Raw genomic sequence first — 57,671 nt, forward strand, 5'->3', positions numbered from 1 at the left:
TCTTCCTTCAACTAAGCTACTTTTATCCCATTTAATTTGTAATAACGTCTCCGTCTTCATCATCGCCGGTATCGTTTTCACCAGGATCTTTTTCTAATGAGACTACTTTCTTTTCTTCATCCCATTTCACTTTGTAGCCAAGTGATTTAGCTACTTTGATAACCGATAAATAGGAGTGGTGATTTGGCTTATACAGCTTTAAATCACTCGAATCAATGACGCCTAATCCTAGCAGCAGGCGGTCGGACTGAACGTAAGGCTTTCCATCAATCAGTTTTACTTGCTTATCAGTAAATGGATACACGGCACGGTTGACTTCGACCGTAAACTCTCCTTTTTTCTCTTCTTTAATTGGTTTTGGCTGTTTGGATACATATTTAATTGCGTCTACTCCTAATACCGTGCCTTGGCGCGTATTATCAGCACCTCCGTACATTTTCCCCGTTTCATAGTCATAGATAACCGCTTGGACATTTCCAATATGCTCTGGCTTTTCTTCAAACGCATGTCCTTTAGCCATCATTTCAAGGAGTGTATCTTGGCTAAAGCCAGGTTCCCATCTTACGGTTGGATAGCCGCTTGAATAAATACGAGTCGTTAAAATCGCTTTTTGAATCGGCATCTTATGGTCAATAACATTCATAATCGTTTCTGCTACAGACGCAATAATGGTTGGGCCTCCCGGTGAACCAATTGCCATGAACGGCTTTCCGTCTTTTAACAGCATCGTTGGAGACATGCTGCTTCGAGGACGTTTTTTAGGCTCAACCTGGTTCACGCCTCCCGGAGTGGCATCAAAATCCGTCATTTCATTGTTGAGCATAAATCCGTAGTCAGGAACCATAATTCCTGAACCAAAAACTTGTTCAATGGTAGTCGTGTAAGAAACCATGTTTCCCCATTTGTCTACAACAGAGAAATGAGTCGTTTGGCCGATTGGATTTTCTTCCGTTATCGTTGCTTTATTTGGATTTTCTTTTCCTTCATATTTCCAAGGGTCTCCTTCTTTAACATTAGGCGTTGCTTTATTTGGATTAATTAATTTACGACGTTCTTTAATATAATCTTCATCTAACAGGCCTTTTTTCGGCACTTCGTAAAAGTCTTCATCTGCCATATACGCCGCGCGGTCCGCAAAAGCTAAGTGCATCGCTTCCGTTAAATGCTGCAAATACTGTGGCGTATTGGAACCCATTTTTTCTACATCATAACCTTCCATTAGCTTTAAAATTTGCTGCACGGTTAATCCGCCGGAGCTAGGAGGAGCCGCACTAACCACATCGTAGCCTCGGTAAGTTGTTTTGACCGGCTCGCGTTCTTTTACAACGTAATTTTTTAAATCATCCATGGTCATGCTTCCATCGCGTTTTTGAACTTCTTTAACAAGCGCTTTTCCAATTTCTCCTTTATAAAGAGCGTCTGACCCTTCTTTTTGAATAAGCTTTAATGTTTTCGCAAGATCAGGCTGAACAAGCTTATCTCCTTCTTTCAACGGCTTGCCATTCGGTACAAATACATTACCGGCCGTTTGGTATCTTTCAAGCTTGTCCGCATTTTCATCGATATACTGAGCCATCGACCAATTCACTTTAATTCCTTGTTCCGCTTGAGTAATAGCAGGTTTAATAACATCTGATAAGTCCATGGTTCCATAATCTTCAAGGGCTGTTTCTACTCCTTTTAACGTGCCAGGAACTCCAACTGCTTTTCCTGTTATGTGACGTTTACTGAAAGGAATGACTTTTCCTTTTGAATCTAAAAACAGCTTAGGCGTGACATCAGCCGGTGCCATTTCACGGCTGTCTAGCATCGTAATTTTATCTTTCTTTTTTTCATAAATCATCATAAAACCGCCGCCGCCGATACCAGACATCATCGGTTCCACAACGTTTAGAGATAGTTGAATGGCCGCTGCCGCATCTACAGCGTTTCCGCCTTCAGCTAACACTTTCCTCCCCGCTTCAGCAGCCAGCGGGTGAGATGCCGCTACAATTCCTTGTGTAGCACCCCGTTTCATTGAATGGTCGACACCCGGAACTTCAGCAGCAGCTGGTGTGACAACTAAACATAAACTAAATAACGTAATAGCCAACATCTTCATAACCTTCATCTGGGTCTCCTCCTTCAAATACATTATTTCACATCGCCTGAGACGATGGATTTCACGAAGAATAAATTGGTTTATTATGATATTTTTTACATATGCGTATAAATAAAAAGCAAAGTAAATCATACCTTTGCTTTTTTAGTTAATCGCATGTTTAACTTTTCTCTCTATTCATTTACAATTATCTATATTTTCTAACAATTTATCCATAGGCTGATAGTTTCTTACTATTTTTGGAACTATGTAGACTGAACGCTCTAATAATGTAGAAAATCTAGCAGTTAAGAAGTCGTTCGACTTACATGCACTTCTTAAATTTTTTATAAATATTCTTATTGTTATATAAAAAGCAATCCTTTATGAAAATCAGCATACGTTTTCTGAAAATCAAAAATAAAACAGGACTTTAGATTCATCGTCCTGTTTGGAGCATGTTTTCGACTTTTTTAATGTCCGCGTGCGTAGGATTGATTTCCCGAGCATAGGCGATTTGTTCTTTCGCTTTTTCCATTTCTTTTAATTGAATATAGGTTTTGGCGAGTTCGAGCGGCAGCATAATCCCTTCAAAACCAAGATCTTGCGCCTTCTGCAAATAAAACAGCGATTTTTCGTAATTCCCTCCAAACATAAGCGGAGTTTCCCGATATTTTATTCCTCGAACGAAGTGCGCCAAGCTTGAAGATGGATTTAATGTTAATGCCTGATGAAGAGCCCGGTCCATTTCTAAGTTCAATACCATTTTTTCAAAGATAATTGATTCTTCAATTTGCTTTGCTAAACAAACGGCTAAGTAACAGTACAAATCAGATGCTTGAGGTTTTTTCTTCATTTCTTGTTGAATTTCGCGCTTGATCTCTTTCCACTTTCCCTCTTCTAGCTGATTCATGACGTATTGTGCATGTATTCCCACCTGTTTGCCCTCCTTTTCCTCTTTATCATAAAGGATTTCTGCGCAAATGAAAAAAGTAAGTGTTCTTCATTCTTCACAAAAAACGTTACCATTAAAAAATAGGCAAATTTCTCAATCACTTAACCCAATTAGTACATAGGATATAGAGACTTTTATTAAAGGAGGTTACACATATGGGCGCAAAAGGCGGTTTTGGTTTTTCATTTATCGTTGTTTTATTTATCCTATTAGTAATCGTAGGGTGTTCTTGCTACTACTAATTTTTAGAGAGGATGAACATCATTCATCCTCTCCTATTTTAAAAAAAACCATGCTTTCGCATGGCTACATACCGATTAGATGAATGAGTAGAGGAACTCATTGTTCGGCAATATTGAAGAAATTTTTGGTTTTTACTTCCGCCTAGTATGCCCTTTTTGACGGGGGCTATGCGCAAATAAAGTTAACGTTTAAAAGCGAAAGCCAGACGCACCTACAATAACAAGTAAAACAAATAACACAACGATTAACGCAAAATTTTGTTTTCCCACGTACCATCCCTCACTTCCTGTTATCTGCTTTTAGTGTATGCAACAGCTTGGCAAAATGTTTAGGACAGGGGTGCGGATTTTTCCAATGAGAAAAACCTTCAAATTTCGCCAAAAAAAGTGAATCATATTTTTGTTTCTTTCGTTATATATAGTAAGAGATTTTTTTACTATAAAAAAGGAGGGGCTTTAATGCGCCGACATTCCAAATTGCCCATTGTTCTTGTTTTTGCCTTCTTTTTATTCATCGCAACTGTTTTGTGCGTAACCTCTTATATGTCTTGAACGTATAAATAATATAAAAAAATCGCCTCATCGAAGGCGATTTTTCTATCCTAGCATTATATCTTCGTTTGGATAGCGAACGGCTTCACGCTTTTGCTTAGATAATGAAAACGCAAGCGTTAATGGCCCCACTTTTCCTAAAAACATGATAAAGATAATAATCACGCGTCCAAAGTACGAAAGTTCAGGAGTCGCTCCCATCGATAAACCTACTGTTCCAAACGCAGAAACAACTTCAAACATAATTTTTACAAACGGCAGGTTTTCCGAAATATTTAACAGGAAGATGGCCCCAAACACAAACATAATTGAAATCATCGTAATGGCTAGTGCCTTAAAAACATGAAGAGGAAGAAGTCGTCTCTTTAGCAGCACAATATCTTCCCTGCTTCGTAAAAATGCCCATACAGAAAAGACAATCACCACAAACGTCGTGAGTTTGATACCCCCTCCTGTTGACGCACTCCCTGCACCAATGAACATCAATAAAACCATTAAAAACACCGTTGCGTCATGCAAATGAGCTAAATCAATTGTATTAAAGCCAGCGGTTCTTGTTGTTACCGCTTGAAAATAAGAAGCCCATACTTTGTCTCCTAATGATAAATTTCCGAGCGTATGCGAATTGCCGTACTCTAAGAAAAAAATAAAAAGCATGGCAATCACGTTAATGGCGAACGTGCTGATAATCATAATTTTTGAATGCAGCGTTAGTTTTTTATACGATTTTTTCACCCACATATCAGCAAGGACGGTAAACCCTAACCCACCAATAATAAAGAGAAAAGAAATCGTGATGTTAATAATAGGATCTCCTACATACTGAACTAAGTTATCAGACAGCAGTCCGAACCCTGCGTTATTAAAAGCCGAAATCGAATGAAACAAGCTAAAGAACAGCCCCTTAGACCATCCGAATTCCGGAACCCAGCGTATCGCTAAAAAGAGCAGTGCAACAAACTCAATTAAAAATGAAAAGATGAACAACCTTTTAACTAGCAGCACAACTCCACCGACGCTCGTCTGATTTAATGCCTGCTGAACGAGCATACGCTCTTTAAATCCAATTTTTTTACCTAGCATCATAAAAATCAGCACGGCAAATGACATAATGCCGAGACCGCCTATTTGAATTAACAGCATAATAATCGTTTGACCGATGACGGTAAAACGCGTACCTGTATCTACGACGGCTAAGCCGGTCACTGTCATAGCGGAAGTAGATGTAAAAAGGGCGTCTACCCACCGGATTGGCTCAGTAGTAGAAAAAGGCATCATCAATAGAAGAGCACCAATAATAATTCCTCCGCCAAAAATGGAGACAAGCAGCTGCGGAGGAGTGAGTTTAATGATTTGTTTTTTCATGAGTTAAACTCCTTCTTCTTCAAAACGGTTCAAATCGCGATTATGTCCGATAACAATCAGCATATCTCCTTGTTCAATTATTTCATGCGCGGTAGGCGAAATCACCATTTCCCCGTCTTTTCGCTGAAAGCCGATAATATTGCAGCCGTACTTGGCACGAATGTTCAAATCAAACAGCGTTTTATTATGAAGCTTTTTAGAAGCGACAATTTCGACAATACTATAATCCTTTGACAGTTCAATGTAATCAATGATCTTTTCTGACACCACGTGATGAGCAATCCGCTTCGCAATATCGCGCTCAGGATGAATGACTTTGTCCGCTCCTATTTTCTCCAGCACTTTTTGATGATACATATTCACCGCTTTTACCCATACTTGCTTAACGCCCATATCTTTTAAAAGCATCGTTGCAAGCACGCTTGCTTCAATATCGTCTCCAAACGAAATAAGAGCATGATCAACGTTACGAATGCCTAGCCCTTTTAAGCTAGCTTCATCAATTGCGTTCGCTTGCACGACATATGTAGCTGAGTTGCTATATTTCTTTACTACCTCCTGATTGCGGTCAATAGCGAGCACATCCACATCCAAATTAGCAAACTCTTCAACCAAACTGCCTCCAAAACGACCTAATCCCAATACAGCAAACTGTTTTTTCATAATGTATTTATTCCTTTCTTCAACTGCTGTGTGTTCTCTTAGCTTATACTTTTTCTAAAAAATTACATGTTTTTCTTAAAAAAAGCGCAAAAAAACACAGGAAGGCTCCTGTGTTTTTTCACACTCTTCCCCCTCAAAACGCTTGCGAAGTTAGCTGTCGGGTTCGGGTTTTAAGAGTAACCCTACCTTTTTAAGGATTCACCCCGGAGCACAATATGTGCGTAAATAATGGGTCCTCCGCTCCGTAATGGATTAAGCGATTTTTATTCAAATATCTATGATCTATTTTTTAGAATAATCGATTCGATTCATGATACGTTTCACTTCACGAAAGCTATCTTACTCCTGTGGATTTTGTCTGTCAAGATATTTTTAGGGAAGACATCACTTGCGCTGCAAACTGCAAAAATCATATAAATCTAAACCGACAATCAGTTTGTGAAATTGATCAAACAAATTAATAACGGCCAAAAGCTCTAATAGCTGCGTATCACTGTAAAATTTCTTTAATTGATCCATATCAGCATCCGTCAAATCCCTTGGACGCACTCGGTATACATCTATAAATCGAAACAGCAGTCGATCTTTTTCTTCCAGCTCTTTTTCTCTTAACACTTTTTGATTAAGCGTCTTATCGCCTACATATGACATGCTCATACACGTCTCACAGCCGTTAACACCTGCTAGATAAAGCCTGATTTTTTCCTTAGTCTCTCTTTTTACTATATCACTGTTCCAAAGCTTGTCGTATAGCTCATCATACAACCTTTTTACATCTGGAATTAAATTCAGTGCTTTTTCAAAATTTGTTCCCTCTTCGTTTGTTAACAAAACTCTTGCCATTTTTTACTCACTCCTTTTTAATTATTATAGTAAGAAAAATGGAGATTTCAGATAACAAATAAAACATATTATCTGCTGTTACTAATCAAATGAAACATTAATATGAAAGAAGGTTTTCAATTGAAAATTGATGAAATTGATTTATCGATTTTGCAGGCACTGCAGCAAAACAGCCGTCTTTCCTTAAGAGAGCTAGGAAAACAAATTAACCTGTCTCCTCCTTCAGTGGCAGAGCGAGTAAGACAGCTAGAGAGCTTTGGTATTATAAAAGGATATACAATCGATATTGATTATGAAAAGCTGCAGTTGCCCGTCTCGTGTTTTATTGAAGTAACCATGAAAAACGGAGAGCACGAGCGTTTTAAAAGATTTATTTCTCAGTATCCCTATGCTTTATTCTGTGAACGCATCGCCGGACAGGCTTGCTTCATTACAAAGCTTCAGCTTCCTCACCTGCACGTACTCGAGCAATTTATTAACGAAATTACACCTTATGCCAAAACGATTTCACACATCGCCCTTTCTCACGTGGAGATGTCTTCTGCATTATTGAGTCATTTAAAAGATGAAAAGTGATTAAAACATACGTTCACCGTACTAACGAAAAGATCCGAACGATTCATCGTTCGGATCTTCTTTCCACTAAACTACTTCTGTCCTAGCCTCTTTTGTTCGTCCAAAAGCATAAAAAATAACCCTCCAAAGCTGGAGGGTATAAATTTTCCGAATAATGAAAGTTTTACAACTTCATTCTATCAGGTACCGACATTTCTGTCTACTTAAAAATGTAAAAGAGCTCTCTATTAATAGAAAGCTCTTTTACCTGCTTGTTTTTTGAAAACAATCAATCTATATAAAAGGGAACTACCTAAGGTTGAAAGTCACGTGAAACCTTGGCAGTTGATCCTGGATATACCGGTTGATATGATTCAAAACAAGTTCTTTCATCATTTCTTCTTTGACTTCTGATTCCGTTTTTTTATCTTTTTGTTTTAAAATAAGAATATAATAGACTTTACCCATTTTAATGGGCTTACTACACTCTCCGATGTGCTGTTTTTTTAAAACATCTATAAAAGAGGGAGATAGATTCGAAAGCTTTAGATTATCATCATTCTCTATTTTGCTGATGGTCTGGACATCAGCATATTTTTTTTGAACGTCTTGAAGCGATGTTCCTTTTTGCAGCTCAGCCGCAACGGTCTCGGCATCATGTAAAGTTGTAAAAGTTAGCTGCGAAAAAGATACGCGCGTTACATCATTCTCAATACGTGTATAGTAAGCGTCTAGTTCATCAGACGTAATTTGTTTACGGAAATATTCTTCTAATTTAAACTGATTTATTAGCTGTTTAGTTACATCGCTAGAACGAATGTGCAAGACTTCATAGCCTTGTTTTCTTGTATCTTCGTCATATGAACGTTTGATTTGTTTCCACATATCCTCGACTTTTTTCTGTACCCTGTCACTTGTCTTTAGATGCGAAATTAAGATTTTTTGCATGACAAGCTGCCGCAACAACTCTTTGCGGTAGCTTGTATCATTTAGCGGAGCATCGGGATTTAAGAACCCTTCAACTGCTAAAAAACGATTGAATTCAGCTCCTGTCACCTTTCCTCCTTCATACGCTGCCACTTCTTTAGCAGAAGATAGCTGACTAATTTCTACAGAAGGAAACATCGTGTTTGAATGCTTCCCTCCGCAGCCTGTTAAAAATCCGAACGCTGTTAATACTGCTAGCAGCAGCTTTAACGGTGCTGAACTCATCCATTGTTATCCTGCTGCTCTGAAAGCTTCAGAGAAATAGTTTGTTTTTTTCCATTTCGGTACACGTCTAATTTTACCGTATCTCCTACTTTGCGTTTTGTGTATAGATATTGACGTAAATCACTGGATGTTTTGACTTCATTTCCATCGATGGCAACAATCACGTCTTTTGATTGTAAACCAGCATCAGAAGCAGAAGAGAATGGTTCAACCGTCGTTACGACAACTCCTTCAGACGTATCGCTTGTTAGGCCTAGCTGATCTTGTTTTGTTGCAGCTGAAAGCTGACCTACATCTTGAAGACCTACCCCCATATATGGACGCGTTATTTTTCCGTTTTTCATCAGCTGTTCAATTGTTGGCTGCACTTCATCACTTGGAAGAGCAAAGCCGATTCCTTCTACATTGTCTTCTGAAATTTTCATACTGTTGATACCAACTACTTCACCGGAAGAATTGATCAAGGCACCGCCGCTGTTTCCTGGATTAATCGCCGCATCCGTTTGAATTGCATCTACGTTCCAATTCTCTGAAATAGGGACAGAGCGTTTTGCTGCGCTCACGATACCTTGTGTGACCGTACGAGAAAATTGTTCACCAAGAGGGTTTCCGATTGCAAGAACCGTTTCACCCGCCACTAAATCTGATGATTTTCCGAACTTCGCCACTTGTTCAACATTTTTGTCGGACATTTCAAGCACCGCTAAATCCGTTAGCGCGTCAGCTCCGACAATTTTAGCTTTTTCTTTTTGTCCGTTTGAAAGTGACACTTCTACTTCGCTTGCGCCGTCAATAACGTGGTTATTAGTCACAACGTAGGCTTTTCCATTTTCTTTTTTGAAAATAACACCGGAACCCGTTCCTGCTTCTTGCGTTTGGGTATCTCCAGAAAATGGATTTGTTTGCTGTTGAATATTGTTCACGCCTACAACAGCAGCTGATACTTTATTTACAACTGAAACAAGATCTGACTGATTCACGGTTGTGCTTACTGTTCGAGGCGTTGTGCTCGTTGTTGTTGCCGTTTGAGTCTGCGTTGTTTGATTCGCTGTTTGCGTATCCGCTGAATCCATTAACCCTAGCTGCGGAGCGCCGTATAGCACAATTCCTCCCCCTAGCACTGCTCCCGCGATGGAAGATGCGATCACTGGAAATAAGCGTCTTTTTGGAGGCTGTGATGATGACGCAGGCTGATACTGATCATAGCGCCGCTGGCGGTTTTCATATTCTTCTTTTCGTTCTTCCTCTCTTTCATAATCACGTGGATCCATGAAAATCACTCCTTTTAACGTAGCAAATTTTATGTTATCTATACTATAAAATAAAAGTTTGGGATAAGTATCAAAACAATATGTGAAATTGTGAAAAATTTCTTTATAACAGCAAACACGTAGTATAATAGCGGGTACATAAACCTTTAAAAAAACGCGCATAGATGGCGCAATATGCTTTATTTACCTTAATTTTCATATATTCAGAGGAAGGTGTCAAATTTGAGCTTTACACTATATTTAGTAGAGGATGAACAAAATTTAAACGAAGTTTTAACCCTTTACCTTCAAAAAGAAGGCTGGGACGTTCGCTCATTTTTTAACGGCACGGACGCAAAAGAAATGATTGCAACTCCTCCGCACCTGTGGATTTTAGATATTATGCTGCCTGATATTGACGGGTATCAGCTCATTCGCGAAATCAAGCAGCAAACGCCACATGTGCCTGTTATTTTCATTTCAGCACGCGATGCCGATATTGACCGGGTTCTTGGACTTGAAATGGGCAGCGACGACTATTTATCAAAGCCTTTTTTGCCTCGTGAACTAGTTATTCGAGCAAACAAACTGCTAAACCTCGTATATGGTTCCAATCAAAAGAAAACCGATACCATTACGCTGACCCCTTATGAAATCGATTTACATACGCGTACAGTCAGTGAAAATGGAAAGCCGATTGATTTGACGTCTAAAGAATTTGATTTTCTTGTCACTATCTCAAAAGACCTTGGACAGGCTTTTTCAAGGGAGCAGCTGTTGAATCTCATTTGGGGAGAAGATTATTTCGGCACAGACCGAGTGGTGGATGATTTAGTGAGGCGCGTGCGTAAAAAAATGCCGCAAGCACGAATTGAAACGATTTACGGATACGGATACCGGATGATGAAAGCATGAAAAACAAGTCGCTTGCATTTCAAATTTGGCTCGTCATCTCGGGTATTTTACTGCTCATTTCAATTTTGCTCGCTATTTTATTCCCAACGACGCTTAGGCAGTTCTTCACGAATGAAATTTATACCACTATTGAAAATGAACAGCATATTTTAAAAGAATACGGCCTGCCAAGCCGCTCAGGTGAATACTACTTTAGCAATGAAGACAGTGAACCAACGCTTGGCAATCGAACCGTGGATCATATTTTATTGCCTGAACATGCGGATATCTCTTATTTTTCATCACGGGTGTTGCCTCAAGACTTTTTGAGAAAAGCACAGGAAGATGCAATCAGTCAGCGGAAAATCGTCGCTCGCTATGAAAAAGATCTCGGCAACCGGACGCTTTTTTATGTGATTCGAAAAGTAAGCGTAAACGGACAGCCTGCTTTTTTACTTTCATTTTCGTGGGATACGTATCGCAACGCGCTCACTTCTACTCTTTTTAAACAGCTGCTTCTTGTCATTTCAATTGTATTTCTATTCAGCTGGCTTCCATCTATTTGGCTATCAAGATACTTAAGCAAGCCGCTTGTATCGCTTGAAAAAGATGTAAAAAAAATCGCCGAACAAAATTGGCATGAACCTGTTACAGTCAACCGTTCCGATGAAATCGGCAAGCTAGGCGCGTCCATCGAGCAAATGCGCAAAAGGCTCGTATCTAAAGATGAAGCACAGCAAACGCTGCTTCAAAATATTTCACATGATTTAAAAACACCGGTAATGGTTATTCAAAGCTACGCTCAGTCGATTCAAGACGGCATTTATCCAAAAGGTGATTTATCCCAAACGGTAAAAGTCATTGAAGATGAATCCAAAAATCTTGAGAAAAAAATCCGCGATTTGCTTTACTTGACCAAGCTTGACTATATGTCCACTCACCAGCTTGCACAAGACGACTTTGATTTTACTGCACTTCTTCATGAAGTAGTGGATCGCTTGCGGTGGAGGCGCCCTGAAATACAGTGGGAATTTGACGACGTAAATGCAACGATTAAAGGAGACAAAGAGCTGTGGACAAAAGTCCTTGAAAATATACTCGACAATCAGCTGCGCTATGCTGATACGAAGGTTTCACTTTCACTTGCTAAACACCAAACGAACGTTCAATGTACCATCAGCAACGATGGTCCGCCGATTGATCAAAGCGTGCTTCAACACTTGTTTGAACCGTTTAAAAAAGGAGCAAACGGTGAATTCGGTATTGGCCTAAGTATCGTAAAGCGTATTGTTACGATGCACGATGCAGCCATTACGGCTGAAAACACAGACGCCGGAGTGACGTTTTCACTTACTATTCCTATATAAACTAAAAAGGCAAGGGAGTCGACTCCCTTGCTTTTTTATGAAAAAACCGATGTATATGCATAAAGAGCTGGTGAACCCCCGGAGTGAATGAACACCACATTCTCATCTTTTTTAAAATAACCTTTTCGAATTAAATCAATCAGGCCGGCCATCGCTTTTCCCGTATACACAGGATCCAATAAAATTCCTTCCGTACCGGCCACAAGTTTGACTGCTTCCACCATCTCTTCTGTTGGAACAGCATAGCCTGGACCGACATATTCATCCATACAAACAATATCTTCTTTTTTAAAAGGCGTTTTGCTATGTAAATGATCATAAAGTTCACTCGTCAGCTTGGCAACTTTCATTTCTTGCTCTTCTTTAGCACGACTCACATTCATTCCAATAACAGACACCCCGCTTTGAAGGCTTTGAAAGCCTGCCACTAGCCCTGCGTGCATGCCTCCGCTTCCGCTTGTGCAAACTACGTGGCTAAGCTTTATTTGTTGCTCATAGCTTTGCATAAGCAGCTCCTGTGCGCAGGCAGCGTAGCCTGTTGCACCGATAACATTTGAACCTCCTACGGGGATTAGGTACGGCTTATGACCTTTTTCACTTAGCTCGCGCGCTACTTTTTCCATTTCCGCTGTCAAATCCGAACCTTCAGCGACAAACCGCATGTCATGAGCGCCTAATAAATGATAAAGAAAATAGTTTCCCGTCGGCTGATCACTTGCTTTATTTTCCCCTTCTTCTAATACGAGCACGCATTTCATTTGCTCTTTTACGGCAGCAGCAAGCGTCAAACGACAGTGATTGGATTGTATCGCACCGCACGTTACAAGCACGTCTGCCCCTTGTGCTTTTGCATCAGCTACTAGATATTCAAGCTTACGCGTCTTATTTCCGCCCCCTGTCAGTCCAAGCATATCATCGCGCTTCATATAAATTGAAGGTCCGTTTAACTGCTGAGATAAAACCGATAGCTTTTCTAAAGGTGTAGGGGAATCCGTATATTTTCTTCTAGAAAATTGCGTTAAGTTCATGCTCTCATCCTCTCTTTCATATTTGTTCTATTTTACCATATAGAAGCTTTTGAAGAGCTTTTTACGAAAGGGCTTTCTATAACTTGTATACATAAGAACAAGTAGTCAACATACATTAAACCATATAAACAGTTTGAAGGAGTGTTTTCAATGAGTGAAAAAGCAGTACTTTGCAGCGTCTCACGAGTAGTCAAATCACAGCACATTTTTCCAAATGACCTAAACAATCACCACACCCTTTTTGGCGGCAAAATTGTCGCTGACATGGACATGACGGCTTCTCTTTCAGCAGCTAAACATTCCAGAAAGTCGTGTGTTACAGCTTCCATTGATCATGTTGACTTTATCGAGCCCGTCACAGAAGAAGATTTTATTTCATATGAGGCATTCGTTGTTGTCACAGGAAAAAGTTCCATGATTATTTTTGTTAAAGTCATTGCCGAAAATTTGTTAACGGGCATTAAACGTATTGCTGCTACTTCTTTTCTTACCTTCGTCGCATTAGAAAATGGGAAGCCTGCTCCCGTTCCTCAAGTTATTGCTCAAACTGAAGAAGAAAAAAGCCTTCAAAAAGTAGCTCTTGAACGAAAAGAGTCCAAAAAAACGCAGGTTGAGCACAGCAAAGCAATTGCGCGCATCTTATCTAAATCTTTGCGCAGCAGTAATTAAGCTCTTCATCTAAAAAGCAGCTGTCTGCTTTTTAGACGAAGTTTTTTAGATATCACATTGTTATTTAATGTGATATGCGATATATTGGTTTTATGAAAAATAACATTCAACCTCTCAAACGACTTTCCCTACGGGAGGAAGTCTATCAAACACTTAAACACAATATCGTTATGCTTGAATTTCAGCCGGAACAAAAGCTTCAGGATAAAGAACTGGCTGAGCAATTTGGAGTTAGCCGCACTCCTGTTCGAGAAGCATTAAAAAGGCTCGAAGATGAAGGCCTTGTACAAACGACACCTGGTTCTTCTACAAAAGTGGCTCCATTAAACCTTGAGGAGGCAAAACAATCCTTTATTGTCGTCGCAGCTCTTCATGCACTTGCTGCTAAGCTGGCTTGTACTTCATTGCAAGAAGAAGATATGGGCGAACTAATCAAACATAATCAATCTCTAGAACATGCAATCAAAACAAGAAATGTACTGAAAGCGATCGAAGCGGATGAAGCATTTCATTCCGTTTTTTTAAACCGGGCGAATAATTTAGAGCTAGAACGTGTTGTAAAACAAACAAGCGCCAAAATTCAACGTCTGGAAATCGCTCGCTTTTCTTCTCTTGCTAGCCTTGCTTCCGTTGATCAGCACAAAGAAATCATAAATGCTTGCCGTCAAAAAGATTCCGCACTGACATCACAGCTTGTCGAAACAAACTGGCTGACACTAGGTGAAGCGCTGACAAGTGAGGAGGAAGCAAAGTGAAGCCTCTTTTATTAGGCGTTGCTGCATCATTCTTTTTTGCTTTTACATTCGTTTTAAATCGAGCGATGGATTTATCTGGAGGCAGCTGGGCGTGGAGCGCATCTCTGCGCTATTTTTTTATGGTACCTCTTTTGCTTATGCTTGTTTATTTTTGGGGTGGCATCAAACCTGTGGTGGCAGAAATAAAAGCCCAGCCGCAAAAATGGCTGCTATGGAGCACGGTCGGATTTGGCTTATTTTACGCTCCTCTTTGTTTTGCTTCCGCCTACGGTCCCGGCTGGCTTATTGCAGGAACTTGGCAAATCACGATTTTATCGGGGTCTCTCCTAGCTCCTTTGTTTTACAAGGAAGGAAAAAAGCGAGGAGCCATTCCTTTCAAGCAGCTAGGTTTTTCGTTTATTATTTTAATAGGAGTTGTGCTCATGCAGCTTGAGCATGCGACTGAACTGTCGGCGGCTACTGCCTTGCTTTGTACGATTCCCATTTTAATTGCGTCTTTTGCGTATCCGCTTGGCAACCGTAAGATGATGGAGCTGTCCTCGCTTAATACGTTTCAGCGTGTGCTTGGAATGACGCTTTCAAGCCTGCCGTTTTGGATTATTCTTTCTGTCTATGCCTACTTGACCGATGGACTACCAAAACCAACTCAGATGTATCAAAGCAGTTTAGTTGCTTTACTTTCAGGAGTGTGTGCAACGGTTTTATTTTTTGCGGCAACTGACCTTGTGAAAAAAGATTCTCACAAGTTAGGTGCAGTTGAAGCTACACAATCGATGGAAGTTTTATTTGCCCTGCTAGGAGAGGTCTTCCTTCTATCAAGTCCTTTGCCATCGATTCTTTCTTGGGTTGGAATGGGAGTTATCGTATCAGGCATGGTGCTTCACAGCTACCAAACGAGTCATAAAAAAGCTATACCTCAAAAAGAATTGACCTACTAATCAATAACAAAAAAGAGCGTCTCAGTCGGCGCTCTTTTTGTTTATACAACAGATCTTCTTTCTAAATTGAAGACATTAACCTGCTCAGCATCAAAGCGGCTTAGCAACGAATCTACTCCGTACTCAAGTGCAAAAGCACGTTCATTTTCTGAAATCGGAACGGCCTGCAGGAACGTTACTTTTTTATCAGATAGTTCAATCGTTGAAAAATTATCCCATAAAAACGGCGGAATCAGCAAAATGTGCTGCATATGAAAGCTGTCATCAAGGACTGCAATAACGTCTTTATAAATGGCTCCTGGGAAAATGGAGACATGAGATTTCATCATATGGAAAATACAGTTTGCTAAAATAGCAGAATAAATACCGAACTCCTCATGACAAGCCCCAACGATTTCAATTCGAAGCGGGATTCCTCCAACTGTATAACCTGTCGGACATTGATGTCCACCGAGCGTTGCATACGCGGTTACGTCTTGACGCGGATGATTTTCACATGCCACAACGTGAATACCATGCTTTTTTCGTTCATCTGAATAATCTTCAATTCGGTCCTTTTGACCAAATACATCTATTGCTTTATGTATAATTAATTCTTCATCTTTTGTAAAATTACTCATAAAAAACCTCCTTGCTTGCGACCTTAAAAAGTCCCCTACTGTACAGCATATACTACCGCACTCGCTTACGATATAGTTTTTAGAAAATGTGATAGAAATGTTATCGTTTCGTAACATACTATGAAATTGTCTCAAGAAGCAAACAAGAAACCTTAACCAATTTTTTCTTTTCCCATAAAAAAATAGAGCCTGCACCATGGCAGCCTCTATTTTTTATGACATTATTATGAAATAATTTGTAATTCTTTTGGGTACTTCGTTAACGTTTCGTATCCATCTTTTGTGATGATTACATCATCTTCAATACGCACGCCTCCGAGTCCTGGAATATAGATACCCGGTTCAATCGTATACACCATGCCTTCTTGAAGCACATCATCATTGTTGCGGCTCATTGAAGGAAACTCATGCACGCTGATACCAAGGCCATGACCAAGACGATGCAAGAAATACTCTCCATACCCTGCTTCTGTAATAATATTGCGTGCTACCATGTCCAAGTCGCCAATGCGAGTGCCAGGCTTGGAAGCTTCAAGAGCTGCCTGCTCGGCGCGCTGTACCGTTTCATAGATTTCTTTTTGCTTATCATTAATCGACTTGTACGCGACTGTACGCGTAATATCTGAACAGTATCCATCTAGCACTACACCTAAATCGAAGAGAACCATATCTCCTGGCTTTAACGTGCGAAGACCTGGGTTCCCGTGCGCTTCTCCCGTTTTTTCACCAAATAACACCATCGTTGAAAACGACATCTCACGAATTCCTTTTCGCTTTAGCTCGTATTCAATTTTAGCCAGAACATCCATTTCCGTAACGCCTTCTTTTAAGGCAGCTACGCCTACTTCCACGCCAAAATCAGCTAATGCAGCTGCCTTTTGCAGAATCTCAACTTCACGCTCATCTTTAATTAAACGCAGCTGATTTAATTTCTCTTCTGCTCGGACTAGCTCAGCATTTGGATATAAATTAAGCAGTTCTTCAGCTCTCGCATACAGCAGCTGCTCTTTCTCTACAGCAACTTTTTTCACATCCATTACGTTTCGTTTATGTAAAGCTTCTTTAATAAGTTCCCAAGGATTTTGATGGTCTTCATATCCGATCACGTCAAATTTCCAGCCGGCTTCTTTTGCTTGACCCACTTCCATTGATGGACAAACAAGCATCGGCTCCGCTTCATTAAATAAAAATAAACCAAGCAGACGCTCATGCGGATCCGTGTGAAATCCAGTTAAATAAAATACGTTTTCAGTTGACGAAATAAAGGCCGTTTCTACATTCTTTTCCTTCAGCCATGATACGACTTTTTGCAAACGTGCTTCCATTAAAAAAACCCCTTTCATTGTGCAATATTACTATTATAACATAGTTATTTAGCAATATTGTACAATGAATAGAGGTTAAGACAAAGCCGCGTGAAGAGTAGTAAGCTGCTCTTTAATCGCTTTTCGCTGAATACTTACTTTCATCAGCCAGCCATTTTCTCCGTATCTATAAATAAATTCGTACGTACCTTTAGGAAAATATTCTTTTACCAGCATGTCTCGGTTTTCAACAAATCCCGGATCGCCAATAAAATAGTTACCTTCTTCAAGCGGGAGCTCATGAACTTTTTTTTCTAGCTGCTTCTCTTCGTCTTCGTCATCATCTATCACAATGTGAAGACCACCTTCATCACGCACAACGTCAAATTCACCGTTTTGTTCAAGCTCAAGCACCGGTACCACTTGTCCATTTACCGTTAGCAGCTGCTTGGTTCCTTCAAGGACCTGGGACCAATGATCATCGTATAAGGTAGAAGAATAAAAAATATAGCCCTGAGATTTATATAATAAAAGCAGCTGTTCAAAATGATTTTTCACTTGTTCTTTATCAAATAGAATAACAAAATGCTTTCGATAGAAAAAACTTGTAAAAGGCAGAATAGACGATTGATTAAGCTCTCTAATTATTTCAGCACTATCCTTACCTGAAATAATAGCTCCGGTCAATTCCCCCGCGCCATAAGGTTTCCAATGACTTAACGCCGCTTCTGGAATCAGCACAAGGTTCGAAGATGACACATATATACTCATTCGCTTCACTCCTTTTTTCTACACTTAGACCTATATTTAACTCTCAACAAACAGAGACTTTTCTCTTATATCCTTCTTAAAAGACAGAACTTTTTCCCTAACTATGATAGATTATAACAAATATCCTCGAAAAAAATAACCTTTATTTCCTCTTTCTTCTATTTGTACACTTCTCTTATTTTAGCTGTCTTCGCAGATTTACTAGTGAACGTACTTGCTAATCTAATTCCTTAGTGTTAATTTTATTATGTCGTTTTATAATTTTTTGCATAATTGGTTTTAGACAAAAAAGTATTAATATTTTTGAATGCGATGGTGAGACATTTGGAAGAACGTACAGAACGTAAACAACATAAAAGAAAAAAGCAAAGAAAAAAGAAACGCTTTAGAAAGCTACTTCTTTTCTTTCTCATTCTTGTAATCGCCGCTGGTGCATATGTGTATTATCAATACCAACAAGGATTAGCAGAAGCAGACGGAGCTTTTGGGAAAGATGGACAGTTTGATTTTAATGGTGCAAGTGCCAATTTAGATAGCATGAATGTGCTGCTTCTCGGAATTGACTCTCGCGGTGAAGAACATTCGCGTGCCGATACAATCATGATTGCTCATTATGACAAAGACAGCAATCAGCCTAAAATTGTTTCTTTGATGCGTGATTCATATGTGGATATTCCTGGACATGGCAAAAACAAATTAAATTCAGCCTATGCATTTGGCGGGCCCGAATTAATGCGTAAGACAATTAAAGAAAATTTCGGCGTAGATGTAAACTATTATGCCGTTGTTGATTTTAAAGGTTTTTCTAAAGTTGCCGATACGATTGCCCCTGAGGGAATTACGGTTACCGTGCCACACGAAATGTCGTCAGGAATTGGCATGACGCTAAAACCTGGAAAACAAACTCTTCACGGAGATAAATTACTAGGATACGTGCGATTCCGCCATGATAGCCAAAGTGATTTCGGGCGCGTGAAGCGTCAACAAGAAGTGATTGGTAAATTAATGGATGAAGCTCTTCAAGTAAAGACACTGGCGAAAGCTCCTAAGCTATGGGGTGTCATTGATCCATATGTGGATACAAATATTCCGCCAAAAACATTTATTGTGATAGGAAAAGATTTTTTAGTTGGAAATCAGCCAGATTTAAAATCTCTTCGTTTACCGGTTGAAGGTTCCTATTCAAATGAACGAATATCCGGTATTGGTGCTGTTTTAAGCATCGACCTTGAAGAAAACAAACAAGCGTTACAGTCATTTTTAAATTAGGAAAAGGTGTCCATTAGAGGACACCTTTTTTTATACTATTCAAAAAAACTTCTGTTTTTCCTCCCTATCCTTCAAAAAATTTTCAGCTTCGACAAAAAATGGAGATAAAATGGAGTTGTTTTCTAGAAAACAGCTGTTTCTTTGGAGTTCTATTTTTTCTCCTGTATGCGTATATGAAAAGAGAAGGACTTCTTTTTTATATTTTTTAGTCAAGGAGATGAAATGATGAAATTATATGGTTTTCAATCTGAAGAAGAGCGTTCCTTTCTTCATTCTACCTATAAAGTAAACCCATTGCTTTCTCATACTGGAGATGTCAAAATCAGCTTTTTATCTTTTCAAGAAAATGATTATACCCCCCGTCAAGAAGCTACGATTCCACAGCTTCTTTTAGTCGTTCACGGGGAAGGCTGGGTAGCTGGCGATAACGGACTGAAAATTTATATCAAACAAGGTGAATCAGCATTTTGGAGAGCTGGGGAATCTTTTGAAGTCGGGAGTCTAACGGCTATGACAGGACTACTGATTGAAGGATTAGATATTGCTCCTCAAAAGCTGCTTACTTCTTTCTCGCGAACAAACGCAAATTAAAAAGCCGCTTTGACGCGGCTTTTTTTATTATCTTAGTAATTGAGCGTAGCTTTCTGCGCTATCTTGAATAACTTTGTCACTCAGGTCACCGCCTGCTCCTTGAAATAAAAATGGAGTTTGGAACTTCATACCTGTTAAATTTGCCATAGCTTGAAAAGGAAGAAGCAGATGATTCATTGGGTAACGGTTGTATCCCCCTTCTTGATAAGCTTCTGCAGGGCCTCCTGTCGAAGTAGCTACGACAAACTCTTTTCCCTGAAGTTTAGTACCTTTGCTTCCATAAGCCCATCCGTATGTTAAAACAACATCTTGCCACTCTTTTAAAAGTGCTGGTGAGCTGTACCAGTAAAATGGAAATTGAAAAACAATACGATCGAATTGAACAGCTAACTCCTGCTCTTTTTCTACATCAATTTTGAAATCGGGATAGTTTGCGTATAAATCATGAACGTACACATCCTCCTCTTTTTTTACTCGCTCTGCCCACGCTTTATTAATACGAGAAGATGCTAGATTTGGATGCGCTAAAATAACCAGTGTTTTCATTTTGATACTCTCCTTCTGATGTCTGTGCTTGCTTTTTTCTTTTCTATTTTTTACGCTTGCCTCTCACGTCTTGTTCACTCATTCTTTCCTTTTCCTTCAGGAAATCCGAGTTCGTTTACACTTATAAATTACCAGTATTATCATTCTGCTTCAATAAAATTGACTTTGCTTTTATCACCTTTAATTTTTTTATGTACCCAAAACGGAAGATAAAGGACAAGAAAGCTAAGAATCATGATTCCTTCAATCCATACTAAATACCAAGGATGAGGTCCAAGAACATCCAGCAAGGAAGCGTGCTCTGGCTTTTTCATCATGTATAAATAATTCGCACCGAGTAAACGATTCATGACATAGATAAAACCTCCGTACAGATTAACAAATACTACGCTTACCCATAAAGAACGAAACGTCGGCTCATATCTGCAGGCAGCAATTAGCATACAGCAAGCAAGTACCACACCGCCATGCGATACATAGAACTGCACATAGCGAAACTGGGCATACGCATAGCCGCCAAGGTCTGGGGTAATCATCGCTTGAACAGAGCTGCTGATCCCTGCGAAGTACACAAAATAAAAAAGAAATCTGCTTTTGGTTATCAGCATAACAACAGCCAGCAGCACGACTATATCACTCAGCTGAAGAGGCAAAGAAGTTTCAACGAACCACTGATGACATCCGATTTCCCAAGCCTGGTAGGCCGTTTCTGAAGCAATTAGAACGAGTGAAAGCAAAACGAACACAAACCTCTTTTTTCGCAGCTGCTTTCGACACAAAAAAATAACTGTTCCTATGATCACGATAATGGCTAAAGTTACAAGGTGTTCAACTGAAAAAAGCTGAAAAGAATGTTGTACAGGATGACACGATAACGATAGGTAGCCTACTAAGTGTAAAATCTGGTATGATTCCATTCTCTTTTGGGCTTTCCCCCGTTCCACACCGTGCGTGAGACTTTCACCTCACACGGCGCTCCAGCAATTCCTAAGTTTGATTTCTACTAAGTCATAAACATTTCATTGGTTTAGTTTATTAGAACAAAGTTAGTTGTTCATAGAAAGTTTTGTTAGTACAGATTAAATTGTTTCCCACAAGAAATCGCAGTTTATTTAATTTCTCTATTTGTTTATCTGTCATTTTTAGTTTGTCCACTAGCTTTTTTGCCAGAGGTTCATTAGTTAGATGTATCAGCTTGTGAATTTCTGATTTTACGAGAATAAGATTTGCGTAATTGTCGTCCTGCGTTTCGCTCCATAATCGTTTGTGATGACAATGTATGTCCGTCAGTTCAAGTTTTTCATTCATAACTCCACACCTTCCATTTTGTGCAACGAATAGGGAGATTCGATTATCATTGAACTCAATTGTTGCTCTGTCATTAATTACTGGATGTTCCCTTAGCCACCTTAATTCTGCTTCGGTCACGTTTTCCAGTCCTTTATGGATTAGTTTGCGTCCTTCTGATGTGTATTTATTAATAGCTATACGTTTACTCATAGGATTCTTATGCAGAACATACGCAAAAGGAAGAATTGGTTTTTTCATGTAAAACCTTATGGTTTTTGATCCGAGATAGGGAATAATTCCTTTATCTTTACCAACATATTTACCTACCCTTGAGAAACCGAAGGTGTCTGCTTTGCTACCTCTCGGAAGACGATTGTACATTTTCCTAGTTAAGTTTCTTCCTGGCCAATGGAAATCTCGACTTACATGGGTGGCAATACAATAGTAGTTGTGCGCTCCAATCACCATACTGTTGTACTTTCCAATATTCCTAATTATCTCTTGATGGCTTGCTGATTTTTGTAACTTTTTGATTTGGTCTGTTAATTTAGCTATTTGAATTTTGATAGCTTTTGGTGATACATGCGTCTCTGCCACGTATTTGGTTTTTCCCGTGGAAAGGCGCTTACCTTTCTTGGTCGCCTTTAAGGTAAAGCCAAGAAATTCGCTTCTTTCCTTTTTTAGGTTCGTCACTTTGGACTTTTCTTCAGAGATAGGAAGTTTCAATCTTTCCTCGAGCCATCTTTTACACGCTTTGTAAATCTTTTCGGCGTTGCTTCTTATATTCGTAAATATTTTGAAGTCATCTGCATATCTCACTATGTACATTGGTTTTAGTCTGGTTTTTTTAAGTTCGACATTCTCGTGTGAACGGTTTTGAGCTCCTTGCTTTGTTAGCTTGGGCGTCACCTCTTTTACCACGAACGTTTCCCACTGTCGGCTTATCCACCAATCAAATTCATTCAGATTGATATTGGCAAGTAGTGGACTTAAAATTCCACCTTGCGGTGTTCCTTTTGTAGGATATACAGTTGAACCATCAGTCATTATGATTGGGGCTTTGAGTATCTTTCGTATAATTACTAACAGTTGTTTATCTCGTATTCCCAATGTCCATAATTGTCGCATTAGCTTTACGTGGTTTACTTCATCGAAGAATCCTTTAATATCAACATCTATAACGAAAGTTAAATCTTGCCGATTAATCTTTCTAACTGAATCTGCAATAGCTTGTTCGGCAGACCGATTAGGTCTGAATCCATAGCTCCTAGGGCAAAAGTGTGCTTCACATATCGGTTCCAGAACTTGCAAGATACATTGTTGGATAACTCTATCCCAAAAAGAGGGTATGCCAAGAGGTCTGGTTTTCCCGTTTAGTTTTGGGATTTCCTTTCGCCTAACTTTACCTGGTGTGTAATTTCTAAATCGCCTTTTAACAGACTTAACAAAACTTTCTTGGGACATTTTTTCGACAGTTTTAATGGTGATTTTATCGACTGATGGTGTTCTACTTCCTTTATTTCGCTTAATATTTCGATAGGCTAGTAGGATATTTTTCTCAGAAACGATTATTTTCATTAGTTGTCGAAAGTTTTCTTTGTTCTTTGCCCTTTGATACAAGTTATCGAAGGTCTCTGTCATACTGTAGTATTCTGAGTTTCGAATATTCTTGTCTTTGAGCCTTTTTCCCACTGAGTGTTTATTCATGGTTTGTCACCGTCCTTTAAAATTCAGTGACCTTTTTAGTCCTACCAGAATCCACGCTAGGATTTAGTGAAATCATATTTTAACCTTAGTTATTGCCTTGTGGCTGTTCCTCCAGTTCTATTACATAACCTTCATTGGTCGTGCCACTACTTTCATCTACCATTAAAGAGGGTTATATCCTTACGGAATTTCCCCAACTAACTCGACATGCCTGCCTAGTTCTATTTCACACTATACGTTGGTAGCTTCCGACGTTCCTTTTCAGTTATCAATGATTGTACTTAGGTGCTCACTCTACTCCGTGGTTTGCTCCACTGCCTATAACAGTGTAAGAATTAGGGCATTTTCGATTACCTTTGTTTCCTTAAACCAAGTCATCTTTTCAGACCCGACTCATTTCTAAGCCGTAAAGTTATCGAAGCGTACATTCGCGAGTTCGTCAGTGGTTTGTCACATTCTCACCTTATATAATCGACGGCATACATTACTCGTCCAGTTCCATCGGGTTTATTATTCCCTTTGGCTTTCGGTTACCTATAGAAAGGCACTTCGGGTTACTTTCATGCATATGTCACCCAGCTATGGTTGCCCAAGCCGTTGCTGCGACTTGAGGTTAGGGCATATTACCGCAGAAGTTTCAAGGCGTTACCCAATCATTCCTTCTGTCACTGAAAAAGTTATACCTCTTGTAATCTAAATTTAGAATCCATTGAGATCAATCTCTCCCCGTTAGGTTATTAGCCTAACTTTTGAAATTAACGTCTCGCACCAAAAAATGAATTCATAACGGCGCCTCCTCTCCATCAAAAAACAAATTTGGTACCTTTAGCTTGTTCATAAAATCGTATTTTCATTAATGCTTCTCTCACAGCAAAAAGAGATTGAAACATAACGAAATCACGCCAATATAAAGAAGAACAAATGGGGTAAATGATCGAGTATGAATTGCCTCTTGCGCTCCAATCAATTGCTAGAAGCACCTACATATATGAAAGCTACGTCCACCATGCCAATAAAAAGATCCGAACGATTTATCGTTCGGATCTTCTTTTAGCTAAAATACTTTTGTACGGATCGTTTTGTCTTCATTTTTATTTTTTAATTAATCCTTTTTTTACTAAGAATTGATGAGCGACTTCTTCAGCCGTTTTTCCTTTTGCATTTACTTCATAGTTCATTTCACGCATTTCGTCGTCACTGATTTTACCACCCAGTTGATTTAAGATTTTTTTCAGTTCAGGGTGCTCTTTTAGCGTATCTTCACGAAGCACAGGCGCTCCTTGATACGGAGGGAAGAACTGCTGGTCGTCTTTTAAGACTTTTAAACCAAACTGTTTGATTTCAGGATCCGTTGCGTAAGCATCAAGCATGTTAATATCGCCTTTTTCAACAGCGCGATAGCGAAGCTTCGGCTCCATCGTTTTAATATTCGGGAAAGTAAGGCCATATTCTTTTTGAATGCCTACGTAGCCGTCTTCACGATCTTTAAACTCAAGCGTAAATCCTGCTTTTACTTTATCTGTTGCATTTGCCAAATCTGAAATATTCGTTAGATTATTTTCTTTGGCAAATTCTTTTGTCACGGTCAATGTGTACGTATTATTAAACTTCATTGGATCTAAATAGACAAGCCCGAATTTCTTTTTAAATCCTTCTTTTGCCTGCTTGTACACCTGTGTTTCATCTTTGCTGTCCGGCTGTTCCTTTAGATGCGTCACAATGGCTGTCCCCGTATATTCAGGGTACAAATCAATTTCCTTGTTACGCAGAGCCTCAAATACAAATACCGTTTTCCCAAGCGACGAACGAAGGTTTACTTTCATATCGGTTTGATCTTCAATTAATTCTTTGTACATATTGATTAAAATATCTTGTTCTGCGCCAATTTTCCCTCCGATAACAAGGTCTGGTTTTGTTGCGCTCATTGCTGCAAACGGAGAAACAAGAATAAGTATTAATACGATGATCATGATGAACGAGCGTTTTTTGGACCCTTTTTTAGCAGAGTGTTCAATCGTTCGCAGAATTCCATCAAAAATAAGCGCTAATAATGCTGCTGGAACGGCTCCTAATAAAATCAAACTATTATCGCTTCGGTCAATACCAAGCAAAATTAAGCTTCCGAGTCCGCCTGCTCCGATAAGAGCCACGATTGTCGCTGTACCAATAATGAGTACCATCGCTGTGCGAATTCCGGCCATAATGACAGGAAGCGCTAGAGGAAGTTCTACTTTGATTAATCGTCTCCACGAGTTCATCCCCATGGCTTTGGATGCTTCAATTAAAGATGGGTCCACTTCTTTAATTCCGGTATATGTATTTCGTACAATAGGAAGAAGCGAATATAAAAACAGTGCAATAACCGCGGGAAAGGTTCCAATTCCGACAAGAGGAATCAGTAATCCTAATAAAGCGAGTGAAGGAATGGTTTGCAGTACGGCTGTTACGCCAATGATCGGTTCAGCAATGCGGTCATGCCTCGTTAAGTACAGTCCAAGCGGCACTGAAATTAATACGGCGATCACAAGAGCCAGTACTGAAATTTGAATGTGTTCAAGAAGAGCTTGAAACAGGGCATCTCCTCGTTGATCTAATAATGTGCTTAGTGCATTCATTACAGCGTTCCTCCTTCTTTCGTTTTATCAGAAAGAAACGCTAATAGAGTTTTGCGCGTTACAACGCCAATGCGTTTGCTCCCTTTTTTCACAGCTATTGCTTCATGGTCGTAAAGGGCGTCCATTGCCTGCTGAACAGTGGCGGTTGAAGCTAGCTCTTCAGTAGGTTCTACGTCTGGCTGTTCACTTTCTTTGACAAACATATCCAATGTCTCAAATAAAGTATTTCCTTGATTTCCAATAAATGTTTTTACAAACTCATTTTTAGGCTTTTGAATGAATTCCTCCGGGGTGCCAACTTGAACGATTTCCCCATCTTTCATCAGGCAGATACGATCTCCAAGCGTCATGGCTTCGCTCATATCATGCGTAACAAACACAAATGTTTTTTTGATTTTTTCTTTTAAGCTAATAACATCTTGTTGAAGCTGTTCGCGGCTTAACGGATCGAGGGCGCTAAAGGGTTCGTCCATTAAAATAACGGGGGGATCAGCTGCGAGGGCACGTGCTACACCTACACGTTGCTGCTGGCCACCTGAGAGCTCAGACGGCTTTCGGTTTCGATATTGCTTTGGGTCTAGTCCTACCAAGGTAAGCAGTTCATCAATACGCGTTTTGATTTTGTTTTTCTTCCAATGCTTCATCTCCGGTACAATGGCTATATTCTCAGCAATGGTCATGTGAGGAAAAAGAGCAATCTGCTGTAGCACATAACCAATGTTCCAGCGCAGCTCATGTATGTTGTGGTCCAATACGAGCTTATCTTTTATGTATAGTTCTCCTTCGGTAATATCATGAAGACGGTTAATCATTTTTAAGGTGGTTGTTTTCCCACATCCACTCGGACCAATTAAAACGAAAAACTCTCCTTCTTTTATTTCTAGATTAATATTTTTCACGGCGGTCGTACCGTCTGGATATTGCTTTGACACATTCTTAAACGTAATCAAATTATCGTTCACACTCCCTGTTGAAATTTAACCCCTAGTTTCGTGTACCCAATACTTAGAGGCAATAAACATTCTTTTAAGAATATTTCTAAATATGATTCATAAGACATAGTGGAAAAGATACACATGTTTTCTAACAGCCTCCTAATAAGGCTATCAAACTGTTAAAGTTTTCACAAGGCGGGGAAGAATAATTCGGAGAATAAATTTAAAGCCAATCCAAATAAAAAAACCTTCTTTCAACAAGAAAGAAGGTTTTTGAGTATGCTAGCGACAGGGATCGAACCTGCGACCTCTTGCTTACCATGCAAGTGCTCTACCTACTGAGCTACACCAGCGTCTTGGAAAATTATATCACGTTTAAATTTATTTAGGAAGCGCTTTTTAAATTTTTTTTATTGGTATATTCTCTAATTTGAGTCTTCTGAAATTCGCACTTTCTACAAAGTTCCATATTTCATGTTAGAACTTCTTACATAAATTGTGTGAATTTTCTTTTTTTATATTACCCTTAGTAAAATAGCTTACAAAAGAAGGGAAGAAAATAGATGGAACAACAACCAACCATGACAAAATCAAAAACGGCAACTCCCTACCCAAGAGACTGCACGTTCAGCCTGGAAGATTGGACGACGCTTGCTAAGTATTGGTACCCCGTCGCACGCTGCAGTGATGTAACAGAAAAACCAACGTCCGTAAAATTACTAGATGTAAATCTAGTTTTATACCGCACCACACACAAAGTTGTAGCGGCACGTGATTTATGCGTTCACCGAGGCACTCCGCTTAGCATGGGCTGGGTGGAAGATGATGAAATTGTCTGTCCTTACCACGGCTTCCGCTACGCAACGGACGGCGCATGCACGTCAATTCCAGCTCACCCTGACGCCAACATTTCTCCCCGTCTCTGTATGGCCGTCTATCCAGTTATTGAACGATATGGATTAGTGTGGACGTCCCTGACAGGAGAACAAGATAACCTGCCTTATTTCGATGCGTGGGAGGACCCTGATTTTCAGCAAATTGTTTGTCCGAGCTTTGATATCATGGGTTCAGCCGGTCGTCAAATGGAAGGCTTTTTAGACGTAGCTCATTTTGCTTGGGTTCACACAGACACATTTGGTGATCGAAACAACGCCTTTGTGCCTAAATATAAAGTAAGCGATACAGACTATGGGCTTCATGTAGAATATACGAGCACCGTGAGCAATTATTCCAAAGAACAGCAGCATTTAAATCCACCTGATTTTAAATGGCTTCGCGTCTTTGATGTTTATCCCCCGTTTACAGCTACGCTAAAAGTATACTTCCCAGAAGGCGCAGAGCTGTGGATTATGAATGCAGTCTCTCCTATTTCAGCCCGCGAAACACGTTTATTCGCGCCAATCGCTCGAAACTTTGACAAAGATTCTCCCGTTGAAGGTGTGTATGACTTTAACCTTCGCGTCTTTGACGAAGACCGTGAAATGGTTGAAAACCAAAAACCTGAAGACTTGCCTTTAGACCTGCAGATGGAAGCGCATATTATGGCTGATCAAACGTCCATCGGTTACAGGAAATTATTAAAGAAAATGGGCTTAAGCTTTAGATATACAAGCTAAAAAAAATCCCCGCTGTCTCAGCGGGGATTTTTTTATTTAGCAAACTGCTCGCGTGCTGCTTTTTCCTTTATCACTTCATCTTCACTTGCCGGCGTTGCGCGTTTCATGAAGAATGAAAGAATTAAGGCAACCACCACTAGGACTACTGAGACAGCAAACGCATCGTTAATCCCTTGTACCATTGCCTGCATCCCAATCTGTTCTTTCATTTGAGCTGCCCCGGCTGCGGTTGCATTAGCTGCTCCTGCTCCGCTCATTGCATCTTGAGCGAGCTCTTTTGCATGAGTAGCTGTACGGTTTGACATCACCGTTACTAAAAGAGCCGAACCAATAGCTCCCGATACTTGTTGAAGCGTATTGTTCATCGCAGTACCATGCGGATTAAAACGCTGCGGAAGCTGATTTAATCCGTTTGTCATAACCGGCATCATCACCATAGACATTCCGAACATACGAAGCGTGTAAAGCGTAATGAGGGTTGTATAGGTCGTATCAAGCTCTAAGTTACTGAAGAAATACGTCGTAACGGCTGTAATCGTTAGACCCGTTACAGCCAATGCACGCGCTCCGAATTTATCAAATAATTTTCCGGTAATCGGTGACATCACACCCATTAGCAGCGCACCTGGAAGCATTAGTAATCCTGAATGAAGCGGAGAGATGCCTCGTACCGTTTGAACATAAATTGGCATTAGCAGCATGGCTGAGAATAATGCCATTGTGATCACCATCGAAATCGTTGATGATAAAGCAAACATTGGATATTTAAAAATGCGGAATTCAAGCATCGGTGTTTTAAGCTTGAACTGACGTGTAATAAATAAAATCAGAGCCACAGCTCCTACGATAATGGTACCGTATACTTCCACAGAATCCCAGCCTTTATCCCCTGCTGAGCTAAACCCGTATAGAAGTCCGCCAAATCCAATTGTAGATAGCAAAAGGGATAAAAAATCCAAATTGATTTCCACTTTTTCTTTTTTGTCTTTTAATAGGAAGAAAGCGCCTATTAATACAATGGCTGCGATTGGCGTAACAAGGTGGAACAGCATTCTCCACTCATAGTGTTCAATTAGCCATCCTGATAATGTAGGACCAATTGCCGGAGCAAAAATCATAACTAAACCGAAAATCCCCATCGCAGCTCCGCGTTTTTCTAATGGAAAACTTGTAAGCAATACGTTCATTAAAAGCGGCATCATAATAGCTGCGCCTGACGCTTGAATAATACGAGCGGTTAACAACACAGAAAATACGGGCGAAGCACCTGCAAGTATTGTTCCTGCTGTAAATAAAGTCATCGCCGTTAAAAATAAGCCTCTGACAGAATAGCGCTGAATTAAAAAAGCGGTAGTTGGAATCATAATACCATTCACTAACATATAACCAGTAGAAAGCCACTGGACAGTTGACGTTGTCACATCTAAGTCTTTCATAATAGACGGCAGCGCCACATTTAATAACGTTTCATTCAATAATGAGATAAAAGCGCCAATTAACAAAATAGCAATTATGCCATAAGGCGGCTTTTCCATTTGATTTATCGATCGACTCATTATTGTACCTCCTTATACTTTAGGTTCATTTTTTTAGACACTTGTTCTACATAGAGTATATTATACTGTGAGTTCAATTTATGCAAGTGCAAAATCTTACGTTCACGTTCTTTATTTTCTCAACTTTTTTAGTCCTATAATCCTTTTATACCAATATATTGTCGTGATATCGTTCAGTTTTCTGAAAAGAACATTTGTGTAAACGCTTTAAATCATGTATCATAAAGTTGGACCATGAGTCTAATTTTACATTTAGGTGATAATAATGAATAATCGAAAACAGCAAGTTGTAAAAAATGCACACCATCTCTTCGTTGAAAAGGGATTTCAAGCTACATCCATTCAAGACATCATTGATTATAGCGGCATTTCAAAAGGAACATTCTACAACTATTTTTCTTCAAAAAATGAATTGTTAATCGCTGTTTTTACCTGGCTTCATACAACAATTGAACAAGAGCGCAATCAGCTGCTGGTTGGTAAAAGTCTGACCGATGTAGATGTATTTATTAAACAGATCGATGCGCAGATGAAAAACCATCACAAACATAAATTTTTTACGTTACTTGAAGAAGTATTTGTTTCTAATGATCCTGATTTAAAAGCATACATAAAAAAAACCCAGTTCATTGAAGTAAACTGGTTCTACAAACGGTTTATTGATTTATTTGGACAAGAAAAGAAACCTTATCTGCTAGATTGTGCAATTATGTTTCTTGGCATGCTTCACCGCAACTTTCACTATAATTTTATGGTCAACGGTACAAATACTGATCCCCATGAGATTATAACTTACAGCGTTAAGCGTCTGCTTCCTCTTGTAGACGAAGTAGCAAGTTCAGGAGACATTTTGCTCGATCCGCAAACGATCAAAGAATGGCTTCCATCTTGCCCAAATACTAAAAATCAAATAGAACAGGACATTTCCGCAGCACTTATCGATTTAAAAAAGCAAGCTCACAAACAATTTACGGATGAATTCGAACGTCAAAAATGCACAGAGCTTATTAGTTTTATTGAAGAAGAGATGTTTAAACAATCGAATCCACGCAAGTTTGTTGTGGATAGTGCCCTTCATTCATTAAAGCAGCTGCCTGTTAACAACAGTAAAACGAACCTAGAGGAACTGCAAACGATGATTGATCAGTATGTGAGTGAACTTCAATCAACAGCTAGAAGCAACTAAACATATGAAATTCACGCTCACCATAACAACAAAAAACGAACGATTATGATTTTTTAATTAATCGTTCGTTTGTAATTCCAACTAAAATACTTTTATCCCAGCCTCTTTTTTATTTTCCTCCAGTAAACGAAATTCCTTTAATGAAATATTTGTTAAAAAACGCATAAATGAGCAAAATTGGAAGTGTAAAAACCATGGAAGCTGCCATAATATAGTTCCAATAACTGATATACTGACCTTTAAATGTGTTAAGACCTAAAGTCAACGTAAACATATTTTCATCAGACATCACAATTAAAGGCTTCATAAAATCATTCCAAAACCCCATAAATACAAAAATCGTTTGTGCTGCTAAGGCAGGTTTTGCAAGTGGAAGGACTATTTTGAAGAATGTTCCAAACTTCGATAACCCATCCAACTCCGCTGCTTCTTCAAGCTCTTTTGGGAAATTAATAAAAAATTGACGCATCATAAATATAAAAGTCGCATTTACCATTCCCGGTACAATCATTCCCTGATAGGTATTTAACCAGCCTAACTCTTTTAAAATTAAAAAATTAGGAATCATCGTTACTTGTCCAGGAATCATAAGCACCGCTAAAATAATAATAAATAAACTTTTCTTTCCCGGGAAACTGAGGCGTGCAAGGGCATAACCAGCCATTGAGTTAAATAGCAAATTTAGAGCTGTTCCTACTACGGCAATGAATAAGCTATTAAACATCCAGCGAGGGAACAGCTTTTGTTCCACAAAAATTTGTTTATAGTTGTCTAGCGTAAAGTGTTTCGGAATAAAGTTCACCGTACCTGACACAATTTCTTCTAGCGTTTTAAAAGAAGCGGACAGCGCCCAAATAAATGGAATCAGAGTAATCAGCGCGTATATGCTTAAAATCGTATATAAAATGAGGACTCCTGTTTTTTTCTTCATCTTTTTCTTCCCCCCCTTAGTACATACTTTCTTCTTTTGAAAACTTTCTCTGAATAACCGTTGCCACCAAAATCACGAGCGCCAGCATAAAGGCTAGTGCTGCAGCATACCCCATAGTACCTAAATTTTTAAATGCATATTGATAAATAAGCAGAACAACAGTCAGAGTCGAGTTATTAGGACCTCCTGAACCTCCTGAGAAAATAAACGATTGATCAAATAACTGAAACGTACCAATCAGTCCCATGATCACTACGAATGATGTAACCGGTCGCAGATTCGGAACTGTAATATGCCAAAATCGTTGAAATACATTAGCCCCATCTAACTGAGCTGCTTCATAAAGCGAATCTGGTACGTCTTGCAAAGCTGCCAAATAAATAACCATAAAAAATGGAGCTGTTGCCCAGATGTTCATAATCATAATGGCAATCAAAGCGACCTGAGGATCTCCAAGCCAATTGTAAGTTGGAAGACCAACAAACTTTAAAAACTCGTTCACAATTCCATTTTGATTGTACATCCACATAAAAATAAGCGTTAATACAGCCGATGATGTAAGTGTAGGTAAAAAATAAATAATGCGAAAAACTTTTTCTGCTTTTAGCCCTGCATTTAATGTGGCCGCCAGTATAAGTGCCAATGCGGTTTGTACCGGTACAACAATTACTACATACTTCACCGTATTCCAAAGAGCAATTTTAGCTTTCTCATCTTCAAGAACCTTCATGTAGTTCTCAAGCCCTCGAAAATGGAACTCAGTTCCTCCCAGCAATTGAACTTTATGTAAAGACAAAAAGATGGCATAAAAAATAGGTGCAATAACAAACAGCAATAGTACAAACAGTGTAGGTGTCATAAAAGCATATCCTTGCCCTACATCACGAGGTTTGTACGTTCGTATTTTTCCGTCTTTCATTTCCTCCACTCCCCCGCCGAGCCTTATTCATAAATACTAATCTCTTGATTTGCCTGCTTTTGTGCTTTTTTCAAAGCTGTTTCTAAATCACTTTGTCCCAAAAAGGCGCTTAAAAACTGGTTATTAAAGTTATTCATGATAATAGGCAAATACGGACCATCTTGCCAGACAGTTGCATAAGCAGCTCCTTTTACTAATGGACCTCGTTTTTCGTCTTCAGCAAAACCAAGCTTATCCGCTACGGATTTTCTTGTTGGCAATGCATAACCCTTGCTTGTCCAAGTTTCCATTCCTTCTTTCCCGGTTAAGTACTGAATGAGCTCCCAAGACGCTTTTTTCTTTTTTGAGTCAGCATTCATTACATACGCGACCGTAAATGCCATCGTATTTTTGTGACCGTTTATTGTCGGAACTTCCGCTGTACCGTAATCAAGTTTTGGGAAGGACTCCTGTAAAAATGGAATCATCCAATTCCCTTCAATCACCATAGCTACTTTTTGTTGTGCAAACATGTCCGTACCTGAATTTGCGCCTACATCAGAGGGCTGTACAGACGTTTTATCTTTTAAATGCTGATCGATGAGCGGCTGAAGAGAATCCACGACTTCTTTCGTAGCAAAGTTTGCCTTATTGTTCTTTACAACGTCTCCTCCGTTTGCCTGCGCCATGTAGAAGATACGCGCTAATTCCGGCGTGACACCAAACGCTTGAATCCCTTTCTTTTTAAATACCTTTGACACTTCTTCAAATTCATCCCATGTTTTTGGTACTTCTACTCCCGCTTCTTTAAATAGCTTTTTGTTATAAAATAAGCCTAATGTGGAGTAATCTTTTGGAAAACCATAAGTCTCTCCATTTTTTTGAAACGCTTTCAATAATGGTTTCTCAAAATCCTGAACATCAAAATCAGATTTTACATAAGAATTTAAAGGTTCTAAAACCCCTGTATTAATAAGACCCGGCGCTTCAAGTGCATCAAGATAAAAAACATCTGGACCATTTCCACCTATTAAACGCGTTTTTAGAATATCCATGTATTGATCAGTGATTACTTCATGCTTCACATGAATTGATGGATGAAGTTTTTCAAAGTCTTGAATAGTTTGATTAAGCAGCTTCGTCTCTGTTGGGTTGCCTCCCCAGCCGGCTAATACAATTTCGACTTGACCATTTTCCCCGGAAACTTCTTGTACATTTGAACATCCAGTTAAAGCTGCTCCAGCCACTGCCAGAACCAAACTTAAAGCGAGTATCCACTTCTTCATTAGCTGTCTCCTTTCATTTCATTGACCTGCGGCTTATTAATTGACGCTTAATAAGCCGCGGTCGAAGTAACATTAACCTACATAATTTCTTACCTTACATTGAGATAGAAGCTCGTATTTTGTCGTATTTTCTTTCACGTAAATAATAGTTTCGCTTTCTTCTTTTTTAACCGTTAATGAAAGTTTCCCACTGCCAATCACAAGGTTTTCTACAGAGATTTCATTCATATCGTCTATGAGCAAAGGATTTATCTGTATAGTACCTGCTGTACTATCAGGAAACAGTCTTAGCATCGCCTGTACGAAAGCTAAAGGCGTGCCGGCTGCCCAAGCTTGAGGTGAGCAGGCAACGGGATATTTGACAGGCTTGCCAAGGTTACTTGAATAGCCGCAGAATAACTCTGGAAGGCGGTCGTATTCAAAATGCTCAGCTGCATCAACCAGCCCTTTTATCACTTTATTGACTTCTGTTTGCTTGTTCGCTTTACTCAAACCGAGAACAATTAAACTATTATCGTGCGGCCAAATGCTCCCGTCATGATAACTCATTGGATTATAACCCGCTTCTCCTTCTGCCATTGTACGAATTCCATATCCCGAAAACATAGATTCTGATACTAGCCTTTCCGCTACTTTGTTCAGCTTCTCCTCATCCATCATCTCGGCTAAAAGTACATGACCTGGATTTGACGTAATCGTTCCTACTTGATGTTTATGTTCATCAAGTGCAATGGCATAGAATGACACGTCTTCCATCCAAAAGGCTTCATTGAACTTTTTACGCAGCAGCTCAGCTTCTTCACGTAAACTATTTGCTTCATTTGTTTTGTTTAACTGATCATATAAAGAAGCAATACCTATTTTCGCTTGATATACGTAGCCTTGTACTTCCACTAAAGCAATAGGAGTTTTTGCATATTCACCGCTGCGATGGACAACAGAATCCCCTGAGTCTTTCCATCCTTGGTTAGCAATTCCTTTACTTGATTCTTGATGGTATTCAAGAAATAAATCACCGTCTCGATCTCCATATTCATTGATCCATGTCAAAGCTCCATCGACAGTCATTTGCATTTCTTTTACAAACTCGAAGTCTCCCGTCCACTTCACATATTCCGTTAACAAAATTAAAAATAATGGTGTCGCGTCAACTGTTCCGTAATATGGAGTAAAAGGTATTTGATTTGTGTTGGCTAGTTCTCCGTAACGTATTTCATGCATAATTTTACCCGGCTGTTCATCACGCCATGGATCATTTGCCGTTCCTTGATATGCTGCCATAGTACGTAGCGTTCCTTTTGCTACTTCCGGATTAAAAGCCAGCATTTGAAGCGCTGCAATTAGACTATCCCTTCCAAATGGCACACCAAACCAAGGCAATCCAGCTACAGGAAAAGCACCGAATCCTACATCCGTTAGCAGTACGCGCAGGTCGTTAAGTCCTCTTGTAATAAGGCGCTGCATTGTCGGATGATCGGTTGTCACTTTTGTAGAAGATTTTTCCCACTTTTTATATGACTGCGTTAGTAAACTAAATGCTTCACCAGCTGATAAAATATTTTCATTGATGTCTTCGCCCATTTGCGGCTGAACCATTAATGTAATTTCTTCTTCTTCCTGATGGTTCAGTTCGAAAGAAAACATAACCTCTCCTTGTTCATACACGTGTGAGGCTTTTTTATCCCAAGAAATCCGTGTCGAACGCTTGATATCATCTGATCCTTCGTATGTATATATTAAACTGCTTTCCCCTTTTATTTGCCCTGTTCGTTTTCCGACATTTCCAGTTTGAAAACCTCTTACGATAAACATATCATTAAAATCGACATCTGCTTGGATACTTAATGTAAAAGCAATTTTTTTCGGAAAATAACTTTTCAATTTTATTTTTTCATAGAAAATACCCTCATATATAAAGCGCTTTCTTTCTATTTCTACAGACTCTCGCCACAGCGATAGTTCTCCTTCTTTTTCCATATGCGGATTAGTAAGAAGAATTGTGGCTAACAGGTTTTCGTCGGCACTTGAGGACAATAACACAGGATCTGTACCGTTAATTTTCAAATGAAATTTGCTCAAAAAACGCGTATCTTTCATATATAGCCCTAAACCATACTGATGGTTTTCAGTGATATTTCCTGCTTGATCTGTTAGTAAAAATAAGTCATTTTCTTTAATCACACGGTAATCCATTTCCATCCCCCTAAATTTCACCGAAACGTTTTGGAAAAACGAAACACAAAACCGAAACGTTTCGGTTTTTACATTATATAAAAACCACTAGCCGTGGTTTTTAGCTGTTGATTCTCGAATAATCAGCTGTGTATCAAGATAACGCTTCATATTTGTTTCTTTTCCTTCTAGCATCTCAATTAGTAAATCTGCAGCTTCATAGCCAATCTGATATACTTCCTGCCCTACAGTCGTCAAATTTGGAGACGAGTAAGAAGCAAGAACAATATTATCATATCCGACAATCGAAACGTCTTTTGGTACATCAAGGCCAAGTTCTTTGCATGCTTTTAATGCTCCCAGTGCCATTAAATCACTTGCACAAAAAATAGCGGTGAGCTCTTCATACTTATTTAAAAGCTCACTGGCAGCTTTCTCTGCTTTCTTTTCTTCAAACTTTCCGCTTACAACCCATTCAGAACGAAACGACAAACCGCATTCTTTGAGGGCTTGTCTGTATCCATTGAGACGTTCTTGGCTGACAAATGCGTCTTCATGTCCGTTAATCATCCCAATATGCTGATGGCCAAGACTCGCTAAATGTTCAACCGCTTTTTTAGCTCCCAAGGCATTATCGGTGGTGACATAGCCTACTGAACTAGAATGGACGGGAATATCAACTAAAACACAAGGAATATCGCTTTCTACTACTTCTTTTAAATAAGGATCTTCTTTTTTGATGCCCTGAATAATTGCCCCGTCCACTCTTCGCTCTCGACAAAGCTGAGTATACGTTTTTTCTCGCTGCATCATCGTGTTCGTATTAAATAAAATCAAGTCATACCCCAAAGTAGATGCACGCTCATTTACACCGCACAATACTTCAAACGTGAAATTATCTTTTACGCTCTCTCTGCTGATGCCTGAAACTAGTAGTCCAATTGTCTTTGACTTTTGCATAACCAATCCTCGAGCTAACGTATTGGGGCTATAGTCCAGCTCTCTTGCTACGGCTGCAATCTTTTGCCGTGTTTTTTCATTTACATCTGAATAACCATTTAAAGCCCGAGACACCGTTGTTACAGATACGCCGGCAACTCGCGCTATATCTTTAATCGTTGTCAATCAAAATTCCTCCAAAACGTTTCGGATAACTTTAAATAGATTGTAACGCTTTCATTTCTTAAATTCAATACTTTTTTAATAATCAGTTTACTTTTATCTATTTTTAAAATTTTTGCATATAAAAAGAGCAGCCCTAAAGCTGCTCTTTACTCACAAAGGGGAAATTGAAGTGAAAAGCACGTTTCTTTTCCTTTTACGCTAGACACACTTACTTTTCCCTTCATATAATGAATAATACTGAAAGATACCATCGTTCCAAGCCCCGTACCTTTTTCTTTTGTTGTAAAATACGGTTCGCCTAACCGGTTGATTTGTTCTTGCGTCATACCGCAGCCTGTATCCATAATATCAACGATCACAACTCCGCCTTCTTTTCCTACTTTAATAGTTAACGTGCCTCCGTTTTGCATGGCTTCAATACTATTTTTAAATAAGTTGATTAGACACTGCTGAAGCTTTCTTCTTTCTCCCATTACGAAGAACTTCACTTCTTCATCGAATGTAAAATCAATCGCGACTCCGTTCATATTGGCAAGAGGCGTCATAATATGGGTGACGTGATGAATTTCTTCTGACATATTCATTTTTTCATTTCGTTCTGGAGCGGAATTGGCAAATAGCAAGTAATCATCAATGATTTCTTTTGCGCGGTCTAGTTCATTAATAGCAATCGAAATGTAGCGTTTTTTAGCAGGTTCTTTTTCATCTTCTTGCAGCATTTGCATAAATCCTCTGCTTGCAGTTAGAGGATTTCGCACCTCATGAGAGATGCTGGCAGCTAAATGACTGACAATTTCTAGCTTTTCTGCTTTCATTAGGCGCTGCAGCACTAATAAATTTGCCCGTATCGCTTCCCACAGTATGGTAATCACAAACATGCCTGCCACATCTAAAACAGCGAACTGAACCCACACGCTAATAGGAATGCTTGTTACGTGTAAGACAAAAATAGATACAAGCATAGCTAATAAAGAACCAATTACACTAAGACAGGTGCTCACGATAATTCTATTTTTTAATGAGAAATGTAAAAAGTATTTTGTTATGAAAAATAAAGGAATGGATAAAATCGGAAGAGCAATTAATGTTGATAAAAACCCTACATCGTACCCGCCAATTAGCAAGCGCAGCAGTAAAATAAAGACGAAAAGCAAGCTTCCTAGCGGCCAGCCTCCATATAACGTTCCTAAAATATAAGGAATTCTTCGTAAATCCATTCGATAGTCATCCGGGACATAAGCTCCGTTAACCGGAAACAAAAGGCAAAAGGTAATAGCTAAAATCGGAAATACCGCGATATAGTGATCTTTCCACCAATGAACTTTTTTAGCATACTTGATCAAATAAAACATCTGCACTAAAAACAGCGCCAATAAAATAAATAAAAAATTAATTAACAAATCTTTCGTAACAAAACTCATGCATTCACCGGTCTTTCAAATGAGATAAAAATAAACTCTTTTATTGCATTTACATTTGTAACACAAATTAGAGCGTAATCATAGATAAATAAACGTATTCTATTTACTTTTTTATAACTTCCTATGACTTTATCGTCCGTTCCCTAAAATAGTGAAGACTAAGAAAACCTTTTCAACTTCACTAAAAATATTCAGAATTTTATTTACATATGAGTTACAATGCTCTATAATCAGATCAATGTACTTGGTTTTGAGAGTAGGAGGACAAAATATGGAACTATCAATTACCTTAATGGGATTATTCGTTGGAACCCTTGTAGGCTTAACGGGGGTTGGAGGTGCCGCTTTATTAACACCTTTACTGATTGTACTCGGCATTAACCCTTCCATTGCCGTAGGAACAGATCTTGTCTACAATTCTATCACAAAATTATTCGGAGTCGCTCAGCACTACAAACAGCGAACCATTAACTTTAAATTAGCAAAATATTTAGCTTTCGGAAGTATTCCGAGCGCTGTGCTGGCTATTGTCACACTTCATGCATTCCCATCTTTTCACGAGCATCAAGAAACGATTATTAAGCACGCTCTCGGGTACGTCATGACGCTGGTTGCCATCTCAATTATCTTTCGCGTCTTTTTTGATAAATTAATTCGCCCAAATCGGTTTCAGGAAATGGACTTAAATCAGAAAAAAGGATTAACAATCGGAATTGGCGTAGTCTTTGGGTTCATTGTCGGACTAACATCGATTGGTTCTGGCTCATTATTTGCCATTGCAATGCTGTACTTATTTAAGTTAAAAACATCTGAGCTGGTTGGTACTGATATTGCACATGCGTTTCTTCTCGTTACGGTGGCTGGTATTTTAAATGCAAGCTTTGGAAGCGTTGATTATATGTTGACTGCTAACCTATTAACTGGATCTATTCCGGGTGTGTTACTCGGAAGCCGTTTATCAACGAAAGTGCCTTCAAGACCGCTTCAAGCCATTATGGCGACCATCATTTTAATTAGCGGAATTAAACTAATTTAATAAATAAAAAGCACATGCCTTTGCATGTGCTTTTTATTAGTTTTTTTAAAGATCTACATTAAAAATAATAATGTTTGAAACCACTCCCTTCCCTTCTTATACACTTCAACTAATATTTTTATTGAATTTTAGTCAAAGAGACCAATGACACCTCAAACAAACTTACGTTAAAATGTAAAAAAACATAACATCTATTGTAACATCAAAAAAATTGTACGACGAAGGGAGAACACATGACACAAACAGCGGCAAAAAGTAAGCAAAAACCTTTTTATAAAGGTCTTTTCTTTCAAATTATGATGGCAATTGTACTTGGCGTAGCCGTAGGATATCTATGGCCAAGCTTTGGAAATGCTGTGAAACCGATTGGAGACGGTTTTATTAAGCTCATCAAAATGCTGATTGCTCCTCTTATCTTTGGGGTAGTCGTTGTCGGAATTGCCAAGGTTGGAAACATTAAAACAGTTGGGCGTATCGGTGGAAAAACCATTCTTTACTTCGAAATTGTCACAACATTCGCTCTACTTATCGGTCTATTAGTAGCAAACGTAATGAACCCCGGGGCCGGTATGAATGTTGACCCTTCAAGCTTAAGCACAACTGAAGTGGACGCGAAGACAAACGGCTCCGAACTTCCGAGCGAAGGTGATTTTTTTCTTAATATGATTCCAGACAGTGCAGTTGGTGCTTTTTCAAACAACTCCATGCTTCAAGTGCTTTTAATTTCGTGTTTGTTCGGAATCGCTCTTGTCCATATAGGTGGAAAAACAGCGGAGACCCTTCTACACGTATTAGAAAAAGTAAATGATGTGTTATTTAAAATTATGGGATACATCATGAAGTTAACGGCTCTTGCCACGTTTAGCGCCATGGCATTTGCAGTCAGTCAGTACGGTCTTGGAACACTTGCTGCATTTGGAAAGCTATTTATCGCTATGACAATTGCTTGTCTAGCATTTGTTCTTGTTTTAGCTGTTATTTTACGAACCTATTTAAAATTAAGCTTGTGGAAAGTTATTCTATATATACGAGAAGAAATTATGCTGGCATTTGCTACGGGTTCTACTGAAGCCGTTATGCCGCAGCTCATGGATAAATTTGAACAAGCAGGATGCAACAAAGCAGTCGTTGGCCTTGTTGTGCCTACGGGCTATTCGTTTAATCTAGACGGTGCTTCTATCTACCTGTCTCTTGCTCTCGTCTTTTTAGCACAAGCAACGGGCGTGGACTTGAGCCTCACTGATCAGCTTTTAATGCTTGGTGTTCTTCTTCTTACGTCTAAAGGAATGGCTGGCATTCCAGGATCAGCTTTTGTTGCTCTTTCTGCTACCGCAGCAGCAACCGGATCCATTCCGGTAGCTGCCGTTGCTCTGATGCTTGCTCCTGATCGCTTTATGGGTAATTACCGGACCACAGTTAATATTATTGGTTATGCGGTAGCTGCTTTTATTATCGCACGATGGGAAAATTTATTAGACCTACAAAAAGCCAATGATGTGCTGGACGGAAAAATTACGTATCAGCCCAAAAATGCTGAAATTTCTCTCCCTGAGAGTATTCCAGCAGCCAATGAAAAAGCATTTTAATAAAAAAAATTCCTGGCCGAGACAAGTCTATTTTACTTGTTTTTCGGGCAGGAATTTAATTGTTACATGAAAGGCCTTTTGCTGAAATTTATTTTCTTCCAGTATTTTATATACCATTTGTTTAATCGTTTCTTGCGTTTTGGCATCAGCTGAAACGGAAGGCTCCATATACACATCCAGCTCTACTCTGTCTTTTGAATAAAGGGAAGAATTCACACCCCTTGATTCATAGCCCGCTTCAGTTAAACCGCTGCTGATTTTATGCCAAATATCCAGTTTGTCCATTTGTTTAATAACAGGCTTTGCTTCTTCGTACACTTGTGCTTGCTGAGTCTTGGAAACTTCTTCTTTTTTAATAAAAACTGCATATCCTGAACCTACTATTAAAAACGTCATGATAGCAAATGCTCGCATTCTTTTCATTCTCTCACCTCATTTAGAGATATAGATTATAAATATGCGAACAATTGCTACAGTATGACGGCTTGTATCTCTACTTCTTTTCTACTATACTCAACAGTCGTTTAGAACCGGCGTGCACTTCTTCTATCATACTGTCAAACAGCTCTTGCACCGTTGGAATACTATCAATCAGTCCAACGACTTGGCCTGCCCATCCATAGCCTTCATCGATTTTATTTTCATAAATATACCGGCAGTTTGCCCCTCCGCTAATGACGTCTTTTAACTCTTCGTATCTCTCTCCTTGCTCCTCACGCTTAATAATGTCAAGAGTATAGTGGGACTTCAATACGCGTCCAGGTGCCCCGAACGAACGTTTAATAACCACAGTATCCGTTTCTTTTGCTTCTATAATAGCTTGTTTATACGCATCATGGGCATCTACACATTCTTTTGTCGCGATAAAACGTGTTCCCATTTCTATCCCTTCAGCGCCTAATGATAACGCTGCCAATAATCCTTGTCCGTTTCCAATCCCTCCGCTTGCCAAGACGGGAATTGACACAGCCGCAGCTACTCGAGGAATTAATACCATTGTGCCTAAATCCTCACGTCCGATATGTCCTCCAGCTTCTTGCCCTACTGCCATGACAGCATCTGCTCCTAGCTTCTCAGCTTTTTGAGCTTGACGTACGTTGGCTACCAGCACGAGCGTTTTAATTCCCGTTCCTTTTAATCTTTCAAAAATAGGTGCGGGATTTGCTCCTGTTATGGAAATAACCGGAACACCTTCTTCTACTGCTGCGTCGAGAAGTTCTTTATAAGAACCTTCTGTTTGACCTCCAACAGCAAAATTAACGCCAAAAGGACGCTCAGTTAAAGAACGTACTTTCTTAATTTCAGCTCGAAGTTTCTCAGGTGTTCGGAGCGTCATAGCTGTAATTTGTCCAAGCCCGCCTGCATTTGAGACAGCAGCCGCAAGTTCTGCGTACGCTAGATACGCAAGACCTCCTTGTACAATTGGATATTGAATTCCTAATAAATCTGTTACCCGTGTTTTCATCTATGTATCCCCTCTCCTTTTATTTTTGTATTTATGAATACTTATTCATAATCATAACAAGAAAATAACGGATTTCCTACGAAAAAATTCCAACATTTCTGTTTGCTTCAACTTTTGACAGGGTACACATTTTGTAATGATTATTAACTGAAGATCAAGGAGGAAGACAAGTATGACAAAAAAGCACCCTGTAAATGAAAAAAGCAAGCAAGAACAGCTCGAGCAGTTTAAAACAGACGATCGAAACCAAGCACTTACAACCAATCAAGGGTTAAAGCTTTCCGAAGATGAATTTTCTTTAAAAGCAGGCGAACGTGGTCCAACCCTTATGGAAGACTTTCATTTCCGTGAAAAAATGACGCATTTTGACCACGAGCGCATTCCTGAACGCATCGTTCATGCACGCGGCTTCGCTGCTCACGGAGAATTTGAGCTGTATGACTCGCTCAGCGAATATACAAAAGCTAATTTTTTACAGAATCCATCTGTAAAAACACCTGTATTTGTCCGTTTCTCTACTGTAGCAGGTTCTAAAGGTTCAGCTGAAACGGTTCGCGACGCACGTGGTTTTGCAACGAAATTTTATACAGAAGAAGGAAACTATGACTTAGTTGGAAATAACATTCCCGTGTTCTTTATCCAAGATGCGATTAAATTCCCTGATTTAATTCACGCTGTTAAGCCTGAGCCACACAACGAAATGCCGCAGGCGGCTTCAGCACATGATACGTTTTGGGATTTTGTCGCCAATAACCAAGAGTCCGCTCACATGGTCATGTGGTCAATGTCAGACCGCGCAATTCCTCGCAGCTTACGTATGATGGAAGGCTTCGGCGTACATACTTTTCGCTTAGTTAATGCAGAAGGAAAAGCTCATTTTGTCAAATTCCACTGGAAGCCTGTGCTCGGAACGCATTCCCTTGTTTGGGACGAAGCTCAAACCATTTCTGGGAAAGACCCTGATTTTCATCGCCGAGATTTATGGGAGTCAATTGAAAACGGAGACTATCCTGAATATGAGCTAGGGCTTCAAATCATAGCTGAGGAAGATGAATTTAAATTCGACTTTGACATTCTCGATCCAACTAAGCTTTGGCCAGAAGAAGACATTCCCGTCAAATTGGTTGGAAAAATGACCTTAAATCGAAATGTAGACAACGTATTTGCCGAAACGGAACAAGTCGCATTCCATCCGGGGCATGTAGTACCGGGAATTGATTTTTCCAATGATCCTCTCTTACAAGGAAGATTGTTTTCATACACGGATACCCAGCTTATTCGTCTTGGCGGCCCGAATTTCCACGAACTTCCAATCAACCGTCCAGTGTGCCCGTTTCATAACAATCAACGCGACGGTTACGGACGTCAAACGATTAACAAAGGGCCTGTCAGCTATCACAGAAACTCTCTTGCAGCCAATACCCCGGCTCCTGTACCAGAGTCAGAGGGCGGTTATTCTCACTATCAGGAAAAAGTGGAAGGAAGAAAAGTTCGAAGCCGAAGCGAAAGTTTTAAAGACCACTTTTCACAGGCAACGCTATTTTGGAATAGCATGAGCGACCCTGAAAAAGAGCATATTATCAGTGCTTTCAGCTTTGAGCTTGGAAAAGTGAAAAGCAAGTCTGTTCAGCAACAGGTTGTTGATATGTTTGCCAACGTCAGTACAGTGCTAGCTAAACAAGTGGCACAAGCGATTGGTGCAACGCCTCCATCAGGAGAAGACGCGCCAGTGACCAAGTCGTCTCCGGCTCTTAGTCAGGAACAGACGATTAAAAAGCCGAATACGCGTAAAGTAGCTGTCATTGTAGCTAATGACTTTAGCGGTGACCTACCACAAGTGTTAAACAGTTTAAAACAACAGGGCATTCAGCCTGAAATTGTAAGCACAACCCTTCAAAACGTAAAAGGAACAGACGGGTCAGAACTTGAAGTACAGCACACGTTCTTAACAAGTGATTCTGTCTTATTCGATGCGGTTTATGTTGTCGGAAGTTCGTCAGCTGATGAGAAGTTTCGTAAAGAAGCACTGACGTTTGCTCAAGAAGCATTCGAGCATTTTAAACCAATTGGCGCCACAGATGAAGGTGTTAAGTGGCTAAAAGCTGCTGGCTTAGATAGTAGTCCCGGTGTCGTAACTGGAGATTCTACACGTTTTACAGATGAATTTGTTGAAGCTGTGTCAGCTCACCGCCACTGGAATCGTCACGTTATATAAATGACAAAAAAGATAGGGATCTTCCCTATCTTTTTTACATGGAGTCACAGCAATTGAAGAAAAGCCGATTTTTTGCTTATACTAGATAATGCACCTTAGATTTTCAGGAGGCAAAAGGAAGACATGCTCACAAACAAATCATCTTACTTTTTACAATTAACGAAACGATTCAAAAAAGCTGCAACGGCAAATTCAGTTATCCTTGGAATTTTGTTAGCTATTGTGGGAGGTTTTCTTGATGCTTATACGTATATAAGCAGAAACGGAGTATTTGCAAATGCACAAAGTGGAAATATCGTTTTATTAGGTGTAAAGGCAGCACAAGGTCAATGGACAGAAGCTTTTCTTCATATTCCGCCTATTTTAGCCTTTATCCTAGGCGTTGCTGTAACCGAAACATTTAAGCAGCCGCGATTTGTATCTGTACTCCCTGATACTTCTCGTATTGTATTGCTTTTAGAAATTGTCGTACTCATTATCGTTGGTTTTTTACCGTCTAGTGTTCCTAATATGTTGGTTACAGTAACAATTTCATTTGTTGCTGCTCTTCAAGTTTCTTCATTTAGAACTTTGATAAAATGGTCATATAATACAACCATGACAACTGGAAACCTTCGTACTGCTTCTCAAGCAGCATACTATGCTATATTCAAACGCGACGAAAATGCTGCTTATCAGTGCCTTCGTTTTACGGCCATTATCCTCTCTTTTTTAAGTGGTGCATTGTTAGGCTCTATTTCTACTTTCACCCTCGGAACAAAAGCAATTTGGCTAGCTTCTGCTATTCTTTTTCTCGCTTTTGTCATTTTAAATTCAGAATCTCAAAAAAGCCTTTGAAGTCAATGATTTCAAAGGCTTTTTTATTAAACTGATTTTCTAAATGCCATAACATGCAAATCTTTTACCGGATAAAAATCGTTATCAGGAAAACGAACGTAACCTCTTTTAGTGTACAGCTTAATGGCATGTTCCATTGAATGATCTGTATGTAAACCTAAATAAGAACACCCTAGCTCCCGAGATTTTTTTTCACACGCTTCAAGAAGCGCATTGGCGACTCCTTTTCGGCGATGAGATGGAGCAACTGCCAGCAGACGAATTTCAGCCCATGGAAATGGTTTTAATAACCCTCCATATACATCCGTATTCGGCGGATAAAACAAAACGCTTCCTGCCATTTCTCCATCGATTTCAGCTACCATACATTCAAATTTCTTTTCTTCACTCAGGGTATGTAAAATTCCCTTTCGATATCTTTTCCAGTGCGCTTCCGATTTTACAGCTGCATATTGCTCATAAGCAGCAAGCGTTACTGTTTCAATAGATGATGTTTCTTCTTCTCTAGCTTTTCGAACGATCAATTTTTTCTCCTCCATTTACCTTCTTCGTTAATTCTTATTGTCTATGGTGAAGAATGTTTATGCAACACATTTGCATTGCGAAACAGCTTCCTTTGCATATATTTAATCCGTGCATTATGGTTTCTGAAGCAGTCTTTGTGCTGAAACTCTGCTTGTCTTCATATACATATAAAGAGATTCATAGACAAGGATGAGACAGCATGTACAAAAAATTAATTGCAATTGGAATTGGCAGTGTGTTTGTTAGTATTGGAATTAACGTTTTTATTCTTCCGCTTCAGCTTGTAACAGGAGGCATTACGGGAATTAGCTTAATCATTAATTATTTACTTGGCTATAAAGTAGGCGTGATGATTTTTTGCTTAAACTTGCCGATTTACCTTCTCGCTCTAGGTTTTAACCGCTCTTATTTTTTAAATGCTATCTATGGCATGGTTCTCTCAGCGGTGATGATTGATTTGCTGTTTCCGCTTCACGGAATTTTTCACCTTCCCATTATCTTAAGCGCTTGCCTTGGAGGCATTTTTAACGGAATCGGAACTGGCATCATGCTCCGGCAGCACGCAAGTCAAGGCGGGGTCGACTTATTTTCTCTGATACTTGCGAAATGGTTATCGTTAAACCCTGGCATCATCATTTTAGTGATTGACGCATCTATTATTATTTCAGGTATTTTACTGCTTCAAAACGATACAGCTATTTATTCATTATTCATTGTTGTATGCTCTGGTATAGTGACTAGTTTAATTACGTCATTCAAACGCATCATCGTCTATGTATAAAGAAAAAGCCTCGAGACATGCGTCTCGAGGCTTTTCTTTATTTGTCATTTAAGAATTCTTGCAGCGCTTCTTTATTTTTATCTAAATCAATATCAAGCACCATACCAACGCCGCTATACGTTTTGTTTTCAAATGATCCGTCTAAAGGCAGTCGCAGGCTTTGAACGTCTTTCATGTTTCCTGTTACCACATCTTTAGCTAGAAGCATCATGCTTTTTGTATCTAAATTTGTATCGATGTAAGGATCCATTACGCCGAGAAGCTTCGGTATTTTAAACACGCTGTTTAGGCTTGCTACTTCATCTTTGAGCTTTAAAACGACTTCTTGCTGACGCTGAACGCGTCCAAAATCACTCATGTTATCATGGCGAAAACGTACGTAGCCAAGCAGCTGTTCACCGTGTAAAACTTGGGTACCTTTGTGAAGCGTCATACCAATTCCCGAAGACATATCGTGAGGCACGGTTACTTCAATGCCATCAGGCGCAATCGTATCTACAATTTTTGAAAATCCTTCAAAGTCCACAACTGCATAATAGTTAATATCAATATCAAAATTTTGTTTGATCGTTTGACGCAGCAGCTCAGGACCTCCGAACGCGTAAGCAGCATTCAGCTTTTGCTTGCCGTGTCCTGGAATATCCACGTACATATCCCTCATAAGAGAAACAATTTTCGGGTGTTTGCTTTTAGAATCGTAGTGAGCAATTAAAATAGAGTCTGTACGAGAATGCTTTTCCCCGCGCGAGTCACTTCCTAACAGCAGCATATTTACTTCTCCGTTATTCGGGAGACTGCCTTGAAACTGTTCAAATGTCGTGCCGTCATCCGCAAATTTACCATCGCTTGCTATCGATAGCCCTTGCTTATATTGGAAATAGCTGTATATGCCCCCAACGATAATAAAAAGGAACAACAAAGCAAAGAACACTCTGCCCCATCGAACTCTTCTTCTTCTTTTGCGTCTTGTTCGCTCCACGTTTCTGTCACCAGCTTTCTTTTTCAATGAAGTTCTCATAAAACAAGCAAGTAGCTAAGCTTTTAAAAAGCTCCTCTACTTGCTTGTTTGGATTGTATGGTGTGAAAGCTTACATTATTTTTCTGTTTCTTGGTCTTTTCCATACATGTATTTTGATGGATCGACCGGTTTAAAGTCATCTAATTTATTAAATCGTAATAAATCACCGTATAACACTTTATCAGAAAGTTCTAGCTCTCTTCCAACTTTCTTTTTATAAGCTTTCGCTTCATCTGTTGCTGTGATTCTTTCTCCTGTGTTTGTATCGTAATACTTGCCGTCAATTGACGTGTATTTCGGAGAAACATAATCACCGTTTCTAAATGCTACTACCTGATCATGGTCTTTTGATAATAAATCTGTACCGAATTGAACATACTCTTTACTATCAATTCCCACTAGGTGAAGAAGCGTAGGCACTACGTCAATTTCACCGCCGTACGTATGGTTCACTCCACCTTTTACACCTGGTACGTGAAGGAAGAACGGTACGCGTTGAAGCTGAGCGTTTTTATATGGCGTGATTTTCTCGCCAAGAACTTTTTCCATTGCTTTGTTATGATTTTCAGAAATACCGTAGTGGTCACCGTAAATCATAATAACTGAGTTGTCATATAAACCTGAAGCTTTTAGCTCTGTAAAGAATTCTTGCAGTGATTCATCCAAATAACGAGCCGTTTGGAAATAACGGTCTACCGTTCCATCTCCTGTGTTCGCCGGTTCAATGCTAGCATCACCTTTATCAAGAACGAATGGGAAATGGTTTGTTAATGTAATCATATGCGCATAGAACGGCTGCTTCAATGACTGCAGCATTGGCATAGATTCTTTGAAGAATGGCTTATCTTTTAATCCATAGTTTACTTTGTTATCACCAGTCATATTGTAATAACTTGCATCAAAGAATTTATCCACACCGAACTGTTTGTAAATTTCATTACGGTTCCAGAACGTTTTATAATCTCCGTGTAACACAGCACTTGTATAGCCGCCCTCTTGATCTAAGATCGCTGGTGCTGCTTGGTACGTGTTGCGGCCTTTTAAGCTAAATGCTGATCCTTGAGGCAAGCCATATAATGACGTATCCATCATAAGCTCTGCATCAGCTGTTTTACCTTGTCCTGTTTGATGGAAGAAGTTATCAAAATACATAAATTCATTTCCATTTGCTAATGAATTTAAAAACGGCGTTACTTCTTGTCCGTTTAACTTGTAATTAATTAGGAATGACTGAAATGATTCTAGATGAATTTTAATAATATTTTTTCCTTTTGCTTTACCCGCATACTCAATATTCGGAGCTGCATAGTGACTTGTACTGAAGTTTTTCACTGTTGTTAAGTCATCACTGCTTGCGAATGCTCGTTGCTTTGAGTTTTGAAACGTTTGAACTGCATCATACACCGTGTAGTTGTATGCTCCTAAATATTTCACTAGGTAGTTGCGATCAAATGTTCTTGTTAATAATTCAGGGCGATCTTTTTCAGCATAGTGCAAGTTAATTGCAAATGCGACAGCTCCTGCCGCTAACACCATGAACGTATAGCGGAATTTAAGACGTGCTTTTGGCCATTCGATTTTTCTAACAAACAATAGCGCAATCAGTAAAATGATATCTACAAAGTAAAAAATATCGTGAGCTTTTACTAAATCAGCGATACTGCCTCCTAAATGACCCACATTGCTTGTTTGCGTTAAAGTAGGCAATGTCACAAAGTCATTGAAGAATCGATAATATAAAATATTGCTGTACAAAATGACCGTCATGATTGTACTAAGGATAAGCGTCCAAACGATGGCTCTTTTTCCTTTTGCAAACAATGCTAACCCTAAAAAGATCAAAGTTGAACTAATTGGATTAATAAACAATAACGTTTTTTGCATTGAGTCACTTATATCTAAGTTGAACTCCACTTTGTAAGACATGTAAGACTTGATCCACATGAATAAAACCGCTATAAAAAAGTAAAACAACGGCTTTGAAAATAGTTTTTTCATTTTCAAATTCCTTTCACTAAAAAGTAGAGATTTCATGTTCAGCTAACCTCAGGAAAGTCCCCTACATTAAATCGTAACGGTTACGTCCTGCAAAAGATTACCTGAAAATGATTCAATTTGTCAAACAATATCATCTTCATCTCTTTTTTTAGTCATCTACAAAATTTACATTTTAACTTGTAATCTCTTATTTTTCATCGTGATGTTAATATTACACAATTGTTAATTTGTAAATTTTGTTCTCCCTATATTGCATACATATTAATTTACCACATTTCTGCTCTGCAATAAAAGTATTTTTATTTTATTAGGCATAATATTTCACTTGCTGAATGAAAAGGTACTATTGTACTGGACGGTATTCTTGGCTTACTGTTAGGACTAGTAAAAATAGACCTATCTATGCTTATTATCTTCATCAACAGCTATGCGGTCTCCTTGTGCAAAAGGCTGTGAAATCACAAGAAACTCAATCTCCTCACTCGAACGATTCATCATTTGATGAAGAATCGAAGGAAATACTTCTACTCCTTCGTGTGCTTTTACATCGTAAATAACTCCGTCTATTTCTAGAGCAGCTGTTCCTTTTAGTACAAAGAAAAATTGATGTGCTTTCAAGTGATAATGCCTTACCTCTTCCGTATAAGGGGGCATGCGCTCATGAATAATACTTACGTCTTTATTTTTCACTAGGTGCCACCCATCGCATTTTCCTCCCCACACGTAGTGTTCTGCGTTTTGCTTACTAACTTTCATGACTAGCTCCCCTTTTTCTAATAAATGAACACCTGCAGATGAAATAGAAATTCTATGTGATCTTTTTAATCTTGCTATTGGAAATATTTTTTTCAGATGAAGGTTTTGGCTTCAAAGTAAAAAGCATTCCTAAAAAGATCAAAACAATGCCTGCAAGCTGCAAAAGCGTAGGGCGAAATCCCGTGAATGCTGTATCTAATAAAATGGCAACGGCTGGATCTAAAAACACCAGAACCGAAATCACCTGAGTTTTTAAATAGCGCAGGCTGTCGAAAAACAAATAATACACTAAACCAGTATGTACAAAGCCTGTTACTAAAATAGATGTCCAGTTGGCCGTTGTTAGGAAATGAAAATCAGTAAAATGAACAAACGGCAATAATAGAAAAATTCCTAAAAAAGTCTGAAGAAATGTAACAGCATAAGCACTCGTATGAATAATGCCTTTACCAAGCAGCGTCGTGCATGCATAAAACAAAGCGGCTAAAAGCGCCCAGAGTATTCCTGAAGACATGAAGCCGTCAATCGTAAGTTGCTCCACTCCAATAATTAGAAGTGTTCCTCCAAAACAAATGAAGATAGACATCACGCCAAGAACCGTTAATTTCTCCTTAAACATAAAGCTCCCCAGAAGCAATACTAAAACGGGTGCAAGATGATAAATAGAAATAGCAACCGTAACGGACATCATTTCAAATGCTTTAAATAGAAACACCCAGTTAAACACAAGAAATATCCCACACAGTAAAATCTGCTTTATTTCTTTGGCATTCCATTTTTCCCTTTTATATTCACCCGTTACGAACCAGCACATTCCGAGAAAAAGCGTTGCACAAATACAGCGAACGAATACTAAGTCAAAAGAAGGCAGTCCAGTTTGTGTGGAGAAAAAGCCAATTGAACCAAAAATACTCATTGAAATCATCATTTTCACCATTGGCCCTGCTTTCATTCTCTCACCTCACTTTCAGAAAACTATTACTATTCAAACATAAAGAAGCCCATTTGTAAATTAATGGTTCAAAAGCGCTATTCCATGAAAAAGCAAAAAGCGCAAAGACATGGGATCAGTCCCATCGTCTTTGCGCTTTTCTGCCTTTCTTTTAATCTTCAACCGGGAACCAGCCTGGTGTGTTAATAACGGCTTGCCACAGCGGGTCAGGAATCACAAGCTTTTCCTGATCTTTTTTGCTTAATGTTGTCACAATTTCATTTTCACGGCCTTCTTTTACTTTTTGAACCCAGTCTGGATCCATAATTAATTCGCGGCCAATCGCAAGCAGTGGAATGCCCGTTTCAAGAGCGGCTGCTGCTTCGTCTGCTGTATGAATAGAACCTACGCCCATTACAGGTACGCGGCTTCCTACTCGCTCTTGAATAATTTCAATACGTGAACGAGTATCTTCCACGCCTCGGCGCGGTTTTGACCAGAATTCCATTAGCGATACGTGAAGGTAATCAAGGTCTTTTTCTGCTAGTGCATCGACTAACTTCAACGTATCAGCCATTGTAATTCCTGGCGTTTCAGGCTCTTCTGGCGAGAAGCGATAGCCTACTAAAAATGATTCTTTTGCATGCTTAGAAACGGCTTGCTTTACTTCGTCTACGATTGCAAGCGGGAATGTTAAGCGTTTTTCTACGCTGCCGCCCCATTTATCTTCGCGGCGATTAGAATGCGGAGAAAAGAACTGCTGAATTAAATAGTTATTTGCTCCGTGAATTTCAACTCCGTCAAATCCTGCTTCAATGGCACGGCGCGTCATTTCACCAAAATCGTGAATAATGCCTTCAATTTCTTCATTTGTTAACTCTCGAGGTACCGGAGCTCCTTCTTGTTCTGCAGCAACAGCACTTGCGCTAACAACCTCTCCATTTGGAACAAGCTCAGGCGGACACATGCGGCCTCCGTGAAAAATTTGAAGAACTGCTTTTGCTCCTTGATCTTTAATGGCTGTTGCTAATCGACGCAGGCTAGGAATCATTTCATCGCTGTCTGCAGCAAACTCTCCGTGAAATCCTTTTCCGTTCGCCGTTCCGTATGTACATGCTGTAATGACCATGCTAACACCTTTTGAACGTCGTACGTAGTAGTCTACTTCTGCATTTGATACTGTCCCATCTTCATTTGATGAAAAATTTGTCATAGGAGCAAGAATAACGCGGTTATCTAATTTGATGCCATTTGAAAAAGTAAATGGCTGTAAAAGCGGCTCATACTTTTTATTTGTCATTTTATTTCCCTCCAAAAATGATACGGTCAAAAATAGTGGCATATTATAGGTAGAGACTGTTTTCCTTCCTATAATATGTGTCATTTAAAACTGTAACTTTAAAATATACTGTGATTTTAATCTGTACAGTTTTACCTGTCAAAGAATAAGACTTTCTAACACAAAAAAGCACTCATATACTGAGTGCTTTTTTATCATTGCGAAAGAGGTTCCTGATTATACATAAATGATTTTACTTTTACATATTGAGCTTCTAACTCTTGAAGTGTCAGTTCGTATAGATGCCGATTTCCTTTTTTATAAATACCAAAATTCAATAGCGCATTAATAAACCAATTTTTCTTATGTTCCGTTTCAGGCTGTGTATGTTGTTTCACGATCTCCACCACCTAAGGTTCTCTCATTTTAATTTTGCAAAGCATTCGCTTTTACATAAATGATTTTACTTCTATACGATGAAAAAACGGTGAAATAGAAAGCTTTTTCATTTTAAATTTCCGCAGCAGGACCCGTTATTTTTTTACGTCTCTTCACACCTGCTAATATTTTTTCAATATAATAAATAACAATAATAAAAACTGACATAATAGCAAAATAAGTACCGATTACAACAAAAGGATTTGGACTTTCAAAACCGCTTTCTTTTCCTTTCATTCCTCTTTCCGGACCTCCGCCATCGTGATCAAAGTTTGGACGTTCGTGACCAGCAGATGCCGTCGCAGAAGATTTGTTCTCGCTAAATGAATGGCGATCAAAATCCGGCTTCCCACCGCCTTTTTGCGGCATATCTGAGGAACTTACATTCAGTACTCTCGCTACTCCTCCAAGTTTTCCAAGAAAACCCGTTTCGTTTATTTCGTATATGCCAATGACTAACAGCGCAGCGGTTGTGAGCTTAGCTGCTATGCTCAAGCTTTTCTTTGACTTTTTGAATTTCGTCATATTTTTACATACATTTATAACCCATTGCCAATGAAGACCTATGTGAGCGGCTACTAAAATTAACACTAAAAATGATACGGAAATATGCGAAACCTTAAACCACTGTTCGTTCCCAACATTAATATTTGGAAATACTACTCTTGAAATAAAAATACCGCTAATCATAATAAATGACATCGTAATCAACAGCATGATATTTAAAAAGTAACCGAACTTTGTTCTGCGCGGAAGCCTGCGGTCAAATAACTTAACCGTAACTTTCTTTACCCACTGCCAGTTTAGCAGCACGTGGGTAAAAAAGGCGACGGCAATCGCCAACCCCGCAATTTCATGAAATGTTAACCCTCCCAATACTTGCTTGTTAAAAAACAAAACAAACGTAACGGCCATTAAAAGATCCAGTCCAAACCGGACGTACATCATCTTTTTCACTCTATTCATTCTCCTCACCTATGTATTTGTCAAAACAACTCCTTTTTCATATTTCTTAATGTAAGCAGAGTTGGTGAAAATTAGGTGAAACGACTGATTTTTTTACCAAAATAACCAGTCCTTAGTTCTATAAAAGTAGAATGGAATCATTTTTACTTTTTCGAAAATAGCTGTTGACAAAGAAAAAAGAAGCACGTATAGTAATGGTTATTCATCAAGAACTTTCAGATTTTAATCAAAAACACAGCGATTGGGAGTAGTAAAAGCTTATTATTCGGTCAAGAGAGCTACGGGTTGGTGTAACGTAGTCCAATAATACTTTGAACTCGCCCAGGAGTGGTAATTCAGAAAGAATGCAGAAGTGTTCTCTAAGTTTTAACGTCTAACCTTCGTTATCAGGTTTTAAGCAGGGTTCTTTAAGAGCCAACAAGAGTGGTACCGCGGTTAGCTAAAGCTTATCGTCTCTTCTCTCATTTGATAATGAGGTAGGAGACGATAAGCTTTTTTTATTTTATAAAAAAGTGGAGGGAAAAGTCATGAAGAAGGACAACCAAGGTTTGCAGCGAACAATGACTTCACGTCATATTATGATGATGGCGCTAGGTGGAGCAATTGGCGCTGGTTTATTTAAAGGAAGCAGCTCGGCTATTGATATGGCAGGACCATCAGTTATTATTGCCTATTTAATTGGCGGAATTATTTTACTATTCATCATGCAAGGTCTTGCTGAAATGGCGGTTCGAAATAGTGAAGCACGAACGTTTCGTGATTTAGTTCAGTCGATTTTAGGAAGCTATCCCGCTTACTTTTTGGACTGGATTTACTGGAAAATGTGGGTGTTAAACATTGCAGCTGAAGCCGTTGTAGCCGCTATTTTTATTCAGTACTGGCTTCCTGATTACCCAATTTGGATGCTTGCTTTAGGCGTATCCGTTATTGTTACAGCCATTAACTTGCTTTCAGTTAAAGCATTTGCTGAAACGGAATACTGGTTAGCTTTAATTAAAATCACGGTCATTGTGATCTTTATTATCGCTGGACTTTTATTATTGTTTGTATCATTCGGTCATCATACCGCAGCGGGTTTTTCAAATTTAAGCGATCACGGCGGTTTTTTCCCAAAGGGACCAACCGGGCTAATTACGGCGATGTTAGTTGTCATCTACTCATACGGTGGAACTGAAATCATCGGAGTAACGCTAGCTGAAACAAAAAACCCTGAAAAAGTAGTACCTAAGGCTGTGCGCAGTACATTAACGCGTATCATTGCTTTTTATCTGTTCCCGTTTTTTATCATCGTGAGCTTGATTCCTTGGAATGAAGTGAACGGCGTTTCTCAAAGTCCTTTTGTAATGGTATTTAAAATGATTGGCATTCCCGGAGCAGATCATATTATGAATGCCGTGATCTTGTTAGCCGTTATTTCTTCTATGAACTCAGGACTTTACGGTTCATCACGTATTTTGTATACGCAAGCAGTAGACGGTCGAGTGCCGAAGATATTTTCGAAACTTTCTGTTAACAAAGTTCCTGTCTATGCAATTTTAATGTGTACATCATCCCTTTATGTCGGCGTATTGATTTCCTTATTTGCAGGAAGTAAGACATTTGATTATTTGATGGGATCTTTAGGGTATACCGTGTTGTTTATTTGGTTGATTATTGCGATTGCACACTTAAAGTCCCGCAAAGTTCAGCCAGAAGCATCGAGCAGCTACTCTGTTAAATGGTTTCCTTATACAACGTGGGCTGCCCTTATTGCACTAAGCGCTATTTTAATTGGTGTTATCTGCACAACATCCGTTGTTATTACGACTATTACATTAGCTATCTATTTATTTATTACAGCTACGTATATCTTTAAAGGTCGCTTTTATCAATCTTCAGCAGTCAAGCACGCTAAATAAAAAAACGCCTCCTTTGAGTCATCAGAGGAGGCGTTTTTTTATTTAAAATGTTAAGTACCAATAGCCAAGTGCAAAGCCGATATAGTTACCAATAATATAGCCAAGCGTTCCTACTACCAAGATAGGACCAACCAAACTTCCCCATCCTTTAGCAATCGCCATCGCGCTTGCTGTCGTAGGTCCCCCTACCGTTGCATTGCTCGCCAGTAAAATATGTTCTAAATCAATTTTAAATACTTTTCCTAAAAGCAGTCCCACTATCAAATTACTCATCCCCACAATGAGCACAAATAGAATCAAAAGAGGTGCTTTTTCAACAATTAATGGAATGGACGCCGGCACTCCAATGACAACAAAGAAAATATAAATGAAGTATGTGCCGATTTCTTGGCTTCCGCTAATGGTTTTAAAGTAAGAAGGAAACAGATAAATGACAAGAAACGTAAGTGTGGAAAGCAATAAGTATTTTTCGCTCAAAATAGTATGTAGTAACGTTTGAACTACGGAAACATTTGGACCGGCTGGAATGATTGTTCCAAACCATTCGGCTAATTTAAAAGATACAACCACTAGAAAAAATGATGTACCAATTGAAGCTGCCACGTCTTTTAACGAAATTTCTTTTTTTGCCCAATATTTTTCTGCAAGCGTATGACGATCATTTTCTCCATATTGCCCAGCCTCTACTTCTTGAATATGAGGCGTCTTAAAATGTTTCCTAAAAAACTTCATAGA

Annotated in this window: 52 protein-coding genes, 1 tRNA gene, 1 riboswitch and 1 other annotated feature (1 of these 55 running past the window's edge); of the genes, 17 read left to right on the forward strand and 36 right to left on the reverse strand. The window is 39.2% G+C overall.

Features of this window, described 5'->3' with window-relative positions; translation table 11 throughout:
- Positions 1–31: 31 nt before the first annotated feature.
- Together ggt and NST66_RS18705 are read right to left on the reverse strand one after the other, a co-directional pair.
- Positions 32–2,110, reverse strand: coding sequence for a gamma-glutamyltransferase (gene ggt, locus NST66_RS18700; RefSeq protein WP_340843645.1), 2,079 nt, complete (start codon positions 2,108–2,110; stop codon positions 32–34).
- Between the two features lie 409 nt (positions 2,111–2,519).
- Complete coding sequence (locus NST66_RS18705; protein ID WP_028415012.1) at positions 2,520–3,017, reverse strand: tetratricopeptide repeat protein; 498 nt, start codon at positions 3,015–3,017, stop codon at positions 2,520–2,522.
- A 173-nt stretch (positions 3,018–3,190) separates the two neighbouring features.
- On the opposite strand from NST66_RS18705, the gene NST66_RS18710 reads away from it, so the two are divergent.
- The gene (locus tag NST66_RS18710) at positions 3,191–3,277 is read left to right on the forward strand and encodes a YjcZ family sporulation protein (protein WP_016765201.1); all 87 of its coding nucleotides are present in this window, start codon (positions 3,191–3,193) and stop codon (positions 3,275–3,277) included.
- Between the two features lie 189 nt (positions 3,278–3,466).
- Here the strand turns inward: NST66_RS18710 and NST66_RS18715 are convergent, their stop codons facing one another.
- The 4 genes from NST66_RS18715 to NST66_RS18730 form a co-directional block, all read right to left on the reverse strand.
- Positions 3,467–3,547 (reverse strand): YjcZ family sporulation protein, encoded by an 81-nt coding sequence (locus tag NST66_RS18715; RefSeq protein WP_016765202.1) that lies wholly within the window; start codon positions 3,545–3,547, stop codon positions 3,467–3,469.
- Between the two features lie 327 nt (positions 3,548–3,874).
- Entirely contained in the window at positions 3,875–5,194 is a 1,320-nt protein-coding gene (locus NST66_RS18720; protein ID WP_033579917.1) for a TrkH family potassium uptake protein, read from the reverse strand.
- A 3-nt stretch (positions 5,195–5,197) separates the two neighbouring features.
- The gene (locus tag NST66_RS18725) at positions 5,198–5,857 is read right to left on the reverse strand and encodes a potassium channel family protein (protein WP_028415014.1); all 660 of its coding nucleotides are present in this window, start codon (positions 5,855–5,857) and stop codon (positions 5,198–5,200) included.
- Positions 5,858–5,981: 124 nt separating this feature from the next.
- Positions 5,982–6,126: riboswitch (cyclic di-AMP (ydaO/yuaA leader) on the reverse strand.
- 115 nt (positions 6,127–6,241) lie between these two features.
- Complete coding sequence (locus tag NST66_RS18730; RefSeq protein ID WP_155007712.1) at positions 6,242–6,700, reverse strand: hypothetical protein; 459 nt, start codon at positions 6,698–6,700, stop codon at positions 6,242–6,244.
- A gap of 120 nt (positions 6,701–6,820) precedes the next feature.
- On the opposite strand from NST66_RS18730, the gene NST66_RS18735 reads away from it, so the two are divergent.
- Positions 6,821–7,276, forward strand: coding sequence for an Lrp/AsnC family transcriptional regulator (locus NST66_RS18735; RefSeq protein ID WP_028415016.1), 456 nt, complete (start codon positions 6,821–6,823; stop codon positions 7,274–7,276).
- Positions 7,277–7,564: 288 nt separating this feature from the next.
- On the opposite strand, the gene NST66_RS18740 is transcribed toward NST66_RS18735, so the two are convergent.
- Complete coding sequence (locus tag NST66_RS18740; protein WP_033579916.1) at positions 7,565–8,467, reverse strand: peptidyl-prolyl cis-trans isomerase; 903 nt, start codon at positions 8,465–8,467, stop codon at positions 7,565–7,567.
- On the reverse strand, positions 8,464–9,738 hold the full coding sequence (locus NST66_RS18745) for a S1C family serine protease (protein ID WP_034270556.1): 1,275 nt from the start codon (positions 9,736–9,738) through the stop codon (positions 8,464–8,466). Before NST66_RS18745 ends, NST66_RS18740 begins: the two co-directional genes overlap by 4 nt.
- A gap of 222 nt (positions 9,739–9,960) precedes the next feature.
- On the opposite strand from NST66_RS18745, the gene NST66_RS18750 reads away from it, so the two are divergent.
- The gene (locus NST66_RS18750) at positions 9,961–10,632 is read left to right on the forward strand and encodes a response regulator transcription factor (protein ID WP_028415019.1); all 672 of its coding nucleotides are present in this window, start codon (positions 9,961–9,963) and stop codon (positions 10,630–10,632) included.
- Positions 10,629–11,978, forward strand: a complete 1,350-nt coding sequence (locus NST66_RS18755) for a sensor histidine kinase (RefSeq protein ID WP_251439394.1) — start codon at positions 10,629–10,631, stop codon at positions 11,976–11,978. The genes NST66_RS18750 and NST66_RS18755 overlap by 4 nt, the downstream gene beginning before the upstream one ends.
- 35 nt (positions 11,979–12,013) lie before the next feature.
- Here NST66_RS18755 and NST66_RS18760 read toward each other — a convergent pair whose 3' ends face one another.
- Entirely contained in the window at positions 12,014–13,006 is a 993-nt protein-coding gene (locus NST66_RS18760) for a D-cysteine desulfhydrase (protein WP_251439393.1), read from the reverse strand.
- Between the two features lie 150 nt (positions 13,007–13,156).
- On the opposite strand from NST66_RS18760, the gene NST66_RS18765 reads away from it, so the two are divergent.
- The 3 genes from NST66_RS18765 to NST66_RS18775 all read left to right on the forward strand — a co-directional run bounded on the left by NST66_RS18765 (position 13,157) and on the right by NST66_RS18775 (position 15,368).
- Complete coding sequence (locus NST66_RS18765; RefSeq protein WP_028415022.1) at positions 13,157–13,675, forward strand: acyl-CoA thioesterase; 519 nt, start codon at positions 13,157–13,159, stop codon at positions 13,673–13,675.
- Positions 13,676–13,749: 74 nt separating this feature from the next.
- Positions 13,750–14,430 carry a GntR family transcriptional regulator gene (locus NST66_RS18770; protein WP_028415023.1) on the forward strand — a complete coding sequence of 227 codons (681 nt, stop codon included), beginning with the start codon at positions 13,750–13,752 and terminating at the stop codon, positions 14,428–14,430.
- Positions 14,427–15,368, forward strand: coding sequence for a DMT family transporter (locus NST66_RS18775; RefSeq protein ID WP_033579913.1), 942 nt, complete (start codon positions 14,427–14,429; stop codon positions 15,366–15,368). Before NST66_RS18770 ends, NST66_RS18775 begins: the two co-directional genes overlap by 4 nt.
- Positions 15,369–15,409: 41 nt before the next feature.
- Here the strand turns inward: NST66_RS18775 and NST66_RS18780 are convergent, their stop codons facing one another.
- From NST66_RS18780 to NST66_RS18790, 3 genes are all read right to left on the reverse strand, one after another.
- Positions 15,410–15,988 carry a suppressor of fused domain protein gene (locus NST66_RS18780; RefSeq protein ID WP_013084584.1) on the reverse strand — a complete coding sequence of 193 codons (579 nt, stop codon included), beginning with the start codon at positions 15,986–15,988 and terminating at the stop codon, positions 15,410–15,412.
- A gap of 224 nt (positions 15,989–16,212) precedes the next feature.
- A complete protein-coding gene (locus tag NST66_RS18785; RefSeq protein ID WP_155007711.1) occupies positions 16,213–17,313 on the reverse strand; it encodes a M24 family metallopeptidase in 1,101 nt (366 codons plus the stop codon).
- A 75-nt stretch (positions 17,314–17,388) separates the two neighbouring features.
- Entirely contained in the window at positions 17,389–18,063 is a 675-nt protein-coding gene (locus NST66_RS18790; protein WP_033579911.1) for a hypothetical protein, read from the reverse strand.
- A gap of 537 nt (positions 18,064–18,600) precedes the next feature.
- Here NST66_RS18790 and NST66_RS18795 point away from each other — a divergent pair.
- Positions 18,601–19,332 carry an LCP family protein gene (locus NST66_RS18795; protein WP_371129326.1) on the forward strand — a complete coding sequence of 244 codons (732 nt, stop codon included), beginning with the start codon at positions 18,601–18,603 and terminating at the stop codon, positions 19,330–19,332.
- Positions 19,333–19,557: 225 nt separating this feature from the next.
- Positions 19,558–19,923, forward strand: a complete 366-nt coding sequence (locus tag NST66_RS18800) for a hypothetical protein (protein WP_028415028.1) — start codon at positions 19,558–19,560, stop codon at positions 19,921–19,923.
- A 27-nt stretch (positions 19,924–19,950) separates the two neighbouring features.
- On the opposite strand, the gene NST66_RS18805 is transcribed toward NST66_RS18800, so the two are convergent.
- From NST66_RS18805 to NST66_RS18830, 6 genes are all read right to left on the reverse strand, one after another.
- Positions 19,951–20,469, reverse strand: coding sequence for an NAD(P)H-dependent oxidoreductase (locus NST66_RS18805; RefSeq protein WP_033579910.1), 519 nt, complete (start codon positions 20,467–20,469; stop codon positions 19,951–19,953).
- A 140-nt stretch (positions 20,470–20,609) separates the two neighbouring features.
- Positions 20,610–21,386 carry a YwaF family protein gene (locus tag NST66_RS18810; protein ID WP_340843646.1) on the reverse strand — a complete coding sequence of 259 codons (777 nt, stop codon included), beginning with the start codon at positions 21,384–21,386 and terminating at the stop codon, positions 20,610–20,612.
- Positions 21,387–21,504: 118 nt separating this feature from the next.
- Entirely contained in the window at positions 21,505–23,466 is a 1,962-nt protein-coding gene (gene ltrA, locus NST66_RS18815; protein ID WP_325077362.1) for a group II intron reverse transcriptase/maturase, read from the reverse strand.
- Positions 23,467–24,557: 1,091 nt separating this feature from the next.
- A complete protein-coding gene (locus NST66_RS18820) occupies positions 24,558–26,081 on the reverse strand; it encodes an ABC transporter permease/substrate-binding protein (RefSeq protein WP_155007710.1) in 1,524 nt (507 codons plus the stop codon).
- Positions 26,081–27,031 carry an ABC transporter ATP-binding protein gene (locus NST66_RS18825; protein ID WP_033579907.1) on the reverse strand — a complete coding sequence of 317 codons (951 nt, stop codon included), beginning with the start codon at positions 27,029–27,031 and terminating at the stop codon, positions 26,081–26,083. Before NST66_RS18825 ends, NST66_RS18820 begins: the two co-directional genes overlap by 1 nt.
- A 265-nt stretch (positions 27,032–27,296) precedes the next feature.
- Positions 27,297–27,369: transfer RNA gene (locus tag NST66_RS18830), tRNA-Thr, on the reverse strand.
- 210 nt (positions 27,370–27,579) lie between these two features.
- Here NST66_RS18830 and NST66_RS18835 point away from each other — a divergent pair.
- Positions 27,580–28,632 (forward strand): aromatic ring-hydroxylating dioxygenase subunit alpha, encoded by a 1,053-nt coding sequence (locus NST66_RS18835; protein WP_028415032.1) that lies wholly within the window; start codon positions 27,580–27,582, stop codon positions 28,630–28,632.
- A gap of 32 nt (positions 28,633–28,664) precedes the next feature.
- On the opposite strand, the gene NST66_RS18840 is transcribed toward NST66_RS18835, so the two are convergent.
- Complete coding sequence (locus NST66_RS18840; RefSeq protein WP_028415033.1) at positions 28,665–30,188, reverse strand: DHA2 family efflux MFS transporter permease subunit; 1,524 nt, start codon at positions 30,186–30,188, stop codon at positions 28,665–28,667.
- A gap of 265 nt (positions 30,189–30,453) precedes the next feature.
- Between NST66_RS18840 and NST66_RS18845 the strand changes: the two genes are divergently transcribed.
- A complete protein-coding gene (locus tag NST66_RS18845) occupies positions 30,454–31,374 on the forward strand; it encodes a TetR/AcrR family transcriptional regulator (protein ID WP_034270579.1) in 921 nt (306 codons plus the stop codon).
- Positions 31,375–31,483: 109 nt separating this feature from the next.
- On the opposite strand, the gene NST66_RS18850 is transcribed toward NST66_RS18845, so the two are convergent.
- From NST66_RS18850 to NST66_RS18875, 6 genes are all read right to left on the reverse strand, one after another.
- Entirely contained in the window at positions 31,484–32,305 is an 822-nt protein-coding gene (locus NST66_RS18850; protein ID WP_014458643.1) for a carbohydrate ABC transporter permease, read from the reverse strand.
- A gap of 16 nt (positions 32,306–32,321) precedes the next feature.
- A complete protein-coding gene (locus tag NST66_RS18855; RefSeq protein ID WP_034270586.1) occupies positions 32,322–33,224 on the reverse strand; it encodes a carbohydrate ABC transporter permease in 903 nt (300 codons plus the stop codon).
- A gap of 23 nt (positions 33,225–33,247) precedes the next feature.
- Complete coding sequence (locus tag NST66_RS18860) at positions 33,248–34,489, reverse strand: ABC transporter substrate-binding protein (protein ID WP_049166035.1); 1,242 nt, start codon at positions 34,487–34,489, stop codon at positions 33,248–33,250.
- Positions 34,490–34,561: 72 nt separating this feature from the next.
- Positions 34,562–36,682 carry an amylo-alpha-1,6-glucosidase gene (locus NST66_RS18865; protein WP_034270592.1) on the reverse strand — a complete coding sequence of 707 codons (2,121 nt, stop codon included), beginning with the start codon at positions 36,680–36,682 and terminating at the stop codon, positions 34,562–34,564.
- Between the two features lie 87 nt (positions 36,683–36,769).
- A complete protein-coding gene (locus NST66_RS18870; RefSeq protein ID WP_028415038.1) occupies positions 36,770–37,786 on the reverse strand; it encodes a LacI family DNA-binding transcriptional regulator in 1,017 nt (338 codons plus the stop codon).
- A gap of 146 nt (positions 37,787–37,932) precedes the next feature.
- Positions 37,933–39,207: an ATP-binding protein gene (locus tag NST66_RS18875; RefSeq protein WP_033579905.1), complete on the reverse strand. Its 1,275-nt coding sequence runs from the start codon at positions 39,205–39,207 to the stop codon at positions 37,933–37,935.
- 271 nt (positions 39,208–39,478) lie between these two features.
- Between NST66_RS18875 and NST66_RS18880 the strand changes: the two genes are divergently transcribed.
- Both NST66_RS18880 and NST66_RS18885 read left to right on the forward strand, forming a co-directional pair.
- Positions 39,479–40,243, forward strand: coding sequence for a sulfite exporter TauE/SafE family protein (locus tag NST66_RS18880; protein ID WP_028415040.1), 765 nt, complete (start codon positions 39,479–39,481; stop codon positions 40,241–40,243).
- A gap of 233 nt (positions 40,244–40,476) precedes the next feature.
- Positions 40,477–41,829, forward strand: coding sequence for a cation:dicarboxylate symporter family transporter (locus NST66_RS18885; RefSeq protein ID WP_028415041.1), 1,353 nt, complete (start codon positions 40,477–40,479; stop codon positions 41,827–41,829).
- 27 nt (positions 41,830–41,856) lie between these two features.
- On the opposite strand, the gene NST66_RS18890 is transcribed toward NST66_RS18885, so the two are convergent.
- Both NST66_RS18890 and NST66_RS18895 read right to left on the reverse strand, forming a co-directional pair.
- Positions 41,857–42,252 (reverse strand): hypothetical protein, encoded by a 396-nt coding sequence (locus NST66_RS18890; RefSeq protein ID WP_033579904.1) that lies wholly within the window; start codon positions 42,250–42,252, stop codon positions 41,857–41,859.
- 70 nt (positions 42,253–42,322) lie between these two features.
- Positions 42,323–43,294 carry an NAD(P)H-dependent flavin oxidoreductase gene (locus tag NST66_RS18895; RefSeq protein ID WP_033579903.1) on the reverse strand — a complete coding sequence of 324 codons (972 nt, stop codon included), beginning with the start codon at positions 43,292–43,294 and terminating at the stop codon, positions 42,323–42,325.
- A 172-nt stretch (positions 43,295–43,466) separates the two neighbouring features.
- On the opposite strand from NST66_RS18895, the gene NST66_RS18900 reads away from it, so the two are divergent.
- Both NST66_RS18900 and NST66_RS18905 read left to right on the forward strand, forming a co-directional pair.
- Complete coding sequence (locus NST66_RS18900) at positions 43,467–45,509, forward strand: catalase (protein ID WP_034270595.1); 2,043 nt, start codon at positions 43,467–43,469, stop codon at positions 45,507–45,509.
- A gap of 123 nt (positions 45,510–45,632) precedes the next feature.
- Positions 45,633–46,346 carry a YoaK family protein gene (locus tag NST66_RS18905; RefSeq protein ID WP_034270598.1) on the forward strand — a complete coding sequence of 238 codons (714 nt, stop codon included), beginning with the start codon at positions 45,633–45,635 and terminating at the stop codon, positions 46,344–46,346.
- A 26-nt stretch (positions 46,347–46,372) separates the two neighbouring features.
- On the opposite strand, the gene NST66_RS18910 is transcribed toward NST66_RS18905, so the two are convergent.
- Entirely contained in the window at positions 46,373–46,870 is a 498-nt protein-coding gene (locus NST66_RS18910; protein ID WP_028415046.1) for a GNAT family N-acetyltransferase, read from the reverse strand.
- Positions 46,871–47,070: 200 nt separating this feature from the next.
- Here NST66_RS18910 and NST66_RS18915 point away from each other — a divergent pair, with 200 nt between their 5' ends.
- On the forward strand, positions 47,071–47,652 hold the full coding sequence (locus NST66_RS18915; RefSeq protein ID WP_033579900.1) for a YitT family protein: 582 nt from the start codon (positions 47,071–47,073) through the stop codon (positions 47,650–47,652).
- 37 nt (positions 47,653–47,689) lie between these two features.
- On the opposite strand, the gene NST66_RS18920 is transcribed toward NST66_RS18915, so the two are convergent.
- The 7 genes from NST66_RS18920 to NST66_RS18950 form a co-directional block, all read right to left on the reverse strand.
- Positions 47,690–48,658: an LCP family protein gene (locus NST66_RS18920; protein WP_028415047.1), complete on the reverse strand. Its 969-nt coding sequence runs from the start codon at positions 48,656–48,658 to the stop codon at positions 47,690–47,692.
- An 87-nt stretch (positions 48,659–48,745) separates the two neighbouring features.
- Complete coding sequence (locus NST66_RS18925) at positions 48,746–50,668, reverse strand: LTA synthase family protein (RefSeq protein ID WP_028415048.1); 1,923 nt, start codon at positions 50,666–50,668, stop codon at positions 48,746–48,748.
- 396 nt (positions 50,669–51,064) lie between these two features.
- Positions 51,065–51,424 (reverse strand): cupin domain-containing protein, encoded by a 360-nt coding sequence (locus tag NST66_RS18930; RefSeq protein ID WP_049166039.1) that lies wholly within the window; start codon positions 51,422–51,424, stop codon positions 51,065–51,067.
- 52 nt (positions 51,425–51,476) lie between these two features.
- Complete coding sequence (locus NST66_RS18935; RefSeq protein ID WP_047749974.1) at positions 51,477–52,376, reverse strand: DMT family transporter; 900 nt, start codon at positions 52,374–52,376, stop codon at positions 51,477–51,479.
- A 151-nt stretch (positions 52,377–52,527) separates the two neighbouring features.
- Positions 52,528–53,655, reverse strand: a complete 1,128-nt coding sequence (locus NST66_RS18940) for an NADH-dependent flavin oxidoreductase (RefSeq protein WP_033579898.1) — start codon at positions 53,653–53,655, stop codon at positions 52,528–52,530.
- A 194-nt stretch (positions 53,656–53,849) separates the two neighbouring features.
- A complete protein-coding gene (locus NST66_RS18945) occupies positions 53,850–54,035 on the reverse strand; it encodes a Fur-regulated basic protein FbpA (RefSeq protein ID WP_033580328.1) in 186 nt (61 codons plus the stop codon).
- Between the two features lie 109 nt (positions 54,036–54,144).
- Positions 54,145–55,029 carry a DUF4405 domain-containing protein gene (locus NST66_RS18950; RefSeq protein WP_155007705.1) on the reverse strand — a complete coding sequence of 295 codons (885 nt, stop codon included), beginning with the start codon at positions 55,027–55,029 and terminating at the stop codon, positions 54,145–54,147.
- 237 nt (positions 55,030–55,266) lie between these two features.
- Positions 55,267–55,498, forward strand: a binding site (T-box leader).
- Between the two features lie 67 nt (positions 55,499–55,565).
- Between NST66_RS18950 and NST66_RS18955 the strand changes: the two genes are divergently transcribed.
- Positions 55,566–56,936 carry an amino acid permease gene (locus tag NST66_RS18955; protein WP_028415053.1) on the forward strand — a complete coding sequence of 457 codons (1,371 nt, stop codon included), beginning with the start codon at positions 55,566–55,568 and terminating at the stop codon, positions 56,934–56,936.
- Between the two features lie 42 nt (positions 56,937–56,978).
- Here NST66_RS18955 and NST66_RS18960 read toward each other — a convergent pair whose 3' ends face one another.
- Positions 56,979–57,671: the 3' portion of a DUF819 family protein gene (locus tag NST66_RS18960; RefSeq protein ID WP_033579895.1), read on the reverse strand. 534 nt of this gene lie beyond the right edge of the window; only the last 693 of its 1,227 coding nucleotides appear in the window; its start codon lies beyond the right edge, outside the window; the stop codon is at positions 56,979–56,981.

The sequence above is a fragment of the Priestia sp. FSL W8-0524 genome, assembly GCF_038005965.1.
Taxonomy (GTDB): Bacteria; Bacillota; Bacilli; order Bacillales; family Bacillaceae_H; genus Priestia; species Priestia zanthoxyli.

Coding starts and splice junctions, on each gene's coding strand:
- ggt (WP_340843645.1), bottom strand. CDS start 2,110: ATGAAGGTTATGAAGATGTTGGCTATTACGTTATTTAGTTTATGTTTA.
- NST66_RS18710 (WP_016765201.1), top strand. CDS start 3,191: ATGGGCGCAAAAGGCGGTTTTGGTTTTTCATTTATCGTTGTTTTATTT.
- NST66_RS18720 (WP_033579917.1), bottom strand. CDS start 5,194: ATGAAAAAACAAATCATTAAACTCACTCCTCCGCAGCTGCTTGTCTCC.
- NST66_RS18725 (WP_028415014.1), bottom strand. CDS start 5,857: ATGAAAAAACAGTTTGCTGTATTGGGATTAGGTCGTTTTGGAGGCAGT.
- NST66_RS18730 (WP_155007712.1), bottom strand. CDS start 6,700: ATGGCAAGAGTTTTGTTAACAAACGAAGAGGGAACAAATTTTGAAAAA.
- NST66_RS18740 (WP_033579916.1), bottom strand. CDS start 8,467: ATGAGTTCAGCACCGTTAAAGCTGCTGCTAGCAGTATTAACAGCGTTC.
- NST66_RS18745 (WP_034270556.1), bottom strand. CDS start 9,738: ATGGATCCACGTGATTATGAAAGAGAGGAAGAACGAAAAGAAGAATAT.
- NST66_RS18755 (WP_251439394.1), top strand. CDS start 10,629: ATGAAAAACAAGTCGCTTGCATTTCAAATTTGGCTCGTCATCTCGGGT.
- NST66_RS18760 (WP_251439393.1), bottom strand. CDS start 13,006: ATGAACTTAACGCAATTTTCTAGAAGAAAATATACGGATTCCCCTACA.
- NST66_RS18765 (WP_028415022.1), top strand. CDS start 13,157: ATGAGTGAAAAAGCAGTACTTTGCAGCGTCTCACGAGTAGTCAAATCA.
- NST66_RS18770 (WP_028415023.1), top strand. CDS start 13,750: ATGCGATATATTGGTTTTATGAAAAATAACATTCAACCTCTCAAACGA.
- NST66_RS18780 (WP_013084584.1), bottom strand. CDS start 15,988: ATGAGTAATTTTACAAAAGATGAAGAATTAATTATACATAAAGCAATA.
- NST66_RS18785 (WP_155007711.1), bottom strand. CDS start 17,313: ATGGAAGCACGTTTGCAAAAAGTCGTATCATGGCTGAAGGAAAAGAAT.
- NST66_RS18790 (WP_033579911.1), bottom strand. CDS start 18,063: ATGAGTATATATGTGTCATCTTCGAACCTTGTGCTGATTCCAGAAGCG.
- NST66_RS18795 (WP_371129326.1), top strand. CDS start 18,601: ATGAATGTGCTGCTTCTCGGAATTGACTCTCGCGGTGAAGAACATTCG.
- NST66_RS18800 (WP_028415028.1), top strand. CDS start 19,558: ATGAAATTATATGGTTTTCAATCTGAAGAAGAGCGTTCCTTTCTTCAT.
- NST66_RS18805 (WP_033579910.1), bottom strand. CDS start 20,469: ATGAAAACACTGGTTATTTTAGCGCATCCAAATCTAGCATCTTCTCGT.
- NST66_RS18810 (WP_340843646.1), bottom strand. CDS start 21,386: ATGGAATCATACCAGATTTTACACTTAGTAGGCTACCTATCGTTATCG.
- ltrA (WP_325077362.1), bottom strand. CDS start 23,466: ATGAATAAACACTCAGTGGGAAAAAGGCTCAAAGACAAGAATATTCGA.
- NST66_RS18820 (WP_155007710.1), bottom strand. CDS start 26,081: ATGAATGCACTAAGCACATTATTAGATCAACGAGGAGATGCCCTGTTT.
- NST66_RS18835 (WP_028415032.1), top strand. CDS start 27,580: ATGGAACAACAACCAACCATGACAAAATCAAAAACGGCAACTCCCTAC.
- NST66_RS18840 (WP_028415033.1), bottom strand. CDS start 30,188: ATGAGTCGATCGATAAATCAAATGGAAAAGCCGCCTTATGGCATAATT.
- NST66_RS18845 (WP_034270579.1), top strand. CDS start 30,454: ATGAATAATCGAAAACAGCAAGTTGTAAAAAATGCACACCATCTCTTC.
- NST66_RS18850 (WP_014458643.1), bottom strand. CDS start 32,305: ATGAAGAAAAAAACAGGAGTCCTCATTTTATATACGATTTTAAGCATA.
- NST66_RS18855 (WP_034270586.1), bottom strand. CDS start 33,224: ATGAAAGACGGAAAAATACGAACGTACAAACCTCGTGATGTAGGGCAA.
- NST66_RS18860 (WP_049166035.1), bottom strand. CDS start 34,489: ATGAAGAAGTGGATACTCGCTTTAAGTTTGGTTCTGGCAGTGGCTGGA.
- NST66_RS18865 (WP_034270592.1), bottom strand. CDS start 36,682: ATGGATTACCGTGTGATTAAAGAAAATGACTTATTTTTACTAACAGAT.
- NST66_RS18875 (WP_033579905.1), bottom strand. CDS start 39,207: ATGAGTTTTGTTACGAAAGATTTGTTAATTAATTTTTTATTTATTTTA.
- NST66_RS18880 (WP_028415040.1), top strand. CDS start 39,479: ATGGAACTATCAATTACCTTAATGGGATTATTCGTTGGAACCCTTGTA.
- NST66_RS18885 (WP_028415041.1), top strand. CDS start 40,477: ATGACACAAACAGCGGCAAAAAGTAAGCAAAAACCTTTTTATAAAGGT.
- NST66_RS18890 (WP_033579904.1), bottom strand. CDS start 42,252: ATGAAAAGAATGCGAGCATTTGCTATCATGACGTTTTTAATAGTAGGT.
- NST66_RS18895 (WP_033579903.1), bottom strand. CDS start 43,294: ATGAAAACACGGGTAACAGATTTATTAGGAATTCAATATCCAATTGTA.
- NST66_RS18900 (WP_034270595.1), top strand. CDS start 43,467: ATGACAAAAAAGCACCCTGTAAATGAAAAAAGCAAGCAAGAACAGCTC.
- NST66_RS18905 (WP_034270598.1), top strand. CDS start 45,633: ATGCTCACAAACAAATCATCTTACTTTTTACAATTAACGAAACGATTC.
- NST66_RS18915 (WP_033579900.1), top strand. CDS start 47,071: ATGTACAAAAAATTAATTGCAATTGGAATTGGCAGTGTGTTTGTTAGT.
- NST66_RS18925 (WP_028415048.1), bottom strand. CDS start 50,668: ATGAAAAAACTATTTTCAAAGCCGTTGTTTTACTTTTTTATAGCGGTT.
- NST66_RS18930 (WP_049166039.1), bottom strand. CDS start 51,424: ATGAAAGTTAGTAAGCAAAACGCAGAACACTACGTGTGGGGAGGAAAA.
- NST66_RS18935 (WP_047749974.1), bottom strand. CDS start 52,376: ATGAAAGCAGGGCCAATGGTGAAAATGATGATTTCAATGAGTATTTTT.
- NST66_RS18940 (WP_033579898.1), bottom strand. CDS start 53,655: ATGACAAATAAAAAGTATGAGCCGCTTTTACAGCCATTTACTTTTTCA.
- NST66_RS18955 (WP_028415053.1), top strand. CDS start 55,566: ATGAAGAAGGACAACCAAGGTTTGCAGCGAACAATGACTTCACGTCAT.